The organism is Parasulfuritortus cantonensis (genome assembly GCF_004337445.1).
In the GTDB taxonomy this organism is placed as follows: Bacteria; Pseudomonadota; Gammaproteobacteria; order Burkholderiales; family Thiobacillaceae; genus Parasulfuritortus; species Parasulfuritortus cantonensis.
This window is the reverse complement of sequence record NZ_SJZB01000018.1, coordinates 55544-112766: the sequence shown is the minus strand read 5'-3', so window position 1 is coordinate 112766 and position 57223 is coordinate 55544. Positions and strand designations below refer to the sequence as shown.

Annotated in this window: 54 protein-coding genes (2 of these 54 cut by a window edge); 32 read left to right on the top strand and 22 right to left on the bottom strand. The window is 68.3% G+C overall.

The features are described from left to right. Positions 1-702 carry the 3' portion of a ferritin-like domain-containing protein gene (locus EZJ19_RS05415; protein WP_131445271.1) on the top strand. It extends 93 nt beyond the left edge of the window, so 702 of the gene's 795 nt are visible here — the last part of the coding sequence; its start codon lies off the left edge, out of view; the stop codon is at positions 700-702. A 22-nt stretch (positions 703-724) separates the two neighbouring features. On the opposite strand, the gene EZJ19_RS05410 is transcribed toward EZJ19_RS05415, so the two are convergent. Continuing rightward, the gene (locus EZJ19_RS05410) at positions 725-2023 is read right to left on the bottom strand and encodes an ATP-binding protein (RefSeq protein ID WP_131445270.1); all 1299 of its coding nucleotides are present in this window, start codon (positions 2021-2023) and stop codon (positions 725-727) included. Then, positions 2020-2742: a response regulator gene (locus tag EZJ19_RS05405; protein ID WP_131445269.1), complete on the bottom strand. Its 723-nt coding sequence runs from the start codon at positions 2740-2742 to the stop codon at positions 2020-2022. The genes EZJ19_RS05410 and EZJ19_RS05405 overlap by 4 nt, the downstream gene beginning before the upstream one ends. 104 nt (positions 2743-2846) lie before the next feature. Here EZJ19_RS05405 and EZJ19_RS05400 point away from each other — a divergent pair, with 104 nt between their 5' ends. From EZJ19_RS05400 to EZJ19_RS05375, 6 genes are all read left to right on the top strand, one after another. After that, a complete protein-coding gene (locus EZJ19_RS05400) occupies positions 2847-3266 on the top strand; it encodes a hypothetical protein (RefSeq protein WP_131445268.1) in 420 nt (139 codons plus the stop codon). Positions 3267-3302: 36 nt separating this feature from the next. Beyond that, a complete protein-coding gene (locus tag EZJ19_RS16575) occupies positions 3303-3845 on the top strand; it encodes a glycine zipper 2TM domain-containing protein (RefSeq protein WP_131445267.1) in 543 nt (180 codons plus the stop codon). A gap of 66 nt (positions 3846-3911) precedes the next feature. After that, positions 3912-5843: a lytic transglycosylase domain-containing protein gene (locus EZJ19_RS05390; protein ID WP_131445266.1), complete on the top strand. Its 1932-nt coding sequence runs from the start codon at positions 3912-3914 to the stop codon at positions 5841-5843. A 59-nt stretch (positions 5844-5902) separates the two neighbouring features. Beyond that, on the top strand, positions 5903-6847 hold the full coding sequence (locus EZJ19_RS05385; protein WP_131445265.1) for a complex I NDUFA9 subunit family protein: 945 nt from the start codon (positions 5903-5905) through the stop codon (positions 6845-6847). A 17-nt stretch (positions 6848-6864) separates the two neighbouring features. Next, entirely contained in the window at positions 6865-8082 is a 1218-nt protein-coding gene (locus EZJ19_RS05380; protein WP_131445332.1) for a multifunctional CCA addition/repair protein, read from the top strand. After that, positions 8073-8918 carry a radical SAM protein gene (locus tag EZJ19_RS05375; protein WP_131445264.1) on the top strand — a complete coding sequence of 282 codons (846 nt, stop codon included), beginning with the start codon at positions 8073-8075 and terminating at the stop codon, positions 8916-8918. Before EZJ19_RS05380 ends, EZJ19_RS05375 begins: the two co-directional genes overlap by 10 nt. On the opposite strand, the gene EZJ19_RS05370 is transcribed toward EZJ19_RS05375, so the two are convergent. Then, positions 8907-9632, bottom strand: a complete 726-nt coding sequence (locus EZJ19_RS05370) for a DUF1631 family protein (RefSeq protein ID WP_131445263.1) — start codon at positions 9630-9632, stop codon at positions 8907-8909. The genes EZJ19_RS05375 and EZJ19_RS05370 overlap by 12 nt on opposite strands. A 156-nt stretch (positions 9633-9788) precedes the next feature. Between EZJ19_RS05370 and EZJ19_RS05365 the strand changes: the two genes are divergently transcribed. Beyond that, positions 9789-11081 (top strand): OapA family protein, encoded by a 1293-nt coding sequence (locus tag EZJ19_RS05365; protein WP_131445262.1) that lies wholly within the window; start codon positions 9789-9791, stop codon positions 11079-11081. Between the two features lie 30 nt (positions 11082-11111). Here EZJ19_RS05365 and zapD read toward each other — a convergent pair whose 3' ends face one another. The 7 genes from zapD to EZJ19_RS05330 form a co-directional block, all read right to left on the bottom strand. Next, positions 11112-11891 carry a cell division protein ZapD gene (zapD, locus tag EZJ19_RS05360; protein ID WP_131445261.1) on the bottom strand — a complete coding sequence of 260 codons (780 nt, stop codon included), beginning with the start codon at positions 11889-11891 and terminating at the stop codon, positions 11112-11114. 121 nt (positions 11892-12012) lie between these two features. After that, entirely contained in the window at positions 12013-12633 is a 621-nt protein-coding gene (gene coaE / locus EZJ19_RS05355; RefSeq protein WP_131445260.1) for a dephospho-CoA kinase, read from the bottom strand. Next, on the bottom strand, positions 12630-13478 hold the full coding sequence (locus EZJ19_RS05350; protein WP_131445330.1) for a prepilin peptidase: 849 nt from the start codon (positions 13476-13478) through the stop codon (positions 12630-12632). The genes coaE and EZJ19_RS05350 overlap by 4 nt, the downstream gene beginning before the upstream one ends. Further along, on the bottom strand, positions 13478-14701 hold the full coding sequence (locus tag EZJ19_RS05345; RefSeq protein WP_131445259.1) for a type II secretion system F family protein: 1224 nt from the start codon (positions 14699-14701) through the stop codon (positions 13478-13480). The genes EZJ19_RS05350 and EZJ19_RS05345 overlap by 1 nt, the downstream gene beginning before the upstream one ends. A 15-nt stretch (positions 14702-14716) precedes the next feature. Beyond that, the gene (pilB, locus tag EZJ19_RS05340) at positions 14717-16438 is read right to left on the bottom strand and encodes a type IV-A pilus assembly ATPase PilB (protein ID WP_131445258.1); all 1722 of its coding nucleotides are present in this window, start codon (positions 16436-16438) and stop codon (positions 14717-14719) included. A gap of 74 nt (positions 16439-16512) precedes the next feature. Continuing rightward, the gene (locus EZJ19_RS05335) at positions 16513-17736 is read right to left on the bottom strand and encodes an HlyC/CorC family transporter (RefSeq protein ID WP_338069411.1); all 1224 of its coding nucleotides are present in this window, start codon (positions 17734-17736) and stop codon (positions 16513-16515) included. Between the two features lie 101 nt (positions 17737-17837). Continuing rightward, on the bottom strand, positions 17838-18644 hold the full coding sequence (locus EZJ19_RS05330; RefSeq protein ID WP_131445256.1) for a cytochrome C assembly family protein: 807 nt from the start codon (positions 18642-18644) through the stop codon (positions 17838-17840). A 77-nt stretch (positions 18645-18721) separates the two neighbouring features. Between EZJ19_RS05330 and ffh the strand changes: the two genes are divergently transcribed. From ffh to EZJ19_RS05315, 4 genes are all read left to right on the top strand, one after another. Further along, positions 18722-20071: a signal recognition particle protein gene (gene ffh / locus EZJ19_RS05325; protein ID WP_131445255.1), complete on the top strand. Its 1350-nt coding sequence runs from the start codon at positions 18722-18724 to the stop codon at positions 20069-20071. 316 nt (positions 20072-20387) lie between these two features. Continuing rightward, positions 20388-20978, top strand: a complete 591-nt coding sequence (locus tag EZJ19_RS05320) for a hypothetical protein (RefSeq protein WP_131445254.1) — start codon at positions 20388-20390, stop codon at positions 20976-20978. Positions 20979-21057: 79 nt separating this feature from the next. Then, complete coding sequence (locus EZJ19_RS15770; protein WP_165873470.1) at positions 21058-21222, top strand: hypothetical protein; 165 nt, start codon at positions 21058-21060, stop codon at positions 21220-21222. A gap of 205 nt (positions 21223-21427) precedes the next feature. Beyond that, the gene (locus EZJ19_RS05315; protein ID WP_131445253.1) at positions 21428-28585 is read left to right on the top strand and encodes a retention module-containing protein; all 7158 of its coding nucleotides are present in this window, start codon (positions 21428-21430) and stop codon (positions 28583-28585) included. 45 nt (positions 28586-28630) lie between these two features. Here the strand turns inward: EZJ19_RS05315 and EZJ19_RS05310 are convergent, their stop codons facing one another. The 3 genes from EZJ19_RS05310 to EZJ19_RS05300 are packed head-to-tail and all read right to left on the bottom strand — an operon-like array spanning position 28631 to position 31951. Then, the gene (locus tag EZJ19_RS05310) at positions 28631-30004 is read right to left on the bottom strand and encodes a sigma 54-interacting transcriptional regulator (RefSeq protein WP_131445328.1); all 1374 of its coding nucleotides are present in this window, start codon (positions 30002-30004) and stop codon (positions 28631-28633) included. A gap of 8 nt (positions 30005-30012) precedes the next feature. Then, on the bottom strand, positions 30013-30600 hold the full coding sequence (locus tag EZJ19_RS05305) for a hypothetical protein (protein WP_131445252.1): 588 nt from the start codon (positions 30598-30600) through the stop codon (positions 30013-30015). After that, positions 30590-31951, bottom strand: a complete 1362-nt coding sequence (locus EZJ19_RS05300; RefSeq protein WP_206199321.1) for a sensor histidine kinase — start codon at positions 31949-31951, stop codon at positions 30590-30592. The genes EZJ19_RS05305 and EZJ19_RS05300 overlap by 11 nt, the downstream gene beginning before the upstream one ends. 486 nt (positions 31952-32437) lie before the next feature. On the opposite strand from EZJ19_RS05300, the gene EZJ19_RS05295 reads away from it, so the two are divergent. The 11 genes from EZJ19_RS05295 (at position 32438) to rplS (ending at position 42854) form a co-directional block, all read left to right on the top strand. Then, positions 32438-33478, top strand: coding sequence for a sigma 54-interacting transcriptional regulator (locus tag EZJ19_RS05295; protein WP_131445250.1), 1041 nt, complete (start codon positions 32438-32440; stop codon positions 33476-33478). Continuing rightward, positions 33468-35669, top strand: a complete 2202-nt coding sequence (locus tag EZJ19_RS05290) for a peptidase domain-containing ABC transporter (protein ID WP_206199320.1) — start codon at positions 33468-33470, stop codon at positions 35667-35669. Before EZJ19_RS05295 ends, EZJ19_RS05290 begins: the two co-directional genes overlap by 11 nt. Then, positions 35666-37045 carry an HlyD family type I secretion periplasmic adaptor subunit gene (locus EZJ19_RS05285; protein ID WP_131445249.1) on the top strand — a complete coding sequence of 460 codons (1380 nt, stop codon included), beginning with the start codon at positions 35666-35668 and terminating at the stop codon, positions 37043-37045. Before EZJ19_RS05290 ends, EZJ19_RS05285 begins: the two co-directional genes overlap by 4 nt. Before the next feature lie 272 nt (positions 37046-37317). After that, complete coding sequence (locus EZJ19_RS05280) at positions 37318-37896, top strand: hypothetical protein (RefSeq protein WP_131445248.1); 579 nt, start codon at positions 37318-37320, stop codon at positions 37894-37896. A gap of 86 nt (positions 37897-37982) precedes the next feature. Then, on the top strand, positions 37983-38567 hold the full coding sequence (locus EZJ19_RS05275) for a hypothetical protein (protein WP_131445247.1): 585 nt from the start codon (positions 37983-37985) through the stop codon (positions 38565-38567). Positions 38568-38605: 38 nt separating this feature from the next. Then, on the top strand, positions 38606-39184 hold the full coding sequence (locus tag EZJ19_RS05270) for a hypothetical protein (protein WP_131445246.1): 579 nt from the start codon (positions 38606-38608) through the stop codon (positions 39182-39184). A 101-nt stretch (positions 39185-39285) separates the two neighbouring features. After that, positions 39286-40782, top strand: a complete 1497-nt coding sequence (locus EZJ19_RS05265) for a TolC family protein (protein ID WP_131445245.1) — start codon at positions 39286-39288, stop codon at positions 40780-40782. Between the two features lie 129 nt (positions 40783-40911). Next, positions 40912-41163, top strand: coding sequence for a 30S ribosomal protein S16 (gene rpsP, locus EZJ19_RS05260; RefSeq protein ID WP_131445244.1), 252 nt, complete (start codon positions 40912-40914; stop codon positions 41161-41163). A gap of 13 nt (positions 41164-41176) precedes the next feature. After that, a complete protein-coding gene (rimM, locus tag EZJ19_RS05255) occupies positions 41177-41659 on the top strand; it encodes a ribosome maturation factor RimM (RefSeq protein ID WP_131445243.1) in 483 nt (160 codons plus the stop codon). Next, positions 41656-42432, top strand: coding sequence for a tRNA (guanosine(37)-N1)-methyltransferase TrmD (trmD, locus tag EZJ19_RS05250; protein WP_206199319.1), 777 nt, complete (start codon positions 41656-41658; stop codon positions 42430-42432). The genes rimM and trmD overlap by 4 nt, the downstream gene beginning before the upstream one ends. A gap of 56 nt (positions 42433-42488) precedes the next feature. Next, entirely contained in the window at positions 42489-42854 is a 366-nt protein-coding gene (rplS, locus tag EZJ19_RS05245) for a 50S ribosomal protein L19 (RefSeq protein ID WP_131445242.1), read from the top strand. 60 nt (positions 42855-42914) lie between these two features. On the opposite strand, the gene EZJ19_RS05240 is transcribed toward rplS, so the two are convergent. Both EZJ19_RS05240 and polA read right to left on the bottom strand, forming a co-directional pair. Continuing rightward, positions 42915-43775 (bottom strand): hypothetical protein, encoded by an 861-nt coding sequence (locus tag EZJ19_RS05240; protein ID WP_131445241.1) that lies wholly within the window; start codon positions 43773-43775, stop codon positions 42915-42917. A 1-nt stretch (position 43776) separates the two neighbouring features. Beyond that, positions 43777-46542, bottom strand: a complete 2766-nt coding sequence (gene polA / locus EZJ19_RS05235) for a DNA polymerase I (protein WP_131445240.1) — start codon at positions 46540-46542, stop codon at positions 43777-43779. Between polA and EZJ19_RS05230 the strand changes: the two genes are divergently transcribed. The 8 genes from EZJ19_RS05230 to EZJ19_RS05195 all read left to right on the top strand — a co-directional run bounded on the left by EZJ19_RS05230 (position 46541) and on the right by EZJ19_RS05195 (position 52033). Further along, complete coding sequence (locus EZJ19_RS05230; RefSeq protein WP_131445239.1) at positions 46541-47263, top strand: LOG family protein; 723 nt, start codon at positions 46541-46543, stop codon at positions 47261-47263. The two genes, polA and EZJ19_RS05230, sit on opposite strands and share 2 nt — an antisense overlap. 35 nt (positions 47264-47298) lie before the next feature. Beyond that, the gene (locus EZJ19_RS05225) at positions 47299-47640 is read left to right on the top strand and encodes a DUF2782 domain-containing protein (protein ID WP_131445238.1); all 342 of its coding nucleotides are present in this window, start codon (positions 47299-47301) and stop codon (positions 47638-47640) included. 49 nt (positions 47641-47689) lie between these two features. After that, complete coding sequence (locus EZJ19_RS05220) at positions 47690-48442, top strand: BPSS1780 family membrane protein (protein WP_131445237.1); 753 nt, start codon at positions 47690-47692, stop codon at positions 48440-48442. Beyond that, positions 48439-48933: a hypothetical protein gene (locus tag EZJ19_RS05215; RefSeq protein ID WP_131445236.1), complete on the top strand. Its 495-nt coding sequence runs from the start codon at positions 48439-48441 to the stop codon at positions 48931-48933. The genes EZJ19_RS05220 and EZJ19_RS05215 overlap by 4 nt, the downstream gene beginning before the upstream one ends. A gap of 15 nt (positions 48934-48948) precedes the next feature. Further along, on the top strand, positions 48949-49611 hold the full coding sequence (locus tag EZJ19_RS05210; protein WP_131445235.1) for a sulfite exporter TauE/SafE family protein: 663 nt from the start codon (positions 48949-48951) through the stop codon (positions 49609-49611). Between the two features lie 39 nt (positions 49612-49650). Then, positions 49651-50979 (top strand): ATP-dependent protease ATPase subunit HslU, encoded by a 1329-nt coding sequence (gene hslU, locus EZJ19_RS05205; RefSeq protein WP_131445234.1) that lies wholly within the window; start codon positions 49651-49653, stop codon positions 50977-50979. A gap of 4 nt (positions 50980-50983) precedes the next feature. Further along, a complete protein-coding gene (locus EZJ19_RS05200; RefSeq protein WP_131445233.1) occupies positions 50984-51448 on the top strand; it encodes an FKBP-type peptidyl-prolyl cis-trans isomerase in 465 nt (154 codons plus the stop codon). 93 nt (positions 51449-51541) lie between these two features. Then, positions 51542-52033, top strand: a complete 492-nt coding sequence (locus EZJ19_RS05195; protein ID WP_131445232.1) for a DUF2059 domain-containing protein — start codon at positions 51542-51544, stop codon at positions 52031-52033. Positions 52034-52052: 19 nt separating this feature from the next. On the opposite strand, the gene EZJ19_RS05190 is transcribed toward EZJ19_RS05195, so the two are convergent. Genes EZJ19_RS05190 through aat form a run of 7 tightly spaced genes read right to left on the bottom strand, consistent with a single transcriptional unit; the run spans position 52053 to position 56943 of the window. Next, a complete protein-coding gene (locus tag EZJ19_RS05190) occupies positions 52053-52889 on the bottom strand; it encodes a sulfotransferase family protein (protein WP_131445231.1) in 837 nt (278 codons plus the stop codon). A gap of 18 nt (positions 52890-52907) precedes the next feature. Then, positions 52908-53402: a dihydrofolate reductase gene (locus EZJ19_RS05185; protein ID WP_131445230.1), complete on the bottom strand. Its 495-nt coding sequence runs from the start codon at positions 53400-53402 to the stop codon at positions 52908-52910. Between the two features lie 13 nt (positions 53403-53415). Beyond that, positions 53416-54210 carry a thymidylate synthase gene (locus tag EZJ19_RS05180; protein ID WP_131445229.1) on the bottom strand — a complete coding sequence of 265 codons (795 nt, stop codon included), beginning with the start codon at positions 54208-54210 and terminating at the stop codon, positions 53416-53418. After that, positions 54210-54917 carry a flagellar brake protein gene (locus EZJ19_RS05175; protein ID WP_131445228.1) on the bottom strand — a complete coding sequence of 236 codons (708 nt, stop codon included), beginning with the start codon at positions 54915-54917 and terminating at the stop codon, positions 54210-54212. Before EZJ19_RS05175 ends, EZJ19_RS05180 begins: the two co-directional genes overlap by 1 nt. Positions 54918-54959: 42 nt before the next feature. Then, positions 54960-55514 carry a hypothetical protein gene (locus tag EZJ19_RS05170; RefSeq protein ID WP_131445227.1) on the bottom strand — a complete coding sequence of 185 codons (555 nt, stop codon included), beginning with the start codon at positions 55512-55514 and terminating at the stop codon, positions 54960-54962. A 9-nt stretch (positions 55515-55523) separates the two neighbouring features. After that, positions 55524-56261 (bottom strand): arginyltransferase, encoded by a 738-nt coding sequence (locus EZJ19_RS05165; RefSeq protein ID WP_131445226.1) that lies wholly within the window; start codon positions 56259-56261, stop codon positions 55524-55526. After that, positions 56245-56943, bottom strand: coding sequence for a leucyl/phenylalanyl-tRNA--protein transferase (gene aat / locus EZJ19_RS05160; protein ID WP_131445323.1), 699 nt, complete (start codon positions 56941-56943; stop codon positions 56245-56247). The genes EZJ19_RS05165 and aat overlap by 17 nt, the downstream gene beginning before the upstream one ends. A 32-nt stretch (positions 56944-56975) precedes the next feature. On the opposite strand from aat, the gene EZJ19_RS05155 reads away from it, so the two are divergent. Continuing rightward, positions 56976-57223: the 5' portion of a heavy metal translocating P-type ATPase gene (locus EZJ19_RS05155; RefSeq protein WP_131445225.1), read on the top strand. Its footprint extends 2209 nt past the window's final position; the window shows 248 of its 2457 coding nt (coding positions 1-248); it begins with the start codon at positions 56976-56978; its stop codon lies beyond the right edge, outside the window.

Genomic DNA, 57223 nt, shown 5'->3' with positions numbered 1-57223 from the left:
GCCGGCCGCCTGGACCCGGTGGCGACGCAACGGGCCGACCCGATGCTGGTCGAGGCCGGCCGGCCACCCCGGCCGGAACTGCTGCCCGCCCGGGCGATGCCACGCCGCGAACTGAGCGGCCCCGCCGGACACCGGGCGCTGATCCACGCCCTCTGCCACATCGAGTTCACGGCGATCAACCTGGCCCTCGACGCCGCCTATCGTTTTCCGGGCATGGCGGCCGCGTTCTACGCCGACTGGCTGCAGATCGCCGCCGAGGAGGCCCTGCATTTCCGCCTCCTGCGCGACCATCTGCGTCACCTCGGCGGCGACTACGGCGACCTGCCGGCGCACGGCGGTCTGTGGGAGACGGCGATGGCGACGGCGCACGACCCGCTCGCGCGCATGGCGGTCGTCCCGCGCTATTTCGAGGCGCGCGGGCTCGACGTCACGCCCGGCATCCAGGCCAAGCTGCGCGGCTACGGGGATGCGGCCGGGGCGGCCATTCTCGACGTGATATTGCGCGACGAGGTCGGCCACGTGGCCGCCGGCGACCGCTGGTTCCGCCGCTTGTGCGGCGAGCGCGGCCTGGTGCCGGCGCAGGAATGGCCGCGCCTGATCGCCGCCGCCGGCCTACCCGCACCACGCGGCCCGTTCAACGCCGAGGCGCGCGCCCGGGCCGGCTTCCCGGTCACCGAGCTCGCCCCGACCGGGGCGAACTGAGGCAGCGGGCCAGCGTCCGTCTTCAGACCCGGTCGAGCAATACCGAGGCGCACAGGCCGCCGCCCGGGCGGTCGGCCAGTTCCACCCGCCAGCCCTGGGCGTCGGCGAGCTGGCGCACGATGGCCAGGCCGAGGCCGGAGCCGCCGGTGTCCCGGCTGCGCGATTCCTCCAGGCGATAGAAGGGCTGGAACACCTTTTCCCGCTCGGCCGGCGGAATGCCCGGCCCGCGGTCGAGCACCCGAACCACGGCCCCGGAGGCGTCGCACGCCAGTTCCAGTTCGACCGCCTGGTTGCCGCCGTAGCGCAAGGCATTCTCGACCAGGTTGCCGACCACGCGGTTGAGGGCCGCGACACTCAGGCGCCGGCTGCAGGGCACGGACGCCCGCACCCTGACCTGTTCCGGATGACTGCAACTCGCCGCCATCTCGGCCAGGGCCCGGTCGAGCGGGACCTCGGTCTCGCCTTCGCCTTTGAGCGAACGGGCGAAGTCGAGCATCTGGGCGATCAGCCGGGTCATCTCGCGCAGGTCGTCCTCCATGCGCGCCACCATGGCCGGATCGCTGTCGTCCAGCATGGCCAGGGCCAGCTGCATGCGGGTGATCGGGGTACGCAGGTCGTGCGAGATGCCGGACAACAGCACGGTGCGGTTCTCGAGCAGGGCCTGCACTTCGTCGGCCATGCGGTTGAAGGCGGCGGTGAGGTCGCGCAGCTCGGTTGCACCGGTCTCCGGCAGGCGTTGCGGCAGGCGGCCCTGGCCGACCTCGGCGGCCGAGCGCGCCAGCAGGCGCAGCCGCGCCGCCGTCCGACGGGCAAGGAACAGCGCCGCCGCCAGGGTCAGCAGGGCGCCGGCCAGGAACACCGCGCCCGCCTCCCAGGGGGCGTCGAGTTCGTAGCTGTCGCGCAGATAGCCGACCCGTAGCATGTTGCCGGCCAGGGTGACCTCCACCCAGGCCCAAGCCGGGTCCGGCCCTTGTTTGAGCTGGACGGCCTGGCCGGTACGCCGGCTCAGCGCATGTTCCAGCAGGTCGCCGAAGGCACTCGGCGGCAACCGCGTGGCGAGTGGCTTGTCGACCTTGCCGAGTTCCAGGTTGTGCTTCAGGAACAGTTCGATCTCATAGTCCGAGCGGGTCTCCGGCGGCAGTTCCACCCAGGTCTGCGCCGCCAACACCATGCGCGCCGCCAGGTCGTCGGCGGAGCGCTCGGACAGCGGCGACACCACCGTCTTCCAGACGGCGTACATGGCGGCGCCCTGGGCGAGCAGGAAGATGCCGAGCAGGATCGCCGCGGCGCGCCCGAACAGGCTGTTGGGCAGCAGAGTCAAGCCACCTTGCCCTTGGGCGCGAACAGGTAGCCCTGCCCCCACACGGTACGGATGTAGACCGGATTGGCCGGGTCGTCCTCGATCTTGCGGCGCAGGCGGGTCACCCGGACGTCGATGGAGCGGTCGAACGGGTCGCGCTCGAACCCCTTCAGCCAGTCCATGATCTGATCCCGCGACAAGGCCCGGTTCGGGTGTTCGCTGAATATCTTCAGCAGGGCGAATTCCGCGTGCGTGATGGTGATCTCCTCTCCCTCGCGCAGCAGGCGCTGCGCCGCCAGGTCCAGGCTGAAGGGGCCGAAACGGTATTGCTCCGGATCGTCCGCCTCGTCGGCCTTGGCCGGCGTGCTGTTGCGGCGCAACACGGCGCGTATGCGGGCGAGCAGCTCGCGCGGGTTGAAGGGCTTGGCCAGGTAGTCGTCGGCCCCGACCTCGAGGCCGACGATGCGGTCGATGTCCTCGCCGCGCGCCGACAGCATGATGACCGGCACGTCGCGTTCGGCCTTGACCCGGCGAGTCAGGGCGAGGCCGTCCTCGCCGGGCATCATCAGGTCCATCACCAGCAGGTCGGGCTCGAAGCCGGGCAGGCGCTCGTCCATCTCGCGGCCGTCGCGCGCCGTCTCGACCTCCATGCCCTGCTTGACCAGGTAATCCCTGAGCAGATCTCGGATGCCGGCATCGTCGTCGACGACCAGGATGCGGGGTTGTCGGGAGGATTCCATGTCTTGGCCTGTCTTGGTAACACTTGGTTACAAATTTACCGGAGGCGGAAACTGCCTGGAAACCGCCGGTGCCTATCGTGTGAAGCGTGCAAAGGAGATATGCCATGAACGCCACCTGCCACAAGCTGATTCTAACCGCCCTCGCCGTCCTGGCGACCGGCACCGCGTTCGCCGCCGACCGCTCCGGGTTCGGCGACCCGGTGTTCAGCGGTCAGGTGATCGGCCCGGTGGCGGATTGGGGTTCCGACGAGCGCGCCCGCTTCCGCAACCAGTGGGAACAACTGCCGCCCGACCAACGCGAGGCGATGCGCTACCAGTTGCGCCAGGAGTGGGACAACCTGCCTCCGGAAGCGCGCCAGAAGCGCCGCAACGAATTGATGAACCGCATGGAAGAACGGCAGGGCGGGCGCCGGCCGGAGGCCCAGGACGATGATTCCGGTTATGGCCAGGGTTACGGCACCCGGCCCTGGGGCCACCAGGACAAGAAGAAGGACGACGGCCGCCGCAACCGCTATCGCGACTAATTCGATCATTACGCATCACACGAGAAGGAGTACGTCATGAAAACCACGCAAATCGCCACCAGCCTCGCCCTCATCCTGGCCACGCTGCCCGCCTGGGCCGGCCATTACCCGCCGCCGCCGGCGACCGATGCCGCGCCCTTCGCCGATACCGCCCGCGTGGTATCCAGCGTCCCGGTCTACGAGGAATACAACGACCCCAGCCGCGAATGCTGGACCGAGCAGACCGGCTACAGCTACCGCAAGGACGACCGTTCCTACGGCGGTGCGATCCTCGGCGCCATCGTCGGCGGCGTGGTCGGCAACCAGATCGGCAGGGGCGGCGGCCGCACCGCCGCGACCGCCGCCGGCGCCGCCATCGGCGCCGTCACCGGCGACAACATCGACAACGACGACCGCGACGGGCGCCGCGTTCCGGTCAGCGAGGAGCGCTGCCGCACGGTGGACCACTGGTCCCGCCGCGTCACCGGCTACAACGTCGTCTACCGTTACCAGGGCAACCAGTTCTCCACCTTCCTGCCCTACGACCCGGGCCCGACCCTGAAGGTGCGCGTCTCGGTCAGCGTCGACGAACGCTGGTGAGCCGTCCCGGGCCGGTCGGGAGGGTGTGTTAGAGTGCGGCCTCGATAGAGTCAATTCACCGAGGCCGTGCGCTTTCTCCGTATCTGCTGCCTGCTGGTCCTGGGCCTGCTGTTCGCCGAAGCCGTACTGGCGTCGGCCGACAAGGACTTCCTGGCTGCCCGCGACGCCTATGGCAAGGGCCGTAGCGACCAGTTCTCGCGCTATGCCGCCCGGGTCCCCGAACGCTACCCGCTCAAGGTCTACCTCGACTACTGGCGCCTGAAGGGGGCCGGCCCGGCCGGCGACGACTGGCTGGCCTTCGCCGACGGCCACCCCGATACGCCCCTTTCGGAGCGCCTGCGCCAGGAGGTCGCCCGCAGCCTGGGCCGTTCCGAGGACTGGACCGGATTCCGCAACGTCGCCGGCAAGCTGGTCAAGCAGGACAAGGAAATACAGTGCTTCGACCTCCGGGCCCGCCTGGCCCAGGGAGCACCCGACGCCGGTGCCGCAGCCATGGCCCTATGGCGCACGCCGCAGGACCTGCCCTCCAGTTGCGATCCCCTGTTCATCGAACTGGCGGTGCGCGGCTGGCTCGGCACCGACGACCGCCTGGCCCGCCTGCGCCTGGCACTGGCCGCCGGCAATCTGCGCCTCGCCCGCGAGCTCCTGGCCACCCTGCCGGACGCGATCCGCCCCGATCCCAATCTGTTGGAGCGGGCCCAGCGCAACGCCGAGCAGATCCTGGCGACGCCGCCGACCGACCCGGCACAGCGCGAAATCCAGCTCTATGCCCTCGGCCTGCTCGCCAAGAACGACCCCGACCGCGCCGCGGCCATCTGGGAGATCAAGTCCGCCGACGCCCCGGAGGCCGACCAGGGATACGGCTGGGGCACCGTCGCGGTCGCCGCGGCCCGCCAGCAGAAACCGGAGGCGGCCGGCTGGTTCATGCGCGCGAACAACCGCCTGAGCGACAGCCAGCGGCCCTGGTTCATCCGGACGATGCTGCGGGCCGGACGCTGGGCCGACGTCTACCGCGGCATCGCGGCGCTACCGCCGGGCATGCGCGACGACACCGTGTGGCGGTACTGGCGTGCCCGTGCCCTGAAGGCGCTGAACGCCGGTTTCCAGGCCAACCAGCTGTTCGCCCAACTGTCGCAGGAAATCAACTACTACGGCCTGCTCGCCTATGAGGAGCTACCCGTGCGCATGGAGGCGCGGAGCGACGAGTTCCGGCCCGGCCCGGACCTCCTGAACGCCGTCGCCTCCCGGCCCGGCATCGTGCGCGCACGCCTGTTGCACAAATTCAACCTCAACGTCGACGCGGCCGCGGAATGGGAATGGGCCCTGCGCGACATGAGCGACGCCGAACTGCTCGCCGCCGCCGAACTCGCCCGGCGCGACGAATGGTACGACCGCGCCATCCTGACCGCGGAAAAGACCCGCGAACTGCACAGCTTCGACCTCCGCTACCTGACCCCCTACCGCGACCTCGCCGAGGCCCAGGCCGAGCGCAACGGCCTCGACCCGGCCTGGGTATACGGGCTGATGCGCCAGGAATCGCGTTTCGTCGACTATGCCCGCTCCGGCGCCGGCGCCCGGGGCCTGATGCAGATCATGCCCGACACGGCGAAGTGGGTCGCCCGCCAGATGGGCCTGGGCCGCAAGGCGCACGCCAAGGTCGGCGAGCCGGAGACCAACATCCGGCTGGGCACCTACTACCTGCGCAACCTGCTCGACCGTCTCGGCGGCTCGCCGGTCCTGGCCACCGCGGGCTACAACGCCGGGCCCGGACGTGCCCGCCGCTGGCAGGCCGAGGCGCCGCTCGAGGGCGCCATCTACACGGAGACCATCCCGTTCACGGAGACCCGCGAATACGTCAAGAAGGTCCTGGCCAACGCGATGTACTACAGCCGACGCCTGGGCCAGCCCAGCACCTCCCTGAAGGACCGGCTGGGGACGGTACCGGCGCGGGCGGGGACGGAACCGGCGACCGACGGCGATACCGACACCGAACCTTGAACCGGCCGCGCCGGGATGGTGTTTAATTACAGGTTCCCGTCACGACAATTGAACGAGCCATGCTGAACAAGAACGTCTGCATCCTGGGCGGCGGCGGCTTCGTCGGCCGTCATCTCGCCAGCCAGTTGGCCGCCCGCGGCTGGCGCATCACCGTGCCGGCCCGCCAGCGCCAGCGCGCCAAGGACCTGTTGGTACTGCCCGGCATCGAGGTCGTCCAGACCGACGTCCACGACCCGGAAGTCCTCGCCCGCCTGTGCGCCGGCCAGGACGCCGTGATCAACCTGGTCGGCATCCTGCATGGCAGCGAACGCGCCTTCACGGCCGCCCACGTCGAGCTGCCGGCCAAGGCCATGGCCGCCTGCCAGGCCGCCGGGGTGCGGCGCTTTCTCCACATGAGCGCGCTGGGCGCCGATCCGGCTTCGCGCAGCCTGTATCAGCGCAGCAAGGGGGAAGGCGAAAGGCGGGTCCTGGACCTCGGCCGCCAGTACGGCATCGACGTCACCGTGTTCCGGCCTTCGGTGATCTTCGGTCCCGGCGACAGCTTCCTGACCCTGTTTGCCGGCCTGCTCGGCATGGCCCCGGTGGTACCGCTCGCCAACGCCGGCACGCGCTTCCAACCGGTCCACGTGGTCGACGTGGCGCGCGCCTTCGCCGACGCCGTCGGCGATCCGGAGAGCCATGGCCAGGCCTACAACCTGTGCGGCCCCGAGGTCTATAACCTGGCGCAGCTGGTCGGCCTGGTTGCCGCCACCCTGGGCCTCAAGCGCCTCATCCTGCCGCTCGGCGCGGGCGCGTCGTACTGGTTCGCCCGTGCCATGGAACTGAAGCCCGGCACCAAGCTGATGACGCGCGACAACCACTACGCCATGCAGACCGACAACGTCTGCCCGGACGGTTTCCCGGCCCGGTTCGGCCAGCCGCGCGGCCTGGCGGCCAGTCTCGACTACCTGCGCGGCGGCCGCCAGGACCAGTACGACGGCTACCGCACCGTAGCCGGGCGCTGATGCGCTTCCCCGAGCACATCCGCGTCTACGTCGTGGGTGGCGCCGTGCGCGACGGCCTGCTCGGCCTGCCGGTGCAGGATCGCGACTACGTGGTCGTGGGCGCGACTCCGGAAGAAATGACCCGGCTCGGCTTCCAGCCGGTCGGCAAGGACTTCCCGGTCTTCCTGCACCCGGACACGCATGCCGAATACGCCCTCGCCCGTACCGAGCGCAAAACGGCACGGGGTTACAAGGGCTTCCAGGTCTACAGCGCGCCGGACGTGACCCTGGCCGACGATCTGGTGCGTCGTGACCTGACCATCAATGCCATGGCCATGGATGCGGACGGCACCCTCATCGACCCGCACGGCGGCCGTGCCGATCTGGCCGCGCGGGTCCTGCGCCACGTCAGCCCGGCCTTCTCGGAGGACCCGGTACGCATCCTGCGCGTTGCCCGCTTCGCCGCCCGCTTCGCCGACTTCACCGTGGCGCCGGAAACCATGGCCCTGATGCGTACCATGGTGACCAACGGCGAGGTGGACGCCCTGGTGCCGGAACGGGTCTGGCAGGAACTGGCGCGCGGCCTGATGGCGGCGCAGCCGTCGCGCATGCTGACGGTGTTGCGCGAGTGCGGCGCCCTGGCCCGCCTGATACCGGAACTGGACGCCCTGTTCGGGGTACCGCAGCCGGCCCTCCACCACCCGGAGATCGACACCGGCGTGCACCTGCTCATGGTGATCGATCGGGCGGCCGAGGACCGCCTCGAGCTGGCCGGCCGCTGGGCCGCCCTGCTGCATGACCTCGGCAAGGGCGTCACCCCGGCTGCCCACTGGCCCGCCCACCACGGTCACGAAGGCCTCGGCGCCCCGCTCGCCCGGGCGGTCAGCGAGCGCCTGCGGGCGCCGGCCGAGTGTCGCGACCTGGCCGTCCTCGCGGCACGCGAGCACGGCATCGTGCACCGCGCCGGCGCGCTGCGCGCGGGCACGATGGTCGAGCTGTTCGAACGTTGCGACGCTTTCCGCCGGCCGGAACGGTTCGCGGAGCTTCTGGCGGTCTGCGCGGCCGACGCCCGCGGTCGCGGCGGCGCCGCCGAGGCACCCTATCCGCAGGCCGCCCGTCTCGGCCAGGCCCTGGCCGCGGCGCGCGCCGTCGACGCCGGCGCGGTCGCGCGCGCGGCCGCGCCGGGGCGAATCCCCGAAGCGGTCCGCCAGGCCCGCGTCGCGGCCGTACGCGCCGCACTTCCGACATGCAGCTGACAACCACCGACCACGACCGCGATGCCGTTGGCCTGACCTACGTCTACCCGGTGCTGTCGCGGCGCGCGGGCGGCGTTTCCATCGGCATCAACCTGAACGTCAACCACGCCTGCAACTGGCGCTGCATCTACTGCCAGGTGCCGGACCTGACGAACGGCGGGCCGCCGCCGGTCGACCTGCCGCGCCTGGAGACCGAGCTGCGCGGCATGCTGGCCGATGTCCTGACCGGCGACTTCATGGCCCGCTCGGTGCCCGAGGGCCTGCGCCGGCTCAACGACATCGCCCTGTCGGGCAACGGCGAGCCGACCAGCGCGGCGGAGTTTGCCGCCGTGGTCGACCTGGTCGGCCGGATACTGGATGAATTCGGCCTCGCCGGCCGGCTCAAGGTCGTGTTGATCAGCAACGGCAGCCTGATGCACCGGCCCGCCGTCCAAGCCGGCCTGCGCCGACTCGCCGAACTGGGCGGCGAGGTCTGGTTCAAGATCGACCGCGCCAGCGTCGAGGGCCTGCGCGCCATCAACCACACGGACTCGACGCCCGCCCGGGTGTTGCGCAACCTGGGCCACTGCGCAAGCGCCTGCCCGACCTGGATCCAGACCTGCGTATTCAGCGTGGATGGCGAACCGCCCGCGGAAACCGAGCTGGCAGCCTACCTGGACCTGCTCGGCCAGGCCCTGGCCGACGGCCTGGCCCTGCGTGGGGTCATGCTCTATGGCCTGGCCAGACCGTCCACGCAGCCGGAGGCGCCCCGCCTGGGCCGCCTGCCCGAGGACTGGCTGACGAGGCTGGCCGGGCGCCTGGCCGCTCTGGGCTTGCCGGTCAGGCTATTTCCCTAGGCTCGCCTCGCCCTTGGCCAACTTCTCGGCCAGGCGTGCACTGGTGAGCGACATGGCGTCGTAGCCCTCCTCGTCGGCGAACAGGTACATGCCGCCCATCGGGCTGATCCATTGCAGGAACAACGGCTTCTCGCGGTCCGCAATGCGGAAGCGCACGCTGTCGCCGACCTGCAGGGCGGCGATGGCCGCCGCCAGGTCCTCCTTGCTGCGCCGGGAATCGGTCGCCTCCGAGACGCTGGAGGCCTCCAGCGAAGCGATCTCGGCCTCGGAAAACTCGAGATCCGCATCGCGCCCGAGCTGGGTGATCGGACCGTCCGGCGCGAGCGCCGCCTCCAGACCGGCGCGCGCCACGGCGGCATGCAGCAGGGCCAGTTGGGAAAACAGTTCGTCCCGTTCGGCCGGCGCCAGATTCATGGCGTCGCAACCGTCATGCAGGCGGCCGAGCAGGGTGGGCACGAGACGGAGGAACTGCTCCGTCTCCTCCTGGCCCTGTTTCGGCGTCAGGCTCCAGAGCAAGGCATTGACGGTATGCCAGCCGGCCTCCCAGTCGGGATGCTGGTCGCCATGGCTGAAGAACACCCCGGCCAGCAGATAGGACCAGTGGTTCAGCAGGAAATGGCGTACCTCCCGCGGCGCCCCGCTGCGGGTGAGGCGGCTTTCGATTTCCTGGCAGATACGCTCGTGTACTTGGCGTTCGCGGCTCTTGAATAACATCGGCAGACTCGATCCCAACCGGATCAACCGTGATCCCCCGGCATTCTACCTTGCCGCATAGCCGGCCGTGGCGCCCATATCCAGGGATAAAAGGTTCAATTGGTCGGATTTTTTTGGTACTCTTGTGCCGAATTTCCGCACAGGTACGGTTTCGGCATGCAGCACATAACGCGTACATTCGCCTTCTTGGCGCGCCATAAGCGCTGGCTACTGGTTCTCTCCGCCATCCCGCTGTTCGAAGTCGTCACCGCGTTCGGCGTCTCGCCCGATACCGTCACCCAGAACGTCCCCCAGACTACCGTCGTTGCCGACGTTGCCCTTCCGGAACCGGCCCAGGCCGACAGCGGGGCGTTCGACTTCTGGCGCGAAGAGCGCATCCAATCCGGCGATACCCTCGCCTCCCTGCTCGACCGCCTGGGCGTCGGGCCCGAAGACATGCCGGGGGCGCTGGCGGCGAGCCGCGGCCATGCGGCCCGGCTGATCGCCGGCCGCACCATCCTGGCCAAGGTGACCTCCGGTGGCCGTCTGTTGCTGTTCCGCTATCTCATCGACGACTCGAACCTGCTGACCATCGAGCGCGCCGGCGACGGCTTCGTCGCCAAGGACGAGGTCATCCAGCCGGAAACCCAGGTGGTCATGCGTTCCGGCGAGATCAAGTATTCGCTGTTCGGCGCCACCGATGCCGCCGACGTTCCCGATTCCATCGCCTCCCAGATGGCCGAAGTGTTCTCCGGCGACATCGACTTCCATCGCGACATCCGCCAAGGCGACCGCTTCTCAGTGGTCTACGAGGTCCAGTACCAGGGCGGCCGTGCCCTGCGTACCGGGCGCCTGCTGGCCGCCGAATTCGTCAACCAGGGCCATGCCTACCGCGCCGTCTACTTCCGCGACCCGCAGGGCCGGGAGAGCTACTTCACCCCGGACGGCAAGAGCATGAAGCGCGCCTTCCTCAAGTCGCCGATTCCGTTCAGCCGTATCTCCTCCGGTTTCTCGAGCGCCCGTTACCACCCGGTGCTGAAGGAATGGCGTGCCCACAAGGGCATCGACTACGCCGCCCCGACCGGTACCCCGGTGCGCGCGGTATCCGACGCCAAGGTCGCCTTCGTCGGCCGCAAGGGCGGCTACGGCAACCTGATCGTGCTCAGGCACCAAGGCCCCTACAGCACCGCCTACGGTCACCTTTCGCGCTTCGCCAAAGGCCTGCGCAACGGTGCCCGGGTCAGCCAGGGGGACATCATCGGCTATGTCGGTGCCACCGGTCTGGCGACCGGCCCGCACCTGCATTACGAGTTCCGGGTCAACGACGTGCAAAAGAATCCGCTTGCCGTCCGCATGCCGGCCGCCTATCCGCTCGAGGCCCGCTACCGCGCCCAGTTCGGTTCCGCCGCGGCGCCCCTGGTCAGCCAACTCAATCTGCTCCAAGGCCGCAACCTGACCTCGCTCGACTGAGCCCTGCCCTGGCCAGACGGGCTCGGCGTCTCAGATCGGCTGCACGCAGCAGCCGATGAGCGAGCAGAAGACCAGTTCGAACGTGACGTCCTGTTCGTAGGTCTTCGGCTTCTGGTTCTTCTCGACGGTGACGAAGCGCAGGTTGACGGCGTACTTGTTGGCGCTGACCTCGGGCACGCAGGGCCAGCGCTCGTCGAGCCCGACCCGCAGCATCTGGACGACGCGCCCGCCCAGCATGAGTTGGAAGGTGCCGTTCACGGCCGAGTAATGGCCTTGGTTGCCACTTTCCCGCAACAACTCCAGGATCAACTCGACCCCGCTCCGGATCGGCTGCAGGGGGGCCAGCCAGCGCTCCAGGTCGGCGACGCGGACGGCCGCGGGCTGGTTGAGCCAGTAGTAATAACCGGGCAGATCGAAGCCGCAGGCGCCTCCGGGGATGCCGGTCCGGCTCTTGATGCCGGCCAGCCAGTCGTTTTCCCGGATATGTTGGCCGAGCTTGCCGGACAGGCCGTGCAACGTGGCCAACGCGCTGGCGAGCCGCTCCAGCAGGGGCTCAAGGCGGTCCGGGTCCACCGCCGGATTACCGCGTAACGGTTCCAACGACAGTTTCTGGCGTTCCAGTTCCTGGATCAATTCGCTGCGCAACTCCGGCCGGGCCATGACGTCCGCCAGCTCGAACAGCGCGAGGAGGCCGGCATGGTGGGAACGGGAATCGCCGGCCCGGACGAAAAAGCCGGCCTTGCCGAACAAATCCTCCAGCCGCAGCCAGGTACGGATTCGTTCGTTCAGGGGATATTCGTAAACGATCACTAGGACCTATTCATTCCGGGATGGCAGTCAACGACGGCGGGGATATACACCGTCCAAGGTATTTCGCGCTTGCCGGAATTGTGCAGGATGGTGTCGGATGTATGCAATGCCCGGTTGCCCTTCAGTGGCGTCCGGCGGCAGCGGCATAGGCCCGATGCAGGACATCGACCTGGGTCGCGAGACTGGCGGCGGCGCCGCGGTTGTCGATGACATCGTCGGCCGCGGCCAGGCGCGCCTCCCGCCCGGCCTGGGCGGCCATCACGGCGCGTACGGTGGCCTCCGCCAAACCGTCCCGCTGGACCACGCGGGCAAGCTGCTGCCCGGGTTCGCAGTCCACCACCAGGACGCGGTCATAGAGCTCGCCGTAGGCGGCCGTCTCGACCAGCAACGGCACCACCAGCACCACGTAGGGAAACCGGCCGAGGTCGACCAGTTCGGCCGCCGCCCGGGCACGGATCATCGGGTGCAGGAGACCCTCCAGACGGTGCCTCGCGGCCGGGTCGGCGAATACCAGGGCGCGCATGCGGGCGCGGTCGAGGCCGCCATCCTGGGCGATGAAATCCGGGCCGAAGGCTGCGCGCAGTGACGCGATGGCCGCGCCACCCGGTGCGGTGATGGTCCGCGCGATGACGTCGGTATCGACGATGCCGGCCCCGCGCTCGCCGAACATCCGGGCGACCAGGCTCTTGCCGCTCCCGATGCCGCCGGTCAACCCGACACAATAGGGGCGCAGACGCGTCATGCGCCGAGGTATTGCCGCATCAGGGCCGTGCCCCAGAACAGCGCGACGAGCCCGGCAATGGAGAGGTAGGGCCCGAACGGGATGGGCCGGGCACGGTCGTGCCCGGCCAGGAGAATCATGGCGATGCCGACGATGGCACCGACCAGACTGGAAGCGAGAATGATCAGCGGCAACATGGTCCAGCCAAACCAGGCCCCGAGCGCGGCAAGCAGCTTGAAGTCACCGTACCCCATGCCTTCCTTGCCGGTCAGGCGCTTGAACATCTGGTAGACCAGCCAGAGCGCCAGGTAACCGGCGACAGCCCCGATCACGGCATCCGGCAGGGAAGCGAACATCCGGCCCAGGTTGAGCAGCAACCCGAGCCAGAGCAGCGGCAGGGTGATGGCATCGGGCAGATACTGGGTATCGAAGTCGATTCCGGCGAGGGCGACCAGGGCCCAGATCAACGCGAAGGCGGCCGCCGCCTGCCAGGTGAAGCCGAACTGCCAAGCGGCCGCGCCGGTAAGCAGGGCAGTGGCAAGCTCGACCAGCGGATAGCGCAACGAGATCGGTGCCTGGCAAGCGGAGCACTTGCCACGCAGGAAGAGATAGCTGAGTACCGGGATGTTCTCATGCCAGGCGATGGCATGGCCGCAGGACGGGCAGGCCGAGCGCGGCACAACCAGATCGTAGCGCGGCACCTCGTGCGCCGGTTCGCCGCGCAATTCGGCGCATTGTGCCTGCCATTCCTGTTCCATCATCCGGGGCAGGCGATGGATGACCACGTTGAGGAAACTGCCCACCACCAGCCCGAGCAGAACCGCGACGCCGGCCCAGATTGCCGGCGAGGCGGCCAGCACTTCGATCAAAACGCGGTCCCCAGCTTGAAGATCGGCAGATACATGGCGATCACGATGGTGCCGATCAAACCGCCCAACACCACCATGATCAACGGCTCGATGAGGCTGGATATGCCGGCGACGGCGTCATCCACCTCGCGTTCGTAGAAGTCGGCCACCTTCTCCACCATGGAATCCAGGGCACCGGACTCCTCGCCGATGGCGACCATCTGAATCAGCATGGTCGGGAATACCTTGGCGGCCTGCAGCGAAGACGTCAGGCTGGCGCCGGTCGCCACGTCGGTACGCAACTTCAAGGTCGCCTCCTCGAACACGGCATTGCCGGAGGCCCCGGCGACGGACTCCAGGGCCTCGACCATGGGCACGCCGGCGGCGAACAACGAGGAAAAGGTGCGTGCCCAGCGCGACACCGTGGCCTTCTCGATGAGCGGCCCGAAGATGGGCAGCTTCAGCGACCAGGCATCGATACGTGCCCGGAACGTCTTGGAGCGGCTGAACGCCTGCATGAAGGCGGCGATGGCGATGCCGATGACGCCGAATATCGCCCACCACCATGCCGTGAAGGCATCCGAAATCTTGATCACCAGCGCCGTGAGGGCGGGCAACTCGGCACCGCTGCCTTCGAACAGTTCCTTGAAGGTCGGGATGACGAACAGCATGATCCCGGTGGTGATGATGAAGGCGACCACGACCACGATGGCCGGATACATGAGGGCCGACTTGATCTTGCCCTTGATGGCCAGGATCTTTTCCTTGTAGGCCGCGATCCGGTCCAGCACGGTCTCGAGGATGCCCGCCGCCTCGCCGGCCTCGACCAAGTTGCAGTAGAGCGCGTCGAAGTGCTTCGGATGGCGCCGGAAGGCCTGGTTGAGCGAGGTACCCGACTCGACGTCGGCCTTGACCACCCCGAGCAGGCGCTGCAAAGAGGGGTTGGCGTGGCTGCGCGCCGTGATATCGAACGCCTGCAGCAACGGTACGCCGGCCTTGACCATGGTCGCCAACTGGCGCGTAAACAGGGCGATGTCCTTTTCCGTGATCTTCTTGCCGCGCGCCAGCATGCTCTGCTTGCGCACCTTGGTGGCATTGATGCCTTGCCGGCGCAGGCTCTGCTTGACCACGGCCTCGCCGGCCGCCAGCATCTCGCCCTTGATCTTGCGGCCGAGCTTGTCGGTACCTTCCCAGACGAACGGAATCTCCGCGGCCTGTTTAGCTATCCTGGCTACCGCCATGCTGTCAGTTCCTCATCATTCGTTGGTTACGGCCAGCACTTCCTCGAGCGACGTCATCCCGGACTTGACCTTGAGCAGACCGGCGCGGCGCAAATCAAGAACGCCCTCGTTGCGCGACTGCTCGGCGATCTCGTTATTGCTCGCGTTCTTCAGGATCAGGCGGTTGATCTCGTCGCTGATCGGCATGACCTGGTAGATACCCACGCGCCCCTTGTAGCCGGTGTTCTTGCACACGTCGCAGCCGACTGCCCCGTAGGCCTGCCAACTGCCGTCCAGATCGGCCTCGGAAAACCCGGCGTTGAGCAGCGCCTCCGGGGGGATGTCGATCGGCGCCTTGCAGTTCGGGCAAAGCCGGCGGCCCAGGCGCTGGGCGGTGATCAAGAGCACGGACGCTGCTACGTTATAGCTCGGCACCCCCATGTTGACCAGCCGGGTGAGGGTCGACGGCGCGTCGTTGGTGTGCAGCGTCGACAGCACCATGTGGCCCGTCTGGGCGGCCTTGATGGCGATGTCGGCCGTCTCCAGGTCGCGGATTTCACCGACCATCACGATGTCCGGATCCTGGCGCAGGAAGGAACGCAGCGCGGTGGAGAAATTCAGGCCGGCCTTGTCGTTGACGTTGACTTGGTTGATGCCGGCCAACTGGATTTCCACCGGGTCCTCGACGGTGGAAATGTTCACGCCCGGCTTGTTCAGCAGGTTCAGGCAGGAGTACAGCGACACGGTCTTGCCGCTACCGGTCGGCCCGGTCACCAGGACCATGCCGTAGGGCCGTTCGATGGCCTCCAGAAGATGGGCGAGCTGCTGCGCTTCATAGCCAAGGTCGTCGATCTTGGTATTGAGCGCCGTGTTGGAATCCAGGATACGCATGACGATCTTCTCGCCATACAGGGTCGGCAGGGTGCTGACCCGGAAATCCACCGTCTTCTTGCGCGAGACGACCAGCTTCATGCGGCCGTCCTGCGGTATCCGCTTCTCGGAAATATCGAGCTTCGAAATCACCTTGATCCGGGAGGCGATCTTTTCCTTGATCGCCAACGGCGGCTGCGCCACTTCGTACAGGATGCCGTCCATCCGGTAGCGGATGCGGTAGTACTTTTCATAAGGCTCGAAGTGGATGTCGGACGCGTTGCCGTTGATGGCATCCAGCATGATCTTCTGCAGGTAGCGCACCACCGGGGCGTCGTCGATGTCCTGGGCAGCGGCGGTATCGACGGCGGCCTGGCTGTCCTCGTCGGTGAACTCGAGGTTGAGGTCGTCGGTATCGATGCTCTTGAGGATGTCGTCCTGGCCGGTCTGGGCATTTTGCTCCAGGTAACGGGCCAATTTGTCCTCTTCGAGGACCACCAGTTCGACGGCCAGGCCGGTCTGGAACTTGACGTCGTCGAGTATCTGCAGGTTGCTCGGATCCGAAACCCCCAGATACAGGCGATTGCCACGCCGGGACAAGGCGATGACGCGATGCTTGTCGACCAGCTTCTGGTCCACCACGCCGGCCGGCATGACCATGGGATCGAGTGAATCGAGATCGAAGAAAGGCAGACCGTAGGTGATCGAGGAGAACGTCGCGATCTGAGGGGGCCGGAAACGCTTGGTACGCACCAGGTGCGTAACAATACTCTCGCCTGCCGCTTTCGCCTGGGCCTGCAGCGTTTCGCCTTCCTCCTGGCTGAGCAGGCCCTGCTGAACAAGGGCTCGGCACAGACCGGTCAAGTTACTGGCAACTGTGGCTGCCACGACGGCTCCCTTTTCCGCATGAATACAAGTATCTACGCTTGATAATGCATAGACTACATATAAATGTCAAAACTTCAGGACCGATTCTCCGGCCGTACCCGTGCCGTCTTCACCTTGCGCCCGGTCACCTGGACGATTTCGACGGTACAGCCGGCGACCTTGATCGTCACACCGGCCTCGGGCATCGCCTCCAGGTATTCCATGATCAGGCCGTTGAGGGTACGCGCGCCCTCCAGCGGCAAGGCCAGGCCCAGCTTGCGGTTGAGGTCGCGCAGACTGATGGTGCCCTCGACCAGATAACCGCCCTCCTCGTCGGCGACCCAGCCGTTCCCCTGCAGGGGATTGACGCCCGAGAACTCGCCGACGATCTCCTCCAGGACATCCTCGACGGTGATCAGGCCGAGCAGTTCGCCGTACTCGTCGACGACCAGGCCGAGCGACTGGCGATTCTCCTTGAACTGGCTCAACTGGGTGAGGAGCGGCGTGCCCGAGGGTACGAAATAGGCCGCCTTGAGCCCCTGCCGGAACGCTTCGGCGTCGAATCCGTCGGCACCGATATGGGCCAGGGCGCGACGCACGTGAACGATGCCGACGATCTCGTTGAGTTCATCGCGGTATACCGGCAGATGCGCGTGGTGACTGGTCTGGAGATGCTGGACGGTCTCGTCCGCGGCCGAATCCACGTCGATCGCCTCGATCTCGCCGCGCGGCAACATGACGTCGTCGACGGTCAGCTTCTCCAGATCGAACAGGTTGAGCAGCATGCTGCGATGGCTCTGCGGCAGGAAACTGCCCGACTCGGCCAGGAGCGTACGCAGTTCCTCGACGCCCATGCGGTTGCCGCCGCCTTCCTCGACCACCTTGAGACGCAACAACCTGAGCTGGCCATGGACGAACAGGTTGATGAACCAGATCACCGGATGGAGCAGCTTGAGCAGCAAGGCGAGCGGGTAGCTGACCACCGGCACGATGCGCTCCGGATAGGAGGCGCCGATGACCTTGGGCGTCACCTCGGAGAAGACCAGGATAAGAAAGGTGACCAGGACCGTGGCCAGGGTGAGCGATATCTCGTTCTCGCCGAAGACCCGGAACGACACCACGGTCACCAGGGCGGCGGCGGCCGAGTTGACGAGATTGTTGCCGAGCAGGATGACCGAAAGCAGCTTGTCGGTACGTGCCAACAGCCATTCAGCCAGCTTGGCGCCGCGGTTATTGCCCTTGGCGAGCGTTTTCAGCCGATAGCGGTTCACCGCCATCATGCTGGTTTCGGAGCCGGAAAAGAAACCCGACAGGATCAACAACAGGAATAGCGCCGCCAGCAGGACGCCTAAAGGTATCTGGTCCAAACCGTAAACCGGGCGAAGAACACCGCTTCAGTCTAGGGCCGTCGGCCCGCCTGTCAAGCCCGCCCGAGCAGCACCTCGAGGACGAATTTCACGCCCACGTAGGACAGCAGCAGGGTCACGAAACCGGCCAGGGTCCAGAAGATGGCGGTACGGCCGCGCCAGCCGTAGATGCGGCGCCCGGACAACAACGCGGCGTAGATCGCCCAGGAGGCGATGCCGAACACCGTCATGTGGGTGAGCGGGAAGGCCCGGCCGTAGATCGACTCGGAGAAGAAGATACCGGACAGCAGGGTCAGCGTGAGGATCAGGAAACCCAGTTCGACCATGCGGAAAAGCAGTTTCTCCAGCGTCAGCAAAGGCGGCAGGCCGGCGACCATGCGGGTCGGGACCGGCCGATGCAGATGCTTCTCGGCGATGGCGATGAGGGCCGCGTGCAGGGCGGCGACGGCGAACAGGCCATAGGCCGCGAAGGCCGCCAGCATATGCACCTTGAAGAGCGGCATGCCGGCGTCGGGGAGGACACGGCCGCCCGGCATCACGGCCTGCAGGAGGACACCGAAGGCACCGAACATCAGGACGAAGCTCTGCATGCCGGCGAGCGGGTAATGCCAGGCGGCGAGGCCGTAGAACAGCACCGTCAAGGCCGCCACGGCCGAGAACGAGGTGCCGAAGCCGAGGCTCAGGCCGGCACCGGGCAGGATCACCTCGTCGAGCAGGTAGAGGTGCAGGGCCAACGGCACGAACAACAGCAGGCGGCCCCATCCGGTCGGGCCGCAACAGGCCGGGCCGCCGGGACGGAAGTAGGCCGACAGCCCCAGGTAGGTGGCAACGGTGAGCAGGTACAGTAAGGCTTCAGGCATTATTCCGTGGTCAGCGCTTGGCCAGGTCGTCGATTTGATAAACTGCGCCAGTTTAGCCGATTCAATTGCGATAGCGTATGTTCGACAATCTCTCCGAACGACTTGGCCGGGTCGTCAAGAACCTGCGCGGCCAGGGCCGCCTGACCGAGGCCAACATCCAGGACGCCCTGCGCGAGGTGCGTGTCGCCCTCCTGGAGGCGGACGTCGCCCTGCCCGTGGTGCGCGAGTTCATCGCCAAGGTCAAGGACAAGGCCATGGGTCAGGAGGTCCTGCAAAGCCTCACCCCGGGCCAGATGCTGATCGGCATCGTGCACAAGGAACTCGCCGCCCTGATGGGCGAGCAGGCGGCGCCCCTGTCCTTCGCCAGCCAGCCGCCGGCGGTATTCCTGATGGCCGGCCTGCAGGGCGCCGGCAAGACCACCACCTGCGGCAAGCTGGTCCGCCTGATCCGCGAGCGCGGCAAAAAAAAGGTGTTGCTGGTCTCCACCGACGTCTACCGTCCCGCCGCCATCGACCAGTTGAAGACGGTAGCCGGCCAGGCCGAGGCCGATTTCTTCCCGTCGACGCCGGACCAGAAGCCGATCGACATCGCCCGTGCCGCCCTCGACCACGCCAGGCGCCACTTCCATGACGTCCTGATCGTCGACACGGCCGGCCGCCTGCACGTGGACGAGGCCATGATGGAGGAGATCAAGGAACTCCATAAGGCCCTGGACCCGGTGGAAACCCTGTTCGTGGTGGACGCCATGCAGGGCCAGGACGCGGTCAACACCGCCAAGGCCTTCAACGATGCCCTGCCCCTGACGGGTGTGGCGCTCACCAAGCTGGACGGCGACGCCCGCGGCGGCGCCGCCCTGTCGGTGCGCCAGATCACCGGCAAGCCCATCAAGGTCGTCGGCGTGGGCGAAAAGCTCACCGGCATCGAGGTCTTCCACCCCGAGCGCATGGCCAGCCGCATCCTGGGCATGGGCGACGTCCTGTCCCTGATCGAGGAGGCGCACAAGGCGGTCGACCACGCCGAGGCCCTGAAGACGGTGCAGAAGCTGAAGTCCGGCAAGGGTTTCGACCTGGAGGACTTCAAGGCCCAGATGCAGCAGATGAAGAAGCTGGGCGGCCTGTCCACCCTGATGGACAAGCTGCCGGGCGCCGGCAAGGCCAGCGCCGACCAGTTGGCCGAGGGCGAGAAGCAGATGAAGCGGGTCGAGGGCATCATCAACGCCATGACCCCGGAGGAGCGCCGCAAGCCCGAGCTCCTCAAGGCCTCGCGCAAGCGCCGCATCGCCGCCGGCGCCGGCGTCCAGGTTCAGGACGTCAACCGCCTGCTCAACCAGTTCGAGCAGGCCCAGAAGATGATGAAATCCCTGGGCAAGGGCGGCATGGCCAAGATGATGCGCGGCATGAAGGGCATGCTGCCGGGCATGCGCTGAGTCCGCCCGCGCCGTTACGTAACGGGCTCCGGATGTAACGTAACACCCGCCGGGCCGCAGGCCGCCCGGCCGCCGGAATTCGCCTGTCCGGGACGAAAATCCCGGCGGATCCCCCGCTTTCCCACTCGCCGTTACCCATTTCCCAGCCGAGCCGGGCGGTTTTCCGCCTCGGCGCGGGCTGGCACAGCCCTTGCTGAAACCCCTCCCACTCGACGCGGATTGCGCCGGCCCGGCCCGCCGACGGAGGAGCGGCGTGGTTGCCGGGCCGGCCAACGCCGCCACGGTTACCGCCTACTACCAACAAGGAGAAACAAAGATGGGATTGCTCGATGTCCTGCTCGGCGACAGCACTTCCGCGGCTGACGTGAATGCCATACTCGGGGCCAGCGCAAGCGATGCCGCCGCGTTGAGCAACGTCGCCGCGGCCAATGCCGGCACGCTGGTCGACAGCGTGATCGACGGCATGACCGCCATGGTCAACACCACGCTACAGACCGCCTTCGACGGCGTCACCGCCCTGGAGGAAAGCACCATCGCCGCCACCGCCGACGCCATGAACAGCGTCGCCGGCTCGGCGATCGACTTCACCGAATCCACCTACACGATGTATTACATCGGCTCGTACGACAGCCCGGACCACACGCAGGTGGTCCAGCAGTCGCTCAGCCATGACGGCGGCACCGCCATCATGTCCGCCTACGCCGCCTATACCCTGGGCGGCCTGACGGCGGGTGTCGGCGCCGGCATCGCCGGCATGATGACCGGCCTCGGCAACGGGGCCGGCGAGGCCATGGCCAATCTCGGCGCCCATGTCCCGGACATGCTGCCCATCCTGTCCACCAGCCTGGGCGGGACGATCTCGGCCAGCCTGGGCACGGCCGGCCTGCTCGCCAACAGCAGCCTGTAGGACGCCTTCGGACGAGCACCATGAAACCAGGGAGCCTACGGAACGCAAGCGGTTCAGCGGCGACGGCGGGGAGGCCGGCGTGGTGAGTCGGGGGCAGCGCCGGCCGGTCGACCGGATGCCGACGCCGCATCCGGCACCCGTGACGACGGCGCTGCCCTACGCGGCGGTCGTCCTGTTCACCGTCCTCCTGGTCGGCGCGCTCGTCAGCCTGTTTACCGGCTTACTTGGCGGACTCCTCGGCTGAGTCATGCCGGCAGGACGGGATGTTGACTCCCGGTATCCCGTCCTCTTTTCCAACACCGACCCGCCACGGTACCCGTCGGCCGCGCCCCGACCGCGGCCCGCGGGCCGCCACCGCGGCGGCGCCGGCCGCCGCGCGCCCGCACACCGGGCAGGGCGGCGGGCTCGCCGGGACCACGCGATAACCTCATACGAACAGGGAAACAGACATGGCCATCCATAGCCCGAGCCACATCCAAGCGACTGTCACGGCGTTGCGCGGCGAGGCATATGTACGAGACGAGGGGGGCAAGCTGCACAAGCTGCACCTGGGCGACACGGTACGGGACGGCGAGATCGTCGTGACGGCGGCGGGAGCGCAGGTGGAGTTGGCCTATCCGGACGGCAACACGCTGATCCTGGAACCGGGCGTGCACCAGATCATCGCCGGTCTCTTCGCGGACACCGACAATGCCGGCAACAACCTCGCCATCGGCACCACCGACCTGGGCCAGAACGCCTCCAGCGCCGATCTCGACAGCCTGATCCAGGCCATCGAGCAGGGCAAGCCGATCGACGACCTGCTCGAGAAGACCGCGGCCGGCCTGACCGGAGGCGAGACCCAGGAAGGCCATACCTTCGTCCGCCTCGACCGCATCGTCGAATCCGTCACCGGCGAAAGCTATGCCGGCCTCACCGCCGATGCCGGCGCCAACGTCACCGACCTGCGCGGCAACCTCATCGAGCCCCTGGCCGAGAACCAGGCCCCGACCGCCAACGACGACAACGTGACCCTGCTCGAGGACACCGTCCTCACCGGCAACGTCCTCGACAACGACACCGATCCCGACGGCGACAACCTCGCCGTCACCGGCTTCTCGGTCGGCGGCGACAGCTACCTGCCCGGCGACTCCGTCACCCTCACCGGCATCGGCACCTTCACCCTCGCCGCCGACGGCCGCTACACCTTCAGCCCCGCCAAGGACTACGACGGCCCCGTCCCGACCTTCACCTACTTCGTCTCCGACGGCCACGGCGGCACCGACTCCGCCAACCTCAACATCCAGATGATCGGCGGCGACGACACCCCCGTCGCCGGCGACGACCACGCCACCACCAACGAGGACACCGCCGTCACCATCGCCGTCCTCGCCAACGATTCCGACGTCGACGGCGATCCCCTCACCATCGTCAAGATCGCCGGCACCTCCGTCCAGCCCGGTGACTCCGTCTCCGTCAGCCACGGCATCGCCACCCTCAATGCCGACGGCACCATCACCTTCACCCCCGAGGCCAACTACTTCGGCGATACCAGCTTCACCTACACCATCTCCGACGGCACCACCCCCGTCCCGGCCACCGTCTACGTCACCGTCAACCCCGTCAACGACGCCCCCAACGCCGTCGACGACGTCGCCAGCACCCCCATCAACACCGCCGTCGACATCGACGTCAAGGCCAACGACAGCGACCCCGACAACACCCGCGACCAGCTCACCGTCTCCAACCCCGTCCTCGCCGATCCCAGCCAGGGCACCGTCTCCGTCAACCCCGACGGCAGCCTCCTCTTCACCCCCGCCAGCAACGTCTCCGGGCCCGTCCTCATCACCTACACCCTCTCCGACCCCGACGGCCTCTCCGATACCGCCACCGTCACCGTCACCGTCGGCGACAACACCCCCCCGGACGGCACCGACGTCACCCGTACCACCGACGAGGACACCCCCTACGTCGTCCAGTCCGGCGACTTCGGCTTCTCCGATCCCGATGCCGGACAGGCCTTCTATGCCGTCCGCATCGATACCCTGCCCGACCACGGCACCCTCTTCCTCGACGGTCAGGCCGTCGTCGCCGGCCAGGTCATCAGCGCCGACGACATCGCCGCCGGCAAGCTCTCCTATCTCCCCGACACCAACGAGAACGGCACCCCCTACGCCAGCTTCACCTTCTCCGTCCAGGACAGCGCCGGCGCCTACGACGACGTCCCCAACACCTTCACCTTCGACGTCAACCCCGTCAACGACGCCCCCAACGCCGTCGCCAACCACTACACCACCCCCGAGGACACCGTCCTCTCCGGCAACGTCATCACCGACGACGACAACGGCTCCGCCGCCGGCGGCCAGGATTCCGACGTCGACAACAGCCTCTCCGAACTCCGCATCACCCAGGTCAACGGCGAGGATCTGGTCTTCAACTCCGGCACGGCCACGGTCGCGCTCGCCCACGGCACCCTGGTGATCAGCGAGAACGGCGACTTCAGCTTCACCCCGGCGGCCGACTACAACGGTACCCAGAGCTTCACCTACACGGTCTCCGACCCGGGCGGCCTGACCGACTCCGCCACCGTCAACCTCACCGTCGATTCGGTCAACGATCCGCCCGTCGCCAAGGATGACGCCATCACCCTCGACGAGGACGTCACCAGCACCTTCGACCCGCTCGCCAACGACGTCGATCCGGATACCCCGCACGACCAACTCGCCATCACCAGCCTGAACGGCCAGGCCGTCGATCCCGACCATCCCGAGGCCTATGCCCCGAGCGCCGTCTACGACCCCGTCTCCGGCCAGTTCGCCGGCACCGTCAGCCTGACCGCCGACGGCCAGGTCAAGTTCGACCCCGCCGACGACTACAACAACGATGCCAGCCACCTCCTGGTCATCCCCTACACCGTCTCCGACGGCCAGGGCGGCTCCGACTCCGCCGACATCACCCTCGAGGTCCGCCCGGTCAACGACGCCCCGACCGCCAACGACGACAACGTGACGCTGCTCGAGGACACCGTCCTCACCGGCAACGTCCTCGACAACGACACCGATCCCGACGGCGACAGCCTCGCCGTCACCGGCTTCTCGGTCGGCAGCGACAGCTACCTGCCCGGCGACACCGTCACCCTCACCGGCATCGGCACCTTCACCCTCGCCGCCGACGGCCGCTACACCTTCAGCCCCGCCAAGGACTACGACGGCCCCGTCCCGACCTTCACCTACTTCGTCTCCGACGGCCACGGCGGCACCGACTCCGCCAACCTCAACATCCAGATGATCGGCGGCGACGACACCCCCGTCGCCGGCGACGACCACGCCACCACCAACGAGGACACCGCCGTCACCATCGCCGTCCTCGCCAACGATTCCGACGTCGACGGCGATCCCCTCACCATCGTCAAGATCGCCGGCACCTCCGTCCAGCCCGGTGACTCCGTCTCCGTCAGCCACGGCATCGCCACCCTCAATGCCGACGGCACCATCACCTTCACCCCCGAGGCCAACTACTTCGGCGATACCAGCTTCACCTACACCATCTCCGACGGCACCACCCCCGTCCCGGCCACCGTCTACGTCACCGTCAACCCCGTCAACGACGCCCCCAACGCCGTCGACGACGTCGCCAGCACCCCCATCAACACCGCCGTCGACATCGACGTCAAGGCCAACGACAGCGACCCCGACAACACCCGCGACCAGCTCACCGTCTCCAACCCCGTCCTCGCCGATCCCAGCCAGGGCACCGTCTCCGTCAACCCCGACGGCAGCCTCCTCTTCACCCCCGCCAGCAACGTCTCCGGGCCCGTCCTCATCACCTACACCCTCTCCGACCCCGACGGCCTCTCCGATACCGCCACCGTCACCGTCACCGTCGGCGACAACACCCCCCCGGACGGCACCGACGTCACCCGTACCACCGACGAGGACACCCCCTACGTCGTCCAGTCCGGCGACTTCGGCTTCTCCGATCCCGATGCCGGACAGGCCTTCTATGCCGTCCGCATCGATACCCTGCCCGACCACGGCACCCTCTTCCTCGACGGTCAGGCCGTCGTCGCCGGCCAGGTCATCAGCGCCGACGACATCGCCGCCGGCAAGCTCTCCTATCTCCCCGACACCAACGAGAACGGCACCCCCTACGCCAGCTTCACCTTCTCCGTCCAGGACAGCGCCGGCGCCTACGACAACGTCCCCAACACCTTCACCTTCGACGTCAACCCCGTCAACGACGCCCCCGACGCCGTCGCCAACCACTACACCACCCCCGAGGACACCGTCCTCTCCGGCAACGTCATCACCGACGACGACAACGGCGCCGCCGCCGGCGGCCAGGATTCCGACGTCGACAACAGCCTCTCCGAGCTGCGCATCACCCAGGTCAACGGCCAATACCTGATCTTCGACTTCAGTACCGGCACGGCGACCGTGCCGCTCGACCACGGCACCCTGGTGATCAACGAGAACGGCGACTTCAGCTTCACCCCGGCGGCCGACTACAACGGTACCCAGAGCTTCACCTACACGGTCTCCGACCCGGGCGGCCTGACCGACTCCGCCACCGTCAACCTCACCGTCGATTCGGTCAACGATCCGCCCGTCGCCAAGGATGACGCCATCACCCTCGACGAGGACGTCACCAGCACCTTCGACCCGCTCGCCAACGACGTCGATCCGGATACCCCGCACGACCAGCTCGCCATCACCAGCCTGAACGGCCAGGCCGTCGATCCCGACCATCCCGAGGCCTATGCCCCGAGCGCGGTCTACGACCCCGTCTCCGGCCAGTTCGCCGGCACCGTCAGCCTGACCGCCGACGGCCAGGTCAAGTTCGACCCCGCCGACGACTACAACAACGACGCCAGCCACCTCCTGGTCATCCCGTACACCGTCTCCGACGGCCAGGGCGGCTACGACTCCGCCGACATCACCCTCGAGGTCAGGGCCGTCAACGACGCCCCGGTCGCCCATGACGACAGTGCCGACATCGATGAGGATGCCAGCCAGCCGGCCACCGGCAACGTCCTCGCCAACGACACCGACGCCGACGGCGACAACCTCGACGTGCTCAGCTTCCAGCATGGCGGCACGGTCGATACCAGCGGCACCCTGCAAGGGACCTACGGCACCCTGACCTGGGATGCCGACACCGGGGCCTATGCCTATGCCCTCGACAACAGCGACCGGCGCGTCCAGGCCCTGGGCGAAGGCCAGACCCTGACCGAGAGCTTCGCCTACACCATGACCGACGGCACGGTCGACGACAGCGCCACCCTCACCGTCACCATCCACGGGACCGACGACGGCGTCACCTTCACCGGCCTCGGCGCCAGCGACGGCGACTTCACCGTCAGCGAGAGCGCCCTCGCCAATGGCAGCGCCCCCGATGCCGCCGCCCTGGTCAAGTCCGGCAGCTTCACCCTCGAGGCCCTCGACGGCATCGACACCGTCACCATCGCCGGCACCGAGTTGACCGTCGCCCAGCTCACCAACAGCGCCACCTATCCCATCAGCCTCGACACCGACTACGGCACCCTGGTCCTGACCGGCTACAGCGGCGACGGCCAGGGCGGCTCCCTCAGCTACCAGTACACCCTCACCCACCCGGTCGACAACGACAGCCAGGCCGGCGCCGACGGCGACCATTACGTCGACCAGATCGCCGTCTCCGTCTCCGACGTCGACGGCGATTCCGCCGCCTCCTCCCTCAACGTCAACATCCTCGACGACTCCCCCTCCGCCCAGCCCATCTCCGTCGACGCCGGCGTGCAGCCGATCAACACCAACCTGCTGATCGTCCTCGACACCTCGGGCTCGATGGGCGACCCGAGCGGGATGACCAACCTGACCCGCATGGAAGCCGCGGTGGCGGGGATATACGAATTGCTCGAGCAGTACGACAGCATGGGCGACGTGATGGTCAACATCGCCTATTTCTACGACACCGCCTACGTCCAGAACTATGGCAACCAGGGCGGGGTATGGCTGACCGTCGACCAGGCCAAGGCCTTCCTGGCCAACCTGGGGGCCGGCGGCTGGACCAACTACGACGCCGCGCTGGCGGCCGCCATGGACGCCTACGACAACCCGGGCAAGCTCGCCGACGCCCAGAACGTCGCCTACTTCCTGTCCGACGGCTATCCGAACTACAACAACAGCAACCTGGCGACCCTGGGCGTCACCCCGTACGGCGACGGGCTGAATTCCGACGATGGCATCCAGGACGCCGAGCGGGCGACCTGGGTACAGTTCCTCAAGGACAACGACATCAACGCCTTCTCGATCGGCATGGGCACCGGGGTCAGCAAGACCGCGCTCGACCCGGTCGGCTACAACGGCCTGGCCGAGACCGAGCAGCCCGCCATCGAGGTGCACGACATGAACGACTTCAGCTCCGTGCTGGCCTCGACCGTCAAATACACCTCGACCGGCAACCTGCTGGCCGGCGGCACCCTGGGCGCGGACGGCGGCCGGGTCGGCAGCCTGAGCTACCAGGGCGAGGTGTTCAGCTTCGACGGCAACGCCGTGACGGCGAGCGCCGGCGCGGCCACGGCCTGGCAGTTCGACGCCGCGACCAACCGCCTCACCCTGACCACGGACGCCGGCACCCTGACCGTCGACATGGACGACGGCGACTACGTCTACACCCACAACGACCCGGACGTGCTGCTGGCCGAGTTCCTCTACACGATCACGGACAACGACGGCGACAGCGCGTCGAGCAGCCTGACCTTCAACTTCGCCTATGCCGACCCGGCACCCCTGGTGCGCGACGATGCGGTCTACGTGGCGATGGACTACTACAGCAACCACCAGGTCACCATCCAGGACGCCTGGCTGCTCTGGAACGACAGCGACAAGAACGGCGACCCGATCACGGTGACCAGCGTCAACGGGGCCCTCCACAACGCCGGCGCCGTGACCGCCCCGGTGAGCATGATCGGCACCGGCGCCTTCAGCTACACCGGCACCACCTACGTCGACAGCACCCAGTCCGACACCGGCCAAGTCACCATCGTGGCCGACTACGAACTCGACGCCAAGGGCGACGGCCTCGACAACATCCTGATCGGCGGCGACGGCATCGACACGATCCGCGCCTACGAAGGCAACGACGTCCTGGTCGGTAACGGCGGCAACGACCGCCTGTACGGCGGCGGCGACCGCGACTGGCTGATCGGCGGTGCCGGCGACGACAAGCTCGAAGGCGGCGCCGGCAACGACCTGCTCGAGGGCGGCCTGGGCAGCGACACCTTCACCTGGCGCCTGGCCGACCCGGGCAGCGCGGGCAGCCCGGCCGAGGACGTCGTCACCGACTTCGGCAAGGCCGACGGCGACGTGCTCAACCTGGCCGACCTGCTGCAAGGGGAGACGCACGGCGCCGACGACTACGGCAACCTGGACCAGTACCTGGACGTGACCACCGACGGCGCCGGCAATACGGTGATCCGGGTCAGCTCCACCGGCGGTTTCACCGGCGGCACCTATGACGCCGCCGCGGAGGACCAGCGCATCGTCCTGCAGAACGTCGACCTGTACGACCAGTACGGGGTCAGCCACGGCCAGGACGCCGAGCTGATCAAGGTCATGCTCAAGCAGGGCGGGCTGGTTACCGACTGAGGTGCGGCCGGGCGGTCGACGGCCGCGCCGCGCCCGGCGCCGCGCTCAGCCCGGCTTGCCGGCCGGCGCCTCGCCGTCGGCGCGGAACATGGCCGGCATCAGGTTGTACTTCTGCAGCAGGCGGTAGAACTCGGTGCGGTTGCGGTCGGCGATGCGGGCCGCCTCGGCGACGTTGCCGTTGGTCAGCTTGAGCAGCTGGACCAGGTAGTTGCGCTCGAAACGCTGCTTGGCCTCGGCATAGCTGAGCGCCTCCATGGTCGGCACCCGGAGCGCGCGCTGGGCCAGGGCGAGCGGGATCAGGGGCGTCGCGGTCAGGGCGCAGCACTGCTCGACGACGTTGTACAACTGGCGCACGTTGCCCGGCCAGGCGGCGGTCGCCAGCGCCTCCAGCGCCTCCGGGGCGAAGCCGCTGACATGCTTGCCATACTTGCCCGCCACCTGGTGGACAAAATGGGCGGCCAGCACCGGGATGTCCTCGCGCCGCTCGTCCAGTCTGGGCAGGACCAGGGTGACCACGTCCAGGCGGTAATACAGGTCTTCCCGGAACTGCCCGCCCGCCATGGCCGACTCGAGGTCGCGGTGGGTGGCCGAGAGGACGCGCACGTCGACCGGCTCGGCGCGCAGCGCGCCGAGCGGGCGGACCGCCCGTTCCTGGAGTACGCGCAAGAGCTTGACCTGGAGCGCCAGGGGCATGTCGCCGATCTCGTCGAGAAACAGGGTGCCGCCGTCGGCGGCCTGGAACAGGCCCGAGCGGGCGGCGTCGGCGCCGGTGAAGGCGCCCTTCACGTGGCCGAACAGCTCGCTCTCCAGGAGCGGCTCGGGGATGGCGCCGCAGTTGATGGCCACGAAAGGGGCGCGCGCCCGCGGGCTGGCCAGGTGGATGGCACGCGCCAGCATCTCCTTGCCGGTGCCGCTCTCGCCCCGGATCAGCACGCTGGCGTCCGAGGCGGCGACCATGCGCGCCTCGTTGAGGAGGTCGGCCATGCGCGTGCTGCGGAACACGATGCCGGCGCACCAGGCCTTGTCGTCGGTGCCGGCCGGCGCCGTGGACAGTTGCAAGGCCTGCTCGATCTTGTCGAGCAACACCCGGCTGTCGAACGGCTTGGTCAGGTAGCCGAACACCCCGCGCGAGGTCGCCTGGACGGCATCCGGGATGGAGCCGTGGGCGGTGAGCAGGATGACCGGCAGGGCCGGCCGGGCGATGCGCACCTCTTCGAACAGGGCAAGCCCGTCCTTGCCCGGCAGGCGCACGTCGCTGACCACCACCTGGGGGGGCTCGACCGCGATCTTGCTCAAGGCCTCCTCGGCCGACGAGGCCGTGGTGACCCGGAAGCCCCAGGCCTTCAGGCGCATGGCCAGCAAGCGCAGCAAATCCTCGTCGTCGTCGACCGCGAGGACATGGCCACCCCGTCCCGCCATATCCGCCGTCATCGGCGCGTGGTCGCCATGCCCGGCCGCATCGGCAACGAGTGCTCGATGTTGGCGATGGCGTCCAGCTTGAGCTGGAGTTGTTCGGCGCGGACCTGGTCGGTCCGGACCTGCTGGCCGAGGCGGCCCACCTCCTGGACGAGCTTGTCGTAGACCATGGCGTTCTTCATGTAGTCCTGGTAATGGTCGCTGAGCAGATCGGCCAGCGGATGCAGGGCCAGTGCCGGCGGCCGGTCGGATTTCAGGATCTCGTCGAGCAGGGCGAGCGCGCGCTCCATGTTGGCCGCGCCGCGCGCCTGGCCGTAGGCCATGGCGAGGCGGACGCGGTTGTCCGGGAAATGCGGCTCGCCGGACAGGAACAGGCGTTCCCATTCCAGGTCCTGGGCCGACAGGCCCTGCAACTGGCGGTGGTAGTGGAGCAGGTCCGCGACGGCGGCGTCGTTGCGCGCACTGGCCGCCGGCTCGGCCGCCGCCGGCACGCGGCTGCCGGCGGTCAGGCGCTGGCGCAACTCCGCGCAACCCGACAGGGTGAGCACGAGGAGCATGGCCAGGGTGGCGAGGAGGCGGGCCGGACGGTCAGCGTTCATCCGGCACCTCGACGCGGAAATGGGCGCCGCGCTGGCTGGCCCGCAACTCGACCCGGCCCGCCATGGCCTGCACCAGTTCCTGGACGATGGACAGGCCGACGCCGCTGCCCTGGCGAGGCACGGGGGCGGAGCGCCGGCCGCGCACGAACGGCATGAAGATGCGTTCGGCGTCCTCGGCGTCGACCCCGGGGCCGGCGTCGACGACGTCGATCAGCACCCGGCCCCGGTCGTGCCCGAGCACGACGCGCACGGTACCGCCCTGGGGACTGAAATCCAGCGCGTTGGAAAGCAGGTTGTCCAGCACCACCAGCATCTTCTCCTCATCCAGATAGGCCGTGCCGGCATCGCCGTCCACGGTGACCGTCACGTTGCGCGCCTGGATCTGCAGGTCCCGCTGGGCGACCGCCGCACGCACCATCTCGGCCACCGCGACGGGCCGATAGCGCAGCCGGTGGGCGTCGTGGGCCACCGCGTTGAGGGCGAGCAGGCTCTCGATCTGGCGCTGCAGCTGGAGCACGTTGTGCTGCAGGATGTCGACGACCTCCTGCTGCTCCCCCTCCAACTGCCCGAACACACGCTCCTGAAGCAGGGCGACCCCCTCGCGCAAGGCGGTCAACGGCGTCTTCAGCTCATGCGAGACATGACGCAAGGATTGCTCGCGCCCGGCCTCCAGTTCCGCGAGGCGCAGGCGCAGCCACTCCAGGCGGCGGCCGAGCCGGTTCAGGTCGTCCGGCCCCCTGACCACGACGGGCACGTCCAGCCGGTTCTCGCCCAAGCGCCCGATGGCCTGTTCCAGGCGCAACACCGGCCGCCCGAGCCACCAGCCGAGCACCAGCGTCACCGCCAGGCTGACCGATACGGCGGCCAGGAACTGCCAGGCGAAATGGCGTCCGCTGACGTCCAGGCGGGCGAACAAAGTGGCGTTCTGGTCGTCGATCCAGCGTTTGCCCCAGCCGCCGAGGCTTTCGTTCACCTCGCGCAGGCGCATCAGCAACCGGATCAGGTCGACCTCGCCGATGCCGCGGCCGAGGCGGTCGCGCAACTCCGCCGAGGCGCGGCGCCAGTCCGCCGGCAAGGGCGCCAGGGAGGTGCCGGAGAGGCCTTGCATGCGCTCGATGGTGGCATAGGACTGGCTCAGGTTGACGTCCAGCCGGTCAAGCAGGTGACTGTCGTGGAGCACCCGGTATTGCCGGGCGTTGCGCTCGATGTCCACCGTGCGGGCCGCGAGCTCCTGCGTGAGTTTGCTGATTTGGAGCGATTTTTCGCCGCCCTGGCGGCTCTCCCGGACGAACTGTTCGACCAGCAGCCAGCCGCGCGCGGCGGCACCGCCGAGGAGTAGCGAAATCAACACGAAGCCCGCCAACATGCTCTGACGAAATGAAACCCGGACCATCGTGCCGCTTACATCCCCGTTTGATTAATAAATATAGCCACCGGACACGACCGGCATGTCGGCGCGATATTTTTTCATATATTGGTTTTTTCGCCAACAAGAAGCAATAAATAGAAATAAATCATATAAATTAGTATGTTACTGATCATGTCGTATTTTGCCGACACGATAAACCGGCCTTCCTGCGCAATTTCCCTGGCAAAACAAAAATATGCGTCACTTTTTCACGACAAGGGTGCCGTGCGGCACCGGAATTGAAGTGAAAAATATGCTCTTTATAATCACCAAAATGATAAATCTTGCAGATAAATGCTAACCGGCCAGGCTGGCACGCGGCTTGCGTAGGGCTGCCCGGAATACGACGGCCGGCGACCCGCGCGGCCGGGTTGGCGTGCCGCCCGGTGCCTGTCGCCGACACACCGGGGCACTTGAACGGGAGGCAGCATGGCATCACCACAACAACTGACGCTCGCCGCGAGCACGCCGGCGAGCGATATCGCCGTGCGCGGCATTGTCGCGCGCTCGCAGCAGATGCGCGATCTGCTGCGCGACGTCGTGCTGTATTCGAACTGCGACGCCAACGCCCTGATCCTGGGCGACACCGGCACCGGCAAGGAGTCCATCGCCCGGGCCCTGCACCAGGGCCATGCGACGCGCTGGCGCGGGCCCTTCGTCTCGGTCAACTGCGGCGCCATCCCGGACGGCCTGTTCGAGTCGGAGTTCTTCGGCTACACCAAGGGCGCATTCACCGGCGCGGTGACCGACCACGCCGGCTACCTCGAGCAGGCCCACGGCGGCACCCTGTTCCTCGACGAACTCGGCGAACTGCCCCTGCACCAGCAGGTCAAGCTGCTGCGGGTGCTGGAACAGCGCACGGTCACCCGGCTCGGCTCGCGCACACCGGTCCAGGTCGATTTCCGCCTGGTCGCCGCGACCAACCGCGACCTGCGCCGGATGGCCGCCCAGGGCGGCTTCCGTACCGATCTCTACTACCGGGTGGCGGTCCTGGTGTTCCGCCTGCCCAGCCTCGACGAACGCGGCCCCGAGGACAAACGCGCGATCTTCGAGACCATCCTCCGGCGCCTGGCCGAGCGCAACGGCTATCGCCTGGGCAACGTCCCGGAATGGCTGCTCGACGCGGTCGAGCGCTGCCATTTTCAGGGCAACGTCCGCGAACTGATCAACCTGGCGGAACGGGTCGCCATCACCTGCCAGGCCACCGGCGGCTGGAACGCCGACCTGCTGACGGCCATGCTGCACCACCCGCCGGGCGCCGATACCGCGCCGGCGCGCAGCTGGTCGGCCCGCGAGGAGGCCGAGCGCGACCGCATCCTGGCCCATCTGGAAAACCACGGCTGGCGCCGCCAGGTGACCGCCACCGCCCTGGGCATCAGCCGCAAGGTGCTGTGGGAGAAGATGCGCAAATACTGCCTGTTCGAGGCGCCGTCCCTGGACGCCGGCAACGGGGGACGTCTTGGCAGTTGACGCCGCCATCGCGGGGCACCTCGCCCCGCCCGCAGGACCTTCGACAACGACGCAGGAGAAGCCCCGGGACAGCCAGGCGCGGCGTGCCCACTCGGGCATCTACGCCTTCTGCCTGGTGTCGGCCTTCCACCAGCGCCCCTGCGACCCCGAACTGCTGGCCCTGGCCGAAGGCTTCGAGCAACGTCCGGCCGGCATTGCCGACCTCCTGCTCATCGCCCGCCGGCGCGAGTTCAAGGCGCGCGCGGCGCGTTTCGCCTGGGCCGACCTGCAACGCCAGACCTTCCCGGTACTGGCCGAACTGGCCAACGGCGACTTCCTGGTCGTGGCCCGGGTCGAGGCGGACCGCGTCGTCCTGGTCGAGCCGCGCAAGGGCCAGCCGCTGGTCGCCACCCAGGCCCAGTTCGAGGCCATCTGGACCGGCCGCCTGGTCCTCCTGCGGCCCAAGCTGAGCTGGGACGACCCGAACCGGCGCTTCGGCCTGGCCTGGTTCCTGCCGGTGGTGAAGAAATACCGCAAGGTGCTCGTCGAAGTCGCCCTGGCGGCCTTCGTGATCCAGCTCTTCGCCCTGTCGACGCCGCTGTTCACCCAGTTGGTCATCGACAAGGTCCTGGTGCACCGTTCCCTGTCGACGCTCAACGTGCTGGGCATCGGCATGCTCATGGTGGTGGTGTTCGAGGGCATATTGAACGTCCTCAAGACCCAGCTGCTCACCCACACCACCAACCGCATCGACGTCACTCTGGGCGCGCGCCTGTTCAACCACCTGCTGCGCATCCCGTTGCGCTATTTCGAGGAACGCCGGGTCGGCGACACCGTGGCCCGGGTGCGCGAGCTGGAGAGCATCCGCCAGTTCCTAACCGGGTCCAGCATGGTGGCCCTGATCGACGTCCTGTTCCTGGGCGTGTTCATCGTCGTCATGCTGTTCTACAGCGTCGAGCTGACCCTGGTCCTGCTCGGCACCCTGCCGCTCCTGGCCGGGCTCTCCCTGGCCGCCTTCCCGACCCTGCGCAAGCGGCTGTCGGACCGCTTCGACCGCGGCGCCGAATACCAGTCCTTCCTGGTCGAGACGATCACCGGCATCCTGACCGTCAAGGCACTCGCCCTGGAGAACCAGATGTACCGGCGCTGGGAAGGCCTCCTGGCACGCTACGTCATGGCCTCCTACCGGACCGACCTGCTCGCCGGCGTGGTCGGTTCCCTGGGCCAGGCGGTGCAGCGCCTGATCACCCTGACCCTGCTCTGGTACGGCGTCCACCTGGCCCTGGACGGGCGCATCACGGTCGGCCAGCTGATCGCCTTCCAGATGATCGCCGGCCAGGTCACCGGGCCGGTCCTGCGCATGGTGCAGACCTGGCAGCATTTCCAGCAGGTCGGCGTGTCCATCCAGCGCCTGGGCGACCTCATGAACACGCCGGCCGAGCCGATCCTGAACACCGCCCGCAGCAACCTGCCACCCCTGCGCGGCCGGGTCACCCTGCAGGGCGTGCGCTTCGGCTACCGCCACGACGCCCCGCCGGTGGTGCGCGACGTCGACGCGGACGTGGCACCCGGGACCTTCGTCGGCATCGTCGGCCGCAGCGGCTCGGGCAAGAGCACCCTGGCCAAGCTGCTGCAGCGCCTGTACCTGCCGGACGCCGGCGCCATCCTGCTCGACGGCATCGACCTCAAGGAACTGGACCCGGTCTGGCTGCGCCGCCAGATCGGCGTGGTCCTGCAGGAGAACTACCTGTTCAACGGCACCATCCGGGAGAACATCGCCATCCACATCCCGGACATCGCCATGGAACGCGTGCGCGAGGCCGCCGCCCTGGCCGGCGCCGACGAGTTCATCACCAACCTGCCGGACGGCTACGACACCGTGGTCGGCGAGCGCGGCGCCGCCCTCTCGGGCGGCCAGCGCCAGCGCATCGCCATCGCCCGCGCCCTGCTCACCAACCCGCGCATCCTGATCTTCGACGAGGCCACCAGCGCCCTCGACTACCGCTCCGAGCGCATCATCCAGGCCAACCTGGGCCGCATCTCTGACGGCCGCACGGTGTTCATGGTGGCGCACCGCCTGTCCGCCGTGCGCCATGCCGACGTCATCCTGGTCATGGACGAGGGCCGGGTCGTGGAGCGCGGCAGCCATGACGCGCTGATGGCCATGGACGGCGCCTACGCCGCCCTGTTCCGCGAGGACGGCCAATCGTGACCACCTTGCGGAAGCGCCTCGCCGCCCGCCTGGAACACCTGCGCCGGGCCCTGCTCGAGGGCCGCGAGGCGGCCCGGGTGCGCGAACTGCGCCGGCTCGAACAGGACTTCCTGCCGCCCCTGCTGGAGATCCAGGACACGCCGCCGTCGCCGCACAAGCGCATGGTGCTCTGGGCCCTCCTGGCCCTGCTCTCGCTCGCCCTCCTGTGGAGCTGGCTCGGCCGCGTCAGCGTGGTCGCCACGGCGGCCGGGCGCTTCATCCCGAACGGCCGCCTGCAGGTGGTGCAACCGCTCGAACTGGGCGTCGTCAAGGCGATCCGCGTGCAGGCCGGGCAGCAGGTGCGCGCCGGCGACACCCTGGTGGAACTCGACACCGAGGCGCTCGACGCCAGCCAGGCCGCGGTGGCCGGCAACCTCGAGCTGAACGAGGCCAGGCAGCGCCGCCTGGCCGGGCAGCTGGCCGGCCGCGCCCCGGACGCCGGGCTCGCCGACGCCGGCGAACGCGGCCTCTGGCAGGCCGAGCTGGACGCCCACCGCAACCAGGTCGCGATCGCCCGCGCCGCCGTGCGCGAGGCCGAGGCCGACCTGGCCGCGGGCGAAGCCATGCTGGCCAACCTGGCCAACGCCGTCGCCATCGCCGACAGCCAGGTCGCCGACGCCAAGGCCCTCGCGGACCTCGGCGCCCTGGCCCGCAACGACTACCTGCGCGAGGAACGCGACCGCCTGGCCCGGCACGGCGACCTGGCCAGCCAGCGCGGCCGGGTGGCGGCGGTACGGGCCCACCTCGCTTCGGCGCGCGCCGACCTGGCGCGCCTGGACGCCGAACGCCGCGTGCGCCTGTTCGACCAGGTGGAGAACGCCCGTCAACAGCAATATGCCCTCGCGGAAAGCCAGGTCAAGGTCGCCCACGAACTCGCCGCGCAGCGTCTGCGCGCCCCGGTCGCCGGCACCGTCCAGGCGGTCAACATCACCTCCCTGGGCGAAGTCGTCTCGCCCAAGCAGGACGTGGTCACCATCGTGCCGCGCGACGTGCCCCTCATCGTCGAGATCCGGGTCGCCAACCAGGACGCCGGCTTCGTCAAGGTCGGCCAACCGGTCGAGGTCAAGGTCGACGCCTTCCCGTTCATGCAGTACGGCGTCCTGCCCGGGCGCCTGACCTGGATCAGCCCGGACGCCGAAACCGACAACCAGCAGGGCCTCTACTACCGCGCCTGGATCGAGACCGACGCCCTCGCCCTCGCGCGCGACGGCCGGACGCTGCCCATGCGCCCCGGCATGGCGGTGACCGTGGACGTGAAGACGGGCGAACGACGCATCATCGAATTCTTCCTGTCGCCGCTGCTGAAGAACCTGAAGGAGAGCGTGTCGGTGCGTTGACCGGCGCCGCGTTACGTTACATCGGACGCCGCGTTACCCGATGTTCCGTAACACCCGGGCCGCCGACGTCCGCCCCTTTCCCCGGCAAGCGGATATAGGCATCTGAATTCACTGGTTTTTTTGTTCTAAAGGTAAAAAACAACAACTGGCACGTACATTGCTAATAAATATATTGTGCAGATTGTGAACGTGCACACCGAAACCAGGCCCCGTAGGCACCCTGGAACGGTTTTCAGACAGCCTGCATTTCCATATCACTAAGGAGAAATACTATGGGACTTCTTGATGCCTTGTTCGGTGGCGGCGTGTCCGCTGACGACGTGAACTCCATCCTCAGCTCCACGGCGTCCAACGCCTCCGCGCTGAGCAACGTCGCCGCGGCCAACTCCAACACGCTGGTCAACAGCGTGATCGAAGGCATGACCAACATGGTCAACACCACGCTGCAGACCACCTTCGATGGCGTCACTGCCCTGGAGGAAAGCACCATCGCCGCCACCGCCGATGCCATGAACAGCGTCGCCGCTTCGGCCATTAGCTTCACCGAGGCCTCCGCCACGACCGTCTATGACAGCGCCGGCAACGTGCTGCAGGAAACCCAGTCGGTCAGCCATGACGGCGGCGCCGCCATCATGACCGCCTACGCCACCTACACCCTGGGCTCGCTGACCGCCGGCATCGGCGAAGGCATCGCCGGGATGATGACCGGTGTCGGCAACGGCGCCGGCGCGGCCATGGCCAACCTGGCTTCGCACCTGCCCGACGCACTGCCCAGCCTGTCCACCTCCCTGGGCGCGTCGATCTCGGCCAGCCTGGGTACTTCCGGCCTGCTCGCGAACACCTCGCTGTAAGCGATCCGACGGGGGAAATGAAGGCCCGGCCCGATGGACCGGGCCTTTTTCCGATGCACGACTGACACGAACTAGGTACGCAACAAATGCTAACCAGCCTATTGAACGCGGTGGGCGGCCTGCTCGGCTCGGTGGTCGACCTGTTGGGCGGCATCCTGGGCAGCCTGACGCGCGCACTGGCGCCGGCCTCGACCACGGATCTCGTCGCCACCGTCGCGAGCACCGACACCGCCTCGGCAAGCGCGACGGAACAGATCGACACGGCCATCGACGCCACCTCGTCGGCGGCCACCGACCTGCTCGACACCGCCATCGACGGCACCGACCAGCTGCTGGAGACCGGCCTGGTCGACAGCGCCCACGCCCTGGGCGATCTCGCCGAGGACCTGGCCGACCTCACCATCACCACCATCACCACCAACTACCGCGAAGACGGCACGGTATCGAGCGTGGTAGAGGAGGTTTCCCACGCCCCCGGCGCCCTGGTCATGATGCAGTACGTCAGCGAGGTGCTGGCGCCCCAGGTCGACGGCATCGGCGACGGCGTCAGCCAGTTCATGCAGGAGACCGGCACCGGCGTCGAGACCGCCTTGGGCAACCTCACCGCCTACGACCTCAGCTATTCCACGACCATCTTCGGCACCAGCCAGCTGGTGATCGAACGCACCTGACCGGGCGTCGCCCCGGCTGAACGGATTTCGAGTTGACCATGGACCTAACCACCACCACCAGCATCCAGAGCATCATCGAACAAGGCCTGCAACAGCAGATGTCAATCTCGCAGGAGGCCAGCCTGGCGCAATTGAACAGCACCCAGGCGGCCCTGGTCGCGGACGGCCGCGTCGACGCCGTGATCGCCAACATGAGTGCCGCCCAGGCCTGGAACATCGACGACAGCCTGCTGGACAGCACCGACTCCGCGCTCGGCAACGTCCTCGGCAGTACGGTCGCGCTCAGCGAACTGATGAGCAACGGCATTGTCATGGTCGCCGCCGGTTCCGAGACGACCGTCAACGAAGACGGCACCGTGACCGTCACCCGCAGCGTCAGCCACGCCCCGGGCGTCGCCATGATCCTGGACGAGTTCACCGACCAAAGCGTCGTCCCGGCGCAAAGTGCGGCCGGCCTCCTGGCCGCTTCGCTGAGCCAGCAGGGGAGCAACGTGGCGGACAACATGAGCGCCTTCGCCAGCGGCCTGGTCGACCAGATCGACGACTTCGTCACGGCCGGCCTGGCGAGCAGCGCGCTGGGTGCCGGCCTGGTCATCAACCTGTCCGCCTACTATTGACCTGATCCTTGTCGCCCAGACGCGCATCTCCGCCGGTTCCCGCCGACGGCCGGGGACCGGCGTGCCCGCGGCCGCCCGGCCCGGCACGCCGCCTGCTGGCCATGGCGGCGTGCCTGTTTCTGGTCTGTGCCGCCCTGCCCGGCGCGGCGGCCGCGCGCAGCCATGCCGGCCGTGCCCCGGCGTCGCCCCGGCCACCGGCGCTGCTCCTGCGTTTCGACCTCGCCCTGGCCGGCCAGGCGCTGGTCACGCCCTGGCTGGATTCCGCGCGCGCGCCCGCCACCGAGGCGGACCTGCCGGGTGGCCTGCGGCCGCGCCCGCTGACCTTGCGCCAGGCCCTCGACCAGGCCATGGCCGACGCGCCCGCCCTGGCGCGCGGCCTCGCCGCCGTGGACAAGGCCGAGGCCGGGCTCACCGGCGCCGGCAACGCCTTCCTGCCGCAGCTGGACCTGCAGGCCCAGCTGGCGCGCTACGGCAACCCGGGCAAGCAGGCCACCCTGATCGGCTCCACCGTGGTCCAAGGCGAGGCGGCGTTCTACAGCAGCTACGCCGCCCTCTCGGCCAGCCTCAACCTGTACGCCGGCGGCCGCAACCGGGCCGGCTACCTGGCCGCCCACGCCGAGTTCGACGCCGCGCGCGAAGACCTCGAGGACCTGCGCATCCGCCAGCTCACGCGCGTGCTGGAGGGCTACACCGCCCTCGTCAAGGCCCAGGAAAGCTATCGCAACCAGCGCGAGGCGGAAGCCCGCTACGCCCGGCGCACCGAACTCGTCGCCGCGGCCCAGCGCCTGGGCGAGGCCAGCCGGCTGGACCTGGGAGCCGCCCGCCAGGAACTCGGCAAGCAACGCCAGCTGAGCCTGCAACAGGCCGCCGAACTGGAAGCCCAGGCCGGCCAGCTCGCCGTCGGCCTGGGCGCGGAGTTGCCGGCCGGCGTCCGTCTGCAGGCGTTGGACATGATCCCGGAGCCGCCCGCCCTGCCCGACCCGTCCGCCTTCGACCCCGACGCCGCCCTGGCCGACCATCCCGCCCTGCGCGCCGGGCGTCTGCGGGTCGAGGCGGCACGCAACAAGGTCGACGCCGCGCGTGCCCTGAGCCGGCCCCGGCTGGACCTGGTCGGCAGCTACAACTGGGTCGGCCGCGACGCCAACAGCGCCGGCGGCGCCATCGACGCCACCCAGGCGAACAGCTACACGGTCGGCCTGGCGCTGCAGCAGAGCCTGGCACCGCTGGTCCAGAAGAACACCGCCCTGCAGGCTGCCCAGGCGGAGCTGAGGGACGCCGAGGCGCAGTTGCGCGAGACCCGGCTGGGGCTCTGGAACGCCCAGCGCCAGGCCCTGGCGGAGGTTGCCCGGGGGCGCGCCGCCCTCGCCATCGCCCGGGAAGCGGAGGCGGACGCGACCGAAGCGCTGACCTTGCAGCTGGCCCGCCAGCGCCACGGCCGTGGCAGCGAACGCGAGCTCATCGACGCGCGCGGCAACGCCGCCGCGCGGCAACTGGAGCGCCTGTTCCAGGATTGCAACTACCGGCTGACCGCCTGGGCGGCCTTCGCCGTGCTCGATCCGCGCCGCTATGCCGCCACCCTGTTGGCGAACGCGCACTGAGCGGCGCCGCGCGCGATACCGCTCCGGACAACCTAATTGTTTGATTTTCTAGACGGCTTTATCTAGAATCTCGTGCTTTTCCGCGCGCCCTCCCGCGCGCCCCGGAAACTGACTAGGAATCACAGGATTATGGTAACCATTCGACTGGCCCGCGGCGGCTCCAAGAAGCGTCCCTTCTACAACATCGTCGTCACCGACTCCCGCAACCGTCGCGACGGCCGCTTCATCGAGCGCATCGGCTTCTACAACCCGGTCGCCTCCGGCAGCGCCGAAGGCCTGCGCATCAACCAGGAACGCCTGTCCTACTGGACCGGCGTCGGCGCCCAGGTTTCCGACACCGTGACCCGCCTGACCCGTGGCGCGCAACCCGTCGCCGCCTGAGGATCTGGTGGTCATGGGGCGGATCGCCGCCCCGTATGCGGTACGCGGCTGGGTCAAGGTCCAGCCGTTCACGGAGTATCTGGACAACCTGCTGGACTACCCGGTCTGGCATCTGGGCAAGGCCGGCAGGTGGCGCGAGTACAAGGTGCTGGAGGCCAAGGTGCACAGCCAGTTCCTGCTCGCCCAGTTGGACGGCGTTGCCGACCGCGACGCCGCCGAGGCCCTGCAGGGCCAGGAGGTCGCGGTGGCGCGGGCGGAATTGCCGGCGCCCGAGGCGGACGAGTATTACTGGGACGACCTGGTCGGCCTGGAAGTGGTGAACCTGGCCGGGGAAGCCCTGGGCCGGGTGGCGGAGATGCTGGAGACCGGTGCCCACGACATCATGCGGGTGACCGCGGGCGACACGGAGCGGCTGATCCCGTTCACGGCACCGATCGTCGCCACGGTCGACATCGCGGCCGGGCGCATCGTCGTGGATTGGGGCACCGACTGGTGACACCGCGGTACCACGTGGTGACCCTGTTCCCGGCCCTGTTCGCCGCCCTGACCGAATACGGCATCAGCGGCCGGGCGGTCAGGAACGGCCTGCTCGAGTTGAGGTTCTGGGACCCCCGGGACTTCACCTCGGACAGCTACCGGACGGTGGACGACCGCCCGTTCGGCGGCGGTCCCGGCATGGTGATGCTGGCCGAACCGCTGGACCTGGCGCTCACCGCCGCGAAAACGGCGTTGCGCCGTGACGGCATCGCGCAGCCGCGCCTGGTTTATCTTTCGCCGCAGGGGCGGACGCTAAACCAGGCTCTGGTTGAGGAACTGGTGCAGGAACCGGCCCTGGTGCTGCTGGCCGGCCGCTACGAAGGCATCGACGAGCGCGTGTTCGCCCGTCACCCGGTGGAGGAGGTCTCCATCGGCGACTATGTCCTGTCGGGCGGCGAGCTGCCCGCCATGGTGTTGCTGGATGCGTTGATCCGGCAGTTGCCGGGGGCGCTGGGCCACGCCGGCTCGGCGGCCGAGGACTCCTTCGCCGACGGTCTGCTGGACTGCCCGCACTACACGCGGCCCGAGGTTTACCTGGGTCTGGGCACGCCGGCCGAGTTGCTTACCGGCAACCACGCCGGGGTGGCGCGCTGGCGGCTCAAGCAGTCGCTCGGGCGGACCTGGCAACGGCGGCCGGACCTGCTCGACCGGCGGTCGCTGAGCCGCGAGGAATTGGATTTGCTCGACGAATTTCGTCGGGATGTAGCCGATCCGGGTAAACCGGGTCATTAGAAACCGCGCCATGTATCCGCCGGATACCTATAGCGCGAACCTGAAAGGAACCGACGATGAACCTCATCGCCCAACTCGAAAACGAAGAAATCGCCCGTCTGGGCAAGACCATCCCCGAATTCTCCCCCGGCGACACCGTCGTGGTGCAGGTGAAGGTGAAGGAAGGCAACCGCGAACGTCTGCAGGCCTATGAAGGCGTCGTGATCGCCAAGCGCAACCGCGGCCTCAACTCCAGCTTCATCGTCCGCAAGATCTCCGCCGGCGAAGGCGTCGAGCGTACCTTCCAGACCTACTCTCCGCTGGTCGCCGCCATCGAAGTCAAGCGCAAGGGCGACGTCCGCCGCGCCAAGCTGTACTACCTGCGCGGCCGTACCGGCAAGTCCGCCCGCATCAAGGAAAAGCTGGAAATCAAGAAGGCCTGAGCCTGACTGTACCCCGCTGAAAAGGCCGCCCCCGGGCGGCCTTTTCCATTGCCGTCCGCCCTAGAGCAAGTCGGCCAGCCCGAAGGTCGCCGGCAGGCCGGCCAGGACGCCGGGACCGAGGCGCCGGAGCAGGTCGCGGGCCTCCTCCCGGTGCCGCTCATCCACCCGCGTGACCTCGGCGTTGCGATTCCGGGCCGGCGGGACGACGAGCCGGCCGGAATCCACCGGCAGGCCGAAAAAGGCGAACAACTCGGCGATCCGGGCCGGCTCGTTGAGATCCGGAGTGAGCAGCCTGAAACAGCGCACCGCCGGGTTGCGCTCGAGGAAACGCAAGCGCCGCCGCTCACACTCCAGCCAGACCCACAGATAGTACTGGAAGCAGGTCAGGTCCCCTGCCGGCGGCACCAGGCAGTTGCGTCGCGCCTCCGGGTGCGGGTGCCAGGCGCCCAGCGCGCGCAGGAAGTCCGGGCTGCCTGCCGGCCGGGTGTTGCGGTTGCAGTGGCTGACCGCCACCTCCATGGGGTCGCGCACCAGGTGGATCAGCCCGAGGTTCGGGAATTCCTCGACCAGGGCGTCGCCCAGCGAGGACAGGAAGGCGTGATTGGATTCCAGATACACCCGGCAGCCCAGGCGCCGGATACGCCGGGCGCGCAGGTGCACGAGCCGGTCCAGGACGCGTTCGCCACGGTCGTACCATTGCAGCGCGCGGCCGAAACCACGCCGGTCCAGCTTGCGGACGCGGCGCAGAAACAGGGCCTCGTAGAGGCGTTCGTAGACCGTCTCGGGCTGGTAGCCGGGCTCGTGCTCGGCGACGCAGCCGGGCACGTTGCGCTGGAACAGCTCCACCAGCGAGGTGCTGCCGGTACGCCCGGTGGTGGCGGTGAAGAGCACGAGTTCGGGACTGGCACCGCGCTTCGTCATGTCAGTGCGCCGCCTCCCAGTTCGGCCCGACGCCCGCTTCCACCTTGAGCGGCACCTTCAGGTCGGCGACCCCGCCCATCAGTTCCGGCAGCCGGGTCCTGACCCGGTCCAGCTCGGCCTCGGCCACTTCCAGCACCAGTTCGTCGTGCACCTGCATGATCAGCCGGGTCTGCAGGCATTCGGCGTCGAGCCAACCCTGGACGGCGATCATGGCCAGCTTGATCAGGTCGGCGGCGGTGCCCTGCATGGGCGCGTTGATGGCGGCCCGCTCGGCGCCCTGGCGACGCTGCGGGTTGCCGCTCCTGATCTCGGGCAGGTAGAGCCGGCGCCCGAACAGGGTCTCGACGTAGCCTTCCATCTTGGCCTGCTCGCGGGTACGCGCCATGTATTCGGCGACGCCGGGATAGCGGGCGAAGTAACGGTCGATGTAGGCCTGGGCGGTGGTCCGGTCGATGTTCAGCTGGGCCGCCAGGCCGAAGGCCGACATGCCGTAGATGAGGCCGAAGTTGACCGCCTTGGCCATGCGGCGCTGCTCGGGCAGGACCTGCTCGGGGGCGAGGCCGAGCACCTCGGCGGCGGTGGCGCGGTGGATGTCGGCATCCTCGGCGAAGGCCGCCAGCAGGCGCTCGTCGCCGGACAGGTGGGCCATGATCCTGAGCTCGATCTGGGAGTAGTCGGCCGAGACGATGACGCAGCCGGGCTCGGCGACGAAGGCCTCGCGTATCTTGCGGCCTTCCTGGGTGCGCACGGGGATGTTCTGCAGGTTGGGGTCGTTGGAGGCCAGGCGGCCGGTCACCGCGACGGCCTGGCTGTAGGTGGTGTGCACCCGGCCGGTGGCCGGATTGACCATCAGCGGCAGCTTGTCGGTGTAGGTCGACTTCAGCTTGGCCAGGCCGCGGTAGTCCAGGATCAGTTTGGGCAGCGGGTAGTCCTCGGCCAGCTTCTCCAGGACCTCCTCGTCGGTGGAGGGTGCGCCCTTGGGCGTCTTCTTGAGCACCGGCAGTTTGAGCTGGTTGAAGAAGATCTCGCCGAGCTGCTTGGTCGAATTCAGGTTGAACGGCTGGCCGGCCGCGGCGTGGGCCTTCTGCTCGATCTCCAGCATCTCCCGGGCCAGGAAGTCGGAGTGCCGGCGCAGCAGTTCGCAGTCGAGCTTGACGCCGGTGCGCTCGATGCGCGCCAGGATGGGCAGCAGCGGCATCTCGATGTGCCGGTAGACGTGGTCCAGGCCGGCCTCGGCACGGACGCGCGGATACATGGCCTGGTGCAGGCGCAGGGTGATGTCGGCATCCTCGGCGGCGTAGGCGGTGGCGCGCTCGACGTCGACCTGGTCGAAGCCGATCTGGCCGGCACCTTTGCCGCACACCTCCTCGTACTTGATCGTCGTCTCGCCCAGGTGGCGCTCCGCCAGGGTATCCATGTCGTGGCGCTCGTGCGCCTCGAGGACATAGCTCTGCAGCAGGGTGTCGTGGACGATGCCCTGGAGATCGACGCCGTGGTTCTTCAGCACGTGCCAGTCGTACTTCAGGTTCTGGCCGACCTTGGCCCGGTCCGGGTCTTCCAGGATCGGTTTCAGGTGCGCCAGCGTGGCCGCCAGGTCGAGCTGGTCGGGGGCGCCGGCATAGGCATGGGCGAGCGGCAAATAGGCGGCCTCGGCGACCGGCGCGTCGAAGCCCAGCTCGGCCTGGGGATGGGCCCGGGCGGGAACGACCGAGAAGGACATGCCGACCAGGCGCGCCTGCATCGGGTCCAGGCTGGTCGTCTCGGTGTCCAGGCAGATCAGCTCGGCGCCGGCGAGCTTGTCCAGCCAGCGTTCCAGGTCGGCCGCGCCGAGCAGGGTCTCGTAGCGCCGCTCCACCCTGGCCCGCGGCGGCGCCACCGCGCCGCCCTCGGCCGGCGCGGACGCCGGGGCCGCGGCACCGGGCGCCTGCAGCTCGCGCAGCCAGGTACGGAAGTTGAAGCGCTCGAACAGCTCGAACAGCTTGTCGCGGTCCTCGGGCTGCCAATGCAGCTGGTCGAGCGCCACCGGCAGGGCGACGTCGTCCTTGACCGTGACCAGGGTGCGTGCCGTGGGCAGCCAGTCGAGGGCCTGGCGCAGGTTCTCGCCGGCCTTGCCCTTGACCTCGCCGGCCCGGGCCATGAGTTCGTCGAGGCCGCCGTATTCGGCGATCCACTTGGCGGCGGTCTTCGGGCCCACCTTGTCCACCCCCGGCACGTTGTCCACGGCATCGCCGACCAGGCTCAGGTAATCGACGATGCGCGCCGGCGGCACGCCGAACTTGGCCTGCACGCCGGCCTCGTCCAGGGTCTCGTTGGTCATGGTGTTGACCAGCCTGACCCGGGGCGTGACCAGTTGGGCCAGGTCCTTGTCGCCGGTGGACACGATGCTGGCGAGGCCCTCGGCCTCGGCCCGGCGCACCAGGGTGGCGATGACGTCGTCCGCTTCCACGCCCTCGATCATGAGGATCGGCCAGCCGAGCGCGCGCACGGCCTCGTGGATGGGTTCGATCTGCCGCGCCAGGTCCTCCGGCATCGGCGGCCGGTGGGCCTTGTATTCGGGATAGAGGTCGTCGCGGAAGGTCTTGCCCTTGGCGTCGAACACGCAGGCGACGAAGGCGGCCGGATTCTCCTTGTGCAGGCGACGCAGCATGTTGATGACGCCATAGAGGGCGCCGGTGGGGAAACCATCCCGGTTGCGCAGGTCCGGCAGGGCGTGGAAGGCGCGGTAAAGGTATGATGAGCCGTCCACCAGCAACAGGGTATGGTCCATGAAGAAGATTCCGAATGTGGTCGATCCAGAGGGCAGCAAGGAGGCCCTGCTTTCGGCGCGCGAGTCCTGGCGCATGTTCGAAATTATGGCAGAGTTCGTCGAGGCGACCGAACGCCTGGCCCCGATCCGCCCCGCCGTGACCATCTTCGGCAGCGCCAGGGTGAAGTCCGGCAACCCCTATTACCAGCTCACCGAGACCATCGCCCACAAGCTGTCCAACGCCGGCTTCGCGGTCATCTCGGGCGGCGGCCCCGGCATCATGGAGGCCGCCAACAAGGGCGCCTACTACGGCAAGTCGCCCAGCGTCGGCCTCAACATCCAACTCCCCCACGAGCAGCACGCCAACCCCTACCAGGACGTCTCCCAGACCTTCCGGCACTTCTTCGCCCGCAAGGTCATGTTCGTCAAGTTCGCCAGCGCCTACGTCATCATGCCGGGCGGCTTCGGCACCCTGGACGAACTCATGGAGGTGCTCACCCTGGTGCAGACCGGCAAGATCCGGCGCATCCCGATCATCCTGGTGCACGGCCCCTTCTGGCGCGGCCTGCTCGACTGGATCAAGGGCACGATGGCCGCCGAGGGCATGATCGATCCCGAGGACGCCGGCCTGCTCCAGATCATCGACGACCCCGACCAGATCGTCGAGGCGATATTCCGCCACTACGAGAATTCCTGCCTGACGCCGACCCCGCGCGATCGGGAGATACTGCTGAGCCTGTGAGGTACAATTCAATACACAGTCATTGGGAATTCATCATGCGCACAACCCTGTTAGTCCTGACCGCCGGTCTGGCCGTGTTCCCGCTCGCCGCCGGCGCGGTCGACGACAAGCCGCCCCAGCTCCAGCCGGTGCCCGAGATCGCGCCGCCGCCGGGCGTCCAGGACCCGGACCTGGAACCGAAGGTGACGATCAGCCGGCGCGGCGACGACAAGGTCGAGGAATACCGCCTGCACGGGCGCCTGTACATGATCAAGGTGACGCCGCGCCACGGTAAGCCCTATTACCTGGTCGACCAGCGCGGCGACGGCCTGATGCGCCGCTACGACGACCTGTCGCCCAACCTGGTCGTGCCGATGTGGATGATCAAGGAATTCTGATGCCCGCACCGGTCCACGGGCGCCGCCGCGTGGCGGCGCTCGTCGTTTCATGAGCGGCTCGCTCGGTATCATCCGGCCGCCGGCGGGCGCCGGTCTGGACTGGCTGAAGGCCGGCTGGGGCTGGTTCAAGCCGGTGCCCGTTCCCTGGATGGGCATGACCGCGCTGGTCTTCCTCGCCCTCATGGGGGTCGGCGCCATCCCCTACGTGGGCGGATACGCGATCGAGATCCTGTCGCCGTTCCTGGTTGCCGGCTACATGTCCGCGAGCCGGGCCGCCGAAACCGGCCAGCCGGTCACCTTCCTGCACCTGGGCGCCGGCTTCGCCGACACGCGCGGCCGCCTCGGCCTCGCCGTCATGGGCACCGTCTACCTGGCCGGCATCCTGCTCATCGACCAGATCATGCGCCAGATGGGCGGCGACGGCTTCCAGCAGATGTCGCAACTGGCCGCCAACCCGGCCGGCCAGGACCCGGCCCAGGTCGAGGCGGTCATGGGCCAGGCCCTGCCCGCCGTGTTCACCGGCCTGGTCCTCCTCACGCCGCTGGTCATGGCCACCTGGTTCGCCCCCGCCCTGGTCCTGTTCGACGGCTTCTCGGCCGTCAACGCCATGTGGTGGAGCCTCTGGGCCTGCGCCGTCAACTGGCGCCCGATCCTGGCCTACAGCATGCTGCTGGGCCTGCTCGGCGTGGTCGCCATGCTGATTCCGTTCGGTCTCGGCCTGCTGGTCTTCCTGCCCTGGGTCCTGTGTTCCACCTACGCCGCCTATCGGGCCATCTTCCAGCCGGTCGCCGCCGTACCATGAACCCCTGGCTCGCCCCGCTCCTCGCCCTGGCAGTGGCCGCCTCCGCGGCGGCCGGCGCGGAACCGGTCAAGTTCAGCGATGCCCTGTACGCCAAGTTCCAGGACGCCCGCTGCCTGCAGTGCCACCAGTTCAACAGCCGGCGCAGCAACGGCCGCGCCTGGACCTCGCACCGTACCCGCTACCTGTGCGAGAACTGCCACAAGCCGGCGCTGACCGGGCTGCTGGGCGGAGAGTGGATGGCACCGCCCGGCGAGAAGATGGATTACACCGGCTACTCGGCGCGCGAGACCTGCGAGTTGATCAAACGCAACACCCCCACCGGCGACAAGGCCGAGGTGCTGTCCCACCACCTGCTCACCGACTCGCGCGTGCTCTGGGCCATCAAGAGCGGCATGACCCCGGCCGGCCGGCGCCCGACCATGCCGGGCGGCTACGACGAATGGGCGCGTGACGTGCGCGCCTGGGTGGCGGACGGCATGATCTGCGACTAGCCGTACCTGGGGCCCATGCCGGAAATCAGCCTGATCACCGCCTTCCTCGCCGGCCTGCTGGGCGGCGCCCATTGCGTCGGCATGTGCGGCGGCATCGTCGCCGCGATGTCCCTGCAGGGCGGCCGGCGCCAGCCCCTGCCCTTCCATCTCGGCTACAACCTCGGCCGCCTGGCCAGCTACACCCTGGCCGGCGCCCTGGCCGGCCTGGCCGGCTCCGCCGCCTTCCTGTCCGACCGCCTGCTGCCGGTGCAGACCGGCCTGTTCGTCGTGGCCCAGGTCGTGCTGATTCTGATGGGTCTCTACCTGGCCGGCCTGAACCGTGCCGTGCTCTGGCTGGAGCATGCCGGCGGCGGCCTCTGGCGCCGTCTGCAGCCGGTATTCGGGCGCCTGCTGCCGATCCGCGACTTTCCCGGCGCCGTCGCCGCCGGCCTGGTCTGGGGCTGGCTGCCGTGCGGCCTGGTCTACAGCGTCCTGGTCACCGCCCTGGCCAGCGGCGGACCGGTTTCCGGCGCCCTGCTGATGCTCGCCTTCGGCTTCGGCACCCTGCCCAACCTGCTGGCCATGGGCTGGGCCGCCGAGCGCCTGCGCGCCCTGGCCGCGAACCGCGCCGTCAAGCTCGCCGCCGGCCTCATCGTCGCCGGCTTCGGCGTCTGGGGCCTGCTCGGCCTGGTCCGCTGAGGCTACACTTAGACAACCCCGATTCGAGGCCTCGCCGCCATGTCCCAGATGACCCCCCAGGAGATCGTCCACGAACTGGACAAGTACATCGTCGGCCAGACCGAGGCCAAGCGCGCCTGCGCCATCGCCCTGCGCAACCGCTGGCGGCGCATGCACGTGGCCGACGGGCTGCGCCAGGAGATCACGCCCAAGAACATCCTCATGATCGGCCCCACCGGCGTCGGCAAGACCGAGATCGCCCGCCGCCTGGCACGCCTGGCGCGTGCCCCCTTCATCAAGGTCGAGGCGACCAAGTTCACCGAGGTCGGCTACGTCGGCAAGGACGTCGACAGCATCGTCCGCGACCTCGTCGAGATGGCGGTCAAGCAGGCCCGCGAGGCGGCCGCCGAGCAAGTCCGCTTCCGCGCCGAGGAGGCCGCCGAGGAGCGCGTCCTCGACGCCCTGCTGCCGCCGGCGCGCGAGGCCTGGGGCGAGGAACGCAAGGCCGAGGATTCCGGCACCCGGCAGAAATTCCGCAAGATGCTCCGCGAGGGCCAGCTCGACGACAAGGAGATCGAGCTGGACATCGCGCTGCCGGCCACCAGCATGGAAATCTTCGCGCCGCCCGGCATGGAGGAGCTCACCAGCCAGTTGCAGGGCATGTTCCAGAACCTCGGCCAGAAGCGCAGCAAGACCCGCAAGGTGAAGATCGCCGAGGCCATGAAGCTGCTCGTCGACGAGGAGGCCGCCAAGCTGGTCAACGAGGAGGAGATCAAGGCCGAGGCGGTACGCAACACCGAGCAGAACGGCATCGTCTTCCTCGACGAACTGGACAAGATCGCCAGCCGGGCGGAAGGCCAGGGCACCGACGTCTCGCGCCAGGGCGTGCAGCGCGACCTCCTGCCCCTGGTCGAAGGCGCCACGGTGTCGACCAAGTACGGCATGATCAAGACCGACCACATCCTGTTCATCGCCAGCGGCGCCTTCCACCTGGCCAAGCCCTCCGACCTGATTCCCGAACTGCAGGGCCGCTTCCCGATCCGGGTCGAGCTGCAGAGCCTCTCGGTGGCCGACTTCGAACGCATCCTGACCGCCACCGACGCCTGCCTGACCAGCCAGTACCGGGCCCTCCTGGCAACCGAGGGGGTGGGCCTGGAGTTCGCCCCCGAGGCCATCCGGCGCCTGGCCGAGATCGCCTGGCAGGTCAACGAACGCACCGAGAACATCGGCGCCCGGCGCCTGTATACGGTCATGGAACGCCTGCTCGACGACCTCTCCTTCGACGCCGACAAGCGCGGCGGCGAGACGATCACGGTCGACGCCGCCTACGTCGACACCCGCCTGGCCGAACTCGCCCTGAGCGAGGACCTGGCCCGCTACGTATTGTGAAACCATGAAGATTGCCGACAACACCGTGGTGACCCTGGACTACCAGGTCGCCGACCCTTCCGGCCACGTCGTCGACCCGGGCAAGGAGCCGCTGGTCTACCTGCACGGCGGCCACGGCGACCTGTTCGCCAAGCTCGAGGACGCCCTGGCCGGGAAGACGGTCGGCGACGCGGTCAAGGTCAACCTGCTGCCGGAGGACGCCTTCGGCCTCTACGACAAGGAACTCATCCTCAGCGAAAGCCGGGCGGGCTTCCCGGACGAGCTCGAGGTCGGCATGCAGTTCGAGCTGACCAACCCCGAGGACGACCAGGAGACCCTGTACCGGGTGGCTGAGTTCGACGCCGACCAGGTGGTCCTGGACGGCAACCACCCGCTCGCCGGCCTGGCCCTGGTGTTCACCTGCACGGTGACCGGCCTGCGCCCGGCCACGGCCCAGGAGATCAAGCGCAAGCGGGTCCTCGGCCCCTAGCCGGGCCGGCGCCGGCGCGGTGCCTGGGCCGGCCGCCCGGCTTCCGGTAAGGTATCCGGCCAGACATAAACAATCGACCATGGGAGGTTGATCATGAAAGCGCTCCAACGCCTGCTGGCGGTCCTGTTCCTGGTGATCGCGGCCACCGCGTCGGCCGACGAATTGACGGCGGCGAAACGGCACGACATCGAGACCCTGCTCGACATGACCGGCGGCCTGGCGGTCGGCCAGCAGTTCTCCGCGGCGATCACCAAGCAGCTCACCGAAACCCTCAAGCGCAGCCGCCCCGACATCCCGGCCCACGTCTTCGAGGTGCTCGGCCAGGAGGTCGAGGCGGTGTTCGCCGACCACCAGTCCGAACTCAAGGCCGCCCTGGTGCCCATTTACCACGAGCATTTCAGCGCCGCCGAGATACAGGAACTGATCCGCTTCCATTCCACCGCGGTCGGCCGCAAGGCGATCCGGGTGATGCCGAGCCTGGTCGAGGCGGGCATGCAGGCCGGCAAGCGTTGGGGCGAGGCGCTCGGGCCCGAACTGAACCGCCGCGTCGCGGCCCGGTTGCGCAGCGAAGGCGTCCGGCTCTGAGCCCGGCCGGCGCGCCGCCCTACCAGTTGAGCGGGCCGATGGCCTCGAACAGGTCGGCGTTGGCCTGCCGGTAATACTCGGCCAGGAAGCGGGCGTCCGCGTCGGCCATGGCCGCGGCATAGGGCCTGGCGTTCTCCGGCCGGTAATCGAAACGGCCCCAGTCCAGCGCCGCGGCACCGATGAAGCGGGTGACCCCGGCAAGGGTATCGACCGGGCGCTCGACCAGGTCGCGAAATCCCAGTACCAGCATGCGGTCGCGCCCGAACAGGCGCCAGTAGCGTTCCAGCTGCGGCAGGTACAGGCCCCGACGCAGGATGGCCGGCTCGCAGCCGGCCCCCCGCTCGATCATCTCGAGTTCCAGATCGAGGCAGGCGCGAAAGTCCGGAAAGCTCGACCGGCCGGCGAAGAAGGTCTCGTACAGGCGGTCGCCCGGATGCCGCGCGGCCGTCTCGGCCGGCGCCGTCACGGCGCCCTGCTCGAACTGCAGGCGGTAGTGGTTCCAGGCCGAGTAGGCGCGTTTGACCGGGTCGCGCAGCATCACCACCAGCTTGACCTCCGGGAGCCCGGCATGGATGTGCTCGGCGGCGTCCGGGGCATACAGGTAGGCCGGCGTCGACTCGAAATAGAGCCGCCCCCGGGGGCCGACGAAATGGCGCCGGTAGGCGTCCAGCGTCATGCCGGCGTGGATGTCGCGGTCGAAGTAGTGCAGCTCCTTGGGCTTCGAGCCGACCAGGCCGGGATGCCGGCGCAGGTACTTGTGCAGCGACGTGGTGCCGGCCTTCTGGGCACCGATCACCAGGAAGTCCGGCAGATGCGGCCGCTCGACCAGGCGACGCGCCAGGCGGGCCAGGTTCATCGCCGCGGCCGCGCCGGGTCAGCGCACCCGGTCATAGACGACGAAGTCGTAGGCCAGCCCGGCCGCGCTGCGCTGGTGCGCGCGGCTGCTCTCGCGCCAGGTCGCGCCCCGGTCGAACTCGGGAAACCAGGCATCGGCCGGATAGTCGGCCTGGATCTCGGTGATGTACAGGCGGTCGACCCGGTCCATGGCCTGGGCGTACAGGCTGGCGCCGCCGACGAAGAACATCTCGGCGTCGCCGGCGGCCAGGCGCTGCGCCTCGTCCAGGCTGTGGGCGACCAGGCAGCCGTCCATGCGGTAGCCCGGGTCGCGGCTGACGATCACCGTGGTGCGCCCGGGCAACGGCCGGCCGATCGACTCGTAGGTCTTGCGGCCCATGATCAGGTGGTGGCCCATGGTCAGGTTCTTGAAATGCTTGAGGTCCTCGGGCAGGTGCCAGGGCAGCTGGTTGTCGATGCCGATGGCCCGGTTGCGTGCCATGGCGACGATGAGACTGAGTCTGGACGTGGTCATCTCGCGTTCCCCCTCACACCGCCACCGGCGCCTTGATGCCCGGATGGGGGTCGTATCCCTCCAGGGTGAAGTCCTCGTACCGGAAGGCGAACAGGTCGGTGACGTCGGGATTGAGGCGCATGCTCGGCAGCGGCCGGAAATCGCGCGACAGCTGCAGGTCCACCTGCTCCATGTGGTTGAGGTAGATGTGGGCGTCACCCAGGGTGTGCACGAAGTCGCCCGGCTTCAGGCCGGTCACCTGGGCGATCATCATGGTCAGCAGGGCGTAGCTGGCGATGTTGAAGGGCACGCCCAGGAAGATGTCGGCGCTGCGCTGGTAGAGCTGGCAGCTCAGGCGGCCGTCGGCGACGTAGAACTGGAAGAAGGCGTGGCAGGGCGGCAGCTTCATGTTCGGAATCTCGCCCACGTTCCAGGCCGAGACGATGATGCGGCGGGAATCCGGGTTGTGCCTCAGGGTATCCAGGATTTCCTGGATCTGGTCGACGTGACGGCCGTCCGGCGCCGGCCAGTTGCGCCACTGGTAGCCGTAGATGGGGCCGAGGTCGCCGTTCTCGTCGGCCCATTCGTCCCAGATGCTGACGCCGTTGTCCTTCAGGTACTTGATGTTGGTGTCGCCCTGAAGGAACCAGAGCAATTCGTGGATGACCGACTTCAGGTGCACCTTCTTGGTGGTCAGGAGCGGGAAGCCGGCCGCCAAGTCGAAGCGCATCTGGTAGCCGAACACGGAGATCGTGCCGGTGCCGGTGCGGTCGGCCTTGCGGACGCCATGGGCGAGGACGTGCTTGAGCAGGTCGTGGTAGACGCGCATCAGTCGGTTTCCTTGAGCAGGTACTGGTAGACCAGGTTCATGATGAGCAGGCGCTGCTGCGGGTTGAGTTCGCCGAACTGCACGCCCAGGGCGGTGGCCGGGCGGCCCTCCTCGTCATCCTCGTCGGCGACCGAGCGCATGGCCGCCGAGGTCTCGACGATCTCCTCGATGTCGTCGAGCCGGATCTTGAAGGCCAGATACACCTGCTCGCCGGGGACCGGGAAGCCGCGCGGGACCTGGATGCGGGCACCGCCGACGCTCAAGTCGACGATGCGGCCGGCACCGATCTGGCGGCCGCCGGCGCGGTCGTAGAGCGCGGCGATGATCTGGACGCGCGCGCGCACCGCCTTGCGGATGCGCATCAGCTGGACGGTTTCCGGATAGGACAGGTGCAGGTAGGGGAACGGCGCATGCTGGGCCTTGAGCACCTTGGCCTTGAAGGCGCACACGTTGAGGCCCGAGAAGGCGCGCACCAGGAACGGCTGGCCGTCGCGCACGAAGATCAGCTTGCCGTCGATCATGGGTGCCGTGACCAGCACGCTCTTCGGCTTCATGACGCCGATGATGCGCACGGTCAGACGTTCCTGCGGCCCCTCGACCAGGGGCTGTAGCTGCAGGGCGTCGCCCGGCATCAGCTTCACCTCGTCGAGGGTGGCGGTCTTCTCCAGCCCCGGGGCCGGCCCGGGTCGCGTCTTGTGGGCGGTCATACCTATTTAATATATGTGTGGATGGCAAGCCGTCGCCGGCGCTCAGTGCAACGTGGTCCGTTCGAGTTCGGCGAGCAGGTCGCGCACCAGCTTGCGGCCGAGTTCGCCCATCCCCTTGGTCAGGCGCGCCTCGTCCCGTTCGCCGTCGATCAGGCGCCGCATGATACCGCCCAGGCGGGCCATGTCGCCGCCCGCCTTCATCATCTGCTCGGCCATGTTGGCCAGGGTGGTGAAGGCCTCGACGTTGCCGCGTGCCGCCAGCATGACCATGGTCGCCAGGCCCGGTGCCGCGGCCTGGGCGTCGCCGGCGTTGCCGAGCGCCGGCAGGGTGGCGGGATTTGCGATGCCGGCCAGGATGGCCTCGACGATCACCTTGTCCTCCTCGTCCAGGCCCAGCATGAGGGTGCGCTCGCGCTGGCCGTCGAGGATCTGGCGCACCACCGAGACCAGCAGGGCCCAGCCCCGGCTCTCGGCCTCGCGCAGCATCTCCAGCAGCGCCGGGATGCGGCTGCGGTCGCGCACGGCGTCCACCACGGCGTGGATGAAGGGGGCGTGCATCTTCAGCACTTGTTCGGCGGCGGCGGGCAATTCGGCCATGCAAGGCTCCTAGGCAGGCTCGGTGTCGATGAAGGGTTTCCAGATACCGTAGCGGAAAATCTCCAGCGGCCGGTAGTCGGACTTGTAGGCCATCTTGGCGCTCTCCTTGATCCAGTAGCCGAGGTAGACGTAGGGCAGGCCCATGCCCCGGGCCAGGTCGACCAGGGTGAGCACGTTGTACACGCCCAGGCTGCGCGCCGCCAGGTCCGGATCGTAGAAGGCGTAGACCGCCGACAGGCCGTCGAGCAGGCGGTCGAACAGGCTGACCATGACCACCTCGCCGGCCAGGCTGAATTCGGCCAGGCCGCTGTCCACCCCGCTGGTGAGCAGGAAGGCGCGGTACTGCTCGCGGTCGTCCATGTCCATGCCGCCGCCCTTGTGGCGGGCGGCCTGGTAGCGCCGGTAGAGCTGGTAATGACGCTCGTCGAATTCGAGCGGGCGCAGGACGCATTTGAGGTCGGCGTTGTGCTTGCGGCAGCGGCGCTGGCTGCGCCGGGGCACGAAGCCGTCGATGGCCAGGCGCACGGGATGACAGGCGGCACAGTTGTCGCAGCGCGGCCGGTAGACGTAGTGGCCGCTGCGCCGGAAGCCCAGGTGGGCCAGTTCGCTGAACACCGGGGTGTCGATGAGCGCCGCCGGCGTGGCGACCTGGGAGCGGGCCTGGCGGTCCGGCAGGTAGCTGCACGGGTAGGGCGCCGTCAGGTAGAACTGGAGGCGCTGGATCGGCAGTTCAGTCAACAAGGCCATCGGCGAAGGACCACTTTCCGGGTAGACCAGGCAAGTTTACCAACACTCGCAGGCGATCCAGGAACTCGCTGCGCGCGATCGGCCTGGCCCCCAGGGAGGCCAGGTGGGTGGTTTCCATCTGGCAGTCGATCAGGCCGAAACCCCAGCGCTCGAGCTGGCGGCACAGGTGGGCCAGGGCGATCTTGGAGGCGTCGCTGACCCGGCTGAACATGGACTCGCCGTAGAACATGCGCCCGACGGCCACGCCGTACAGGCCGCCGACCAGTTCGCCATCCAGCCAGGTCTCCACCGAATGGGCGTGGCCGAGCGCATGCAGGTCGCGGTAGGCGCGCACCATGTCCTCGACGATCCAGGTGCCGCGCTGGCCCGGCCGGGGCGCCGCGCAGGCGCGCATCACCGCCTCGAAGTCGCTGTCGACGCGGACCTCGTAGTCCGGCCGGCGCAGCCGCTTGGCCAGGGAGCGCGAGGTCTTGAACGCCGCCGGTTCCAGGACCATGCGCGGGTCGGGCGACCACCACAGGATGGGCTCGCCCGGACCGTACCAGGGAAAGATGCCGTGCCGGTAGGCCGAGAGCAGGCGCTCCGGGGCCAGATCGGCCCCGGCTGCCAGGAGACCGTTGGGGTCGCGCAGGGCGCGCCGGACGTCGGGAAAGGGGTCGTCGAGACCGAGCCAGGGAATCATGGCGGACATTTTAGGGGATAGAATGCCGAGCCATGCCTGAAGCCACCGAACCCATACACTGCTTCCACTGCGGTGAACCCGTTCCGGCCGGAACGGACTACCCGATACGCTACGAATCCGAGATCAAGCCGGCCTGCTGCCGGGGCTGCCAGGCGGTGGCCCAGACCATCATCGATTCCGGCAACGCCGACTACTACCGACTGCGCACCGACATGCCCAGGACCCCCGAGGCGGCCCTGGAGGAACTCAAGCAGCTCAAGCTGTACGACCTGCCGGAGGT

Excerpts from the sequence above, each read along its gene's own strand:
- EZJ19_RS05405 (WP_131445269.1), bottom strand. The coding sequence starts at position 2,742 with ATGGAATCCTCCCGACAACCCCGCATCCTGGTCGTCGACGACGATGCC.
- EZJ19_RS05400 (WP_131445268.1), top strand. The coding sequence starts at position 2,847 with ATGAACGCCACCTGCCACAAGCTGATTCTAACCGCCCTCGCCGTCCTG.
- EZJ19_RS16575 (WP_131445267.1), top strand. The coding sequence starts at position 3,303 with ATGAAAACCACGCAAATCGCCACCAGCCTCGCCCTCATCCTGGCCACG.
- EZJ19_RS05385 (WP_131445265.1), top strand. The coding sequence starts at position 5,903 with ATGCTGAACAAGAACGTCTGCATCCTGGGCGGCGGCGGCTTCGTCGGC.
- EZJ19_RS05375 (WP_131445264.1), top strand. The coding sequence starts at position 8,073 with ATGCAGCTGACAACCACCGACCACGACCGCGATGCCGTTGGCCTGACC.
- EZJ19_RS05370 (WP_131445263.1), bottom strand. The coding sequence starts at position 9,632 with ATGTTATTCAAGAGCCGCGAACGCCAAGTACACGAGCGTATCTGCCAG.
- EZJ19_RS05365 (WP_131445262.1), top strand. The coding sequence starts at position 9,789 with ATGCAGCACATAACGCGTACATTCGCCTTCTTGGCGCGCCATAAGCGC.
- coaE (WP_131445260.1), bottom strand. The coding sequence starts at position 12,633 with ATGACGCGTCTGCGCCCCTATTGTGTCGGGTTGACCGGCGGCATCGGG.
- EZJ19_RS05345 (WP_131445259.1), bottom strand. The coding sequence starts at position 14,701 with ATGGCGGTAGCCAGGATAGCTAAACAGGCCGCGGAGATTCCGTTCGTC.
- EZJ19_RS05330 (WP_131445256.1), bottom strand. The coding sequence starts at position 18,644 with ATGCCTGAAGCCTTACTGTACCTGCTCACCGTTGCCACCTACCTGGGG.
- ffh (WP_131445255.1), top strand. The coding sequence starts at position 18,722 with ATGTTCGACAATCTCTCCGAACGACTTGGCCGGGTCGTCAAGAACCTG.
- EZJ19_RS05320 (WP_131445254.1), top strand. The coding sequence starts at position 20,388 with ATGGGATTGCTCGATGTCCTGCTCGGCGACAGCACTTCCGCGGCTGAC.
- EZJ19_RS05315 (WP_131445253.1), top strand. The coding sequence starts at position 21,428 with ATGGCCATCCATAGCCCGAGCCACATCCAAGCGACTGTCACGGCGTTG.
- EZJ19_RS05310 (WP_131445328.1), bottom strand. The coding sequence starts at position 30,004 with ATGGCGGGACGGGGTGGCCATGTCCTCGCGGTCGACGACGACGAGGAT.
- EZJ19_RS05305 (WP_131445252.1), bottom strand. The coding sequence starts at position 30,600 with ATGAACGCTGACCGTCCGGCCCGCCTCCTCGCCACCCTGGCCATGCTC.
- EZJ19_RS05295 (WP_131445250.1), top strand. The coding sequence starts at position 32,438 with ATGGCATCACCACAACAACTGACGCTCGCCGCGAGCACGCCGGCGAGC.
- EZJ19_RS05280 (WP_131445248.1), top strand. The coding sequence starts at position 37,318 with ATGGGACTTCTTGATGCCTTGTTCGGTGGCGGCGTGTCCGCTGACGAC.
- EZJ19_RS05275 (WP_131445247.1), top strand. The coding sequence starts at position 37,983 with ATGCTAACCAGCCTATTGAACGCGGTGGGCGGCCTGCTCGGCTCGGTG.
- EZJ19_RS05270 (WP_131445246.1), top strand. The coding sequence starts at position 38,606 with ATGGACCTAACCACCACCACCAGCATCCAGAGCATCATCGAACAAGGC.
- EZJ19_RS05265 (WP_131445245.1), top strand. The coding sequence starts at position 39,286 with ATGGCGGCGTGCCTGTTTCTGGTCTGTGCCGCCCTGCCCGGCGCGGCG.
- rpsP (WP_131445244.1), top strand. The coding sequence starts at position 40,912 with ATGGTAACCATTCGACTGGCCCGCGGCGGCTCCAAGAAGCGTCCCTTC.
- rimM (WP_131445243.1), top strand. The coding sequence starts at position 41,177 with ATGGGGCGGATCGCCGCCCCGTATGCGGTACGCGGCTGGGTCAAGGTC.
- rplS (WP_131445242.1), top strand. The coding sequence starts at position 42,489 with ATGAACCTCATCGCCCAACTCGAAAACGAAGAAATCGCCCGTCTGGGC.
- EZJ19_RS05240 (WP_131445241.1), bottom strand. The coding sequence starts at position 43,775 with ATGACGAAGCGCGGTGCCAGTCCCGAACTCGTGCTCTTCACCGCCACC.
- EZJ19_RS05230 (WP_131445239.1), top strand. The coding sequence starts at position 46,541 with ATGAAGAAGATTCCGAATGTGGTCGATCCAGAGGGCAGCAAGGAGGCC.
- polA (WP_131445240.1), bottom strand. The coding sequence starts at position 46,542 with ATGGACCATACCCTGTTGCTGGTGGACGGCTCATCATACCTTTACCGC.
- EZJ19_RS05225 (WP_131445238.1), top strand. The coding sequence starts at position 47,299 with ATGCGCACAACCCTGTTAGTCCTGACCGCCGGTCTGGCCGTGTTCCCG.
- EZJ19_RS05220 (WP_131445237.1), top strand. The coding sequence starts at position 47,690 with ATGAGCGGCTCGCTCGGTATCATCCGGCCGCCGGCGGGCGCCGGTCTG.
- EZJ19_RS05215 (WP_131445236.1), top strand. The coding sequence starts at position 48,439 with ATGAACCCCTGGCTCGCCCCGCTCCTCGCCCTGGCAGTGGCCGCCTCC.
- EZJ19_RS05210 (WP_131445235.1), top strand. The coding sequence starts at position 48,949 with ATGCCGGAAATCAGCCTGATCACCGCCTTCCTCGCCGGCCTGCTGGGC.
- hslU (WP_131445234.1), top strand. The coding sequence starts at position 49,651 with ATGTCCCAGATGACCCCCCAGGAGATCGTCCACGAACTGGACAAGTAC.
- EZJ19_RS05200 (WP_131445233.1), top strand. The coding sequence starts at position 50,984 with ATGAAGATTGCCGACAACACCGTGGTGACCCTGGACTACCAGGTCGCC.
- EZJ19_RS05195 (WP_131445232.1), top strand. The coding sequence starts at position 51,542 with ATGAAAGCGCTCCAACGCCTGCTGGCGGTCCTGTTCCTGGTGATCGCG.
- EZJ19_RS05190 (WP_131445231.1), bottom strand. The coding sequence starts at position 52,889 with ATGAACCTGGCCCGCCTGGCGCGTCGCCTGGTCGAGCGGCCGCATCTG.
- EZJ19_RS05185 (WP_131445230.1), bottom strand. The coding sequence starts at position 53,402 with ATGACCACGTCCAGACTCAGTCTCATCGTCGCCATGGCACGCAACCGG.
- EZJ19_RS05180 (WP_131445229.1), bottom strand. The coding sequence starts at position 54,210 with ATGCGCGTCTACCACGACCTGCTCAAGCACGTCCTCGCCCATGGCGTC.
- EZJ19_RS05175 (WP_131445228.1), bottom strand. The coding sequence starts at position 54,917 with ATGACCGCCCACAAGACGCGACCCGGGCCGGCCCCGGGGCTGGAGAAG.
- EZJ19_RS05170 (WP_131445227.1), bottom strand. The coding sequence starts at position 55,514 with ATGGCCGAATTGCCCGCCGCCGCCGAACAAGTGCTGAAGATGCACGCC.
- EZJ19_RS05165 (WP_131445226.1), bottom strand. The coding sequence starts at position 56,261 with ATGGCCTTGTTGACTGAACTGCCGATCCAGCGCCTCCAGTTCTACCTG.
- aat (WP_131445323.1), bottom strand. The coding sequence starts at position 56,943 with ATGATTCCCTGGCTCGGTCTCGACGACCCCTTTCCCGACGTCCGGCGC.